Origin of the sequence: Emticicia sp. W12TSBA100-4 (genome assembly GCF_040253585.1) — a bacterium.
Lineage (GTDB): Bacteria > Bacteroidota > Bacteroidia > Cytophagales > Spirosomataceae > Emticicia.
The window spans coordinates 173,014-230,684 of the sequence record NZ_JBELAU010000004.1 but is presented as its reverse complement, the minus strand read 5'-3'; the positions used below and the strand labels follow the sequence as shown (position 1 = coordinate 230,684).

The 57,671-nt window shown below is 37.4% G+C and carries 43 protein-coding genes (2 of these 43 only partly in view); 30 read left to right on the top strand and 13 right to left on the bottom strand.

The window, feature by feature from the left end:
• The 6 genes from ABR854_RS06670 to ABR854_RS06645 all read left to right on the top strand — a co-directional run.
• Nucleotides 1–2,074, top strand: partial view of a YbcC family protein gene (locus ABR854_RS06670; RefSeq protein ID WP_350264602.1) — the 3' portion only. 440 nt of this gene lie to the left of the window's left edge; the window shows 2,074 of its 2,514 coding nt (coding positions 441–2,514); its start codon lies beyond the left edge, outside the window; the stop codon is at nucleotides 2,072–2,074.
• A 2-nt stretch (nucleotides 2,075–2,076) separates the two neighbouring features.
• A complete protein-coding gene (locus ABR854_RS06665) occupies nucleotides 2,077–3,945 on the top strand; it encodes a proton-conducting transporter transmembrane domain-containing protein (RefSeq protein WP_350264601.1) in 1,869 nt (622 codons plus the stop codon).
• A gap of 134 nt (nucleotides 3,946–4,079) precedes the next feature.
• Complete coding sequence (locus ABR854_RS06660; protein ID WP_350264600.1) at nucleotides 4,080–5,663, top strand: SulP family inorganic anion transporter; 1,584 nt, start codon at nucleotides 4,080–4,082, stop codon at nucleotides 5,661–5,663.
• Nucleotides 5,664–5,850: 187 nt separating this feature from the next.
• Complete coding sequence (locus tag ABR854_RS06655) at nucleotides 5,851–6,633, top strand: DUF2490 domain-containing protein (protein WP_350264599.1); 783 nt, start codon at nucleotides 5,851–5,853, stop codon at nucleotides 6,631–6,633.
• A 156-nt stretch (nucleotides 6,634–6,789) separates the two neighbouring features.
• On the top strand, nucleotides 6,790–7,242 hold the full coding sequence (locus ABR854_RS06650) for a sterol desaturase family protein (RefSeq protein ID WP_350264598.1): 453 nt from the start codon (nucleotides 6,790–6,792) through the stop codon (nucleotides 7,240–7,242).
• Nucleotides 7,243–7,536: 294 nt separating this feature from the next.
• Entirely contained in the window at nucleotides 7,537–8,304 is a 768-nt protein-coding gene (locus ABR854_RS06645) for a hypothetical protein (protein ID WP_350264597.1), read from the top strand.
• 63 nt (nucleotides 8,305–8,367) lie between these two features.
• On the opposite strand, the gene ABR854_RS06640 is transcribed toward ABR854_RS06645, so the two are convergent.
• Entirely contained in the window at nucleotides 8,368–9,420 is a 1,053-nt protein-coding gene (locus ABR854_RS06640; RefSeq protein ID WP_350264596.1) for a lipid A deacylase, read from the bottom strand.
• Between the two features lie 325 nt (nucleotides 9,421–9,745).
• Here ABR854_RS06640 and recA point away from each other — a divergent pair, with 325 nt between their 5' ends.
• A complete protein-coding gene (gene recA, locus ABR854_RS06635) occupies nucleotides 9,746–10,831 on the top strand; it encodes a recombinase RecA (protein WP_350264595.1) in 1,086 nt (361 codons plus the stop codon).
• Between the two features lie 93 nt (nucleotides 10,832–10,924).
• On the opposite strand, the gene ABR854_RS06630 is transcribed toward recA, so the two are convergent.
• Complete coding sequence (locus ABR854_RS06630) at nucleotides 10,925–11,374, bottom strand: hypothetical protein (RefSeq protein WP_350264594.1); 450 nt, start codon at nucleotides 11,372–11,374, stop codon at nucleotides 10,925–10,927.
• 232 nt (nucleotides 11,375–11,606) lie between these two features.
• Between ABR854_RS06630 and ABR854_RS06625 the strand changes: the two genes are divergently transcribed.
• Nucleotides 11,607–12,995 (top strand): arylsulfatase, encoded by a 1,389-nt coding sequence (locus tag ABR854_RS06625; RefSeq protein ID WP_350264593.1) that lies wholly within the window; start codon nucleotides 11,607–11,609, stop codon nucleotides 12,993–12,995.
• A gap of 91 nt (nucleotides 12,996–13,086) precedes the next feature.
• Nucleotides 13,087–14,268: an ATP-binding protein gene (locus tag ABR854_RS06620; RefSeq protein ID WP_350264592.1), complete on the top strand. Its 1,182-nt coding sequence runs from the start codon at nucleotides 13,087–13,089 to the stop codon at nucleotides 14,266–14,268.
• Between the two features lie 21 nt (nucleotides 14,269–14,289).
• On the opposite strand, the gene ABR854_RS06615 is transcribed toward ABR854_RS06620, so the two are convergent.
• The 9 genes from ABR854_RS06615 to ABR854_RS06575 form a co-directional block, all read right to left on the bottom strand.
• A complete protein-coding gene (locus tag ABR854_RS06615; RefSeq protein ID WP_350264591.1) occupies nucleotides 14,290–16,164 on the bottom strand; it encodes a hypothetical protein in 1,875 nt (624 codons plus the stop codon).
• 103 nt (nucleotides 16,165–16,267) lie between these two features.
• A complete protein-coding gene (locus tag ABR854_RS06610) occupies nucleotides 16,268–16,807 on the bottom strand; it encodes an RNA polymerase sigma factor (protein ID WP_305952249.1) in 540 nt (179 codons plus the stop codon).
• A 55-nt stretch (nucleotides 16,808–16,862) separates the two neighbouring features.
• Nucleotides 16,863–18,275 (bottom strand): PepSY-like domain-containing protein, encoded by a 1,413-nt coding sequence (locus tag ABR854_RS06605; protein WP_350264590.1) that lies wholly within the window; start codon nucleotides 18,273–18,275, stop codon nucleotides 16,863–16,865.
• Nucleotides 18,276–18,547: 272 nt separating this feature from the next.
• Nucleotides 18,548–19,747 (bottom strand): Gfo/Idh/MocA family protein, encoded by a 1,200-nt coding sequence (locus ABR854_RS06600; RefSeq protein WP_350264589.1) that lies wholly within the window; start codon nucleotides 19,745–19,747, stop codon nucleotides 18,548–18,550.
• A 47-nt stretch (nucleotides 19,748–19,794) separates the two neighbouring features.
• On the bottom strand, nucleotides 19,795–20,640 hold the full coding sequence (locus ABR854_RS06595; RefSeq protein WP_350264588.1) for an MBL fold metallo-hydrolase: 846 nt from the start codon (nucleotides 20,638–20,640) through the stop codon (nucleotides 19,795–19,797).
• A gap of 1 nt (nucleotide 20,641) precedes the next feature.
• Nucleotides 20,642–21,661, bottom strand: a complete 1,020-nt coding sequence (locus ABR854_RS06590) for a methionine synthase (RefSeq protein ID WP_350264587.1) — start codon at nucleotides 21,659–21,661, stop codon at nucleotides 20,642–20,644.
• A gap of 160 nt (nucleotides 21,662–21,821) precedes the next feature.
• Nucleotides 21,822–22,625 (bottom strand): sugar isomerase domain-containing protein, encoded by an 804-nt coding sequence (locus ABR854_RS06585; RefSeq protein ID WP_350264586.1) that lies wholly within the window; start codon nucleotides 22,623–22,625, stop codon nucleotides 21,822–21,824.
• A gap of 67 nt (nucleotides 22,626–22,692) precedes the next feature.
• On the bottom strand, nucleotides 22,693–23,580 hold the full coding sequence (locus ABR854_RS06580; protein WP_350264585.1) for an ROK family protein: 888 nt from the start codon (nucleotides 23,578–23,580) through the stop codon (nucleotides 22,693–22,695).
• Between the two features lie 192 nt (nucleotides 23,581–23,772).
• Entirely contained in the window at nucleotides 23,773–24,555 is a 783-nt protein-coding gene (locus ABR854_RS06575; protein WP_350264584.1) for an SDR family NAD(P)-dependent oxidoreductase, read from the bottom strand.
• A gap of 112 nt (nucleotides 24,556–24,667) precedes the next feature.
• Between ABR854_RS06575 and ABR854_RS06570 the strand changes: the two genes are divergently transcribed.
• The 13 genes from ABR854_RS06570 (at nucleotide 24,668) to ABR854_RS06510 (ending at nucleotide 41,439) form a co-directional block, all read left to right on the top strand.
• The gene (locus ABR854_RS06570) at nucleotides 24,668–25,552 is read left to right on the top strand and encodes an AraC family transcriptional regulator (protein WP_350264583.1); all 885 of its coding nucleotides are present in this window, start codon (nucleotides 24,668–24,670) and stop codon (nucleotides 25,550–25,552) included.
• A 51-nt stretch (nucleotides 25,553–25,603) separates the two neighbouring features.
• The gene (locus tag ABR854_RS06565; RefSeq protein WP_350264582.1) at nucleotides 25,604–26,284 is read left to right on the top strand and encodes a response regulator transcription factor; all 681 of its coding nucleotides are present in this window, start codon (nucleotides 25,604–25,606) and stop codon (nucleotides 26,282–26,284) included.
• Nucleotides 26,284–27,651, top strand: a complete 1,368-nt coding sequence (locus ABR854_RS06560) for a HAMP domain-containing sensor histidine kinase (RefSeq protein WP_350264580.1) — start codon at nucleotides 26,284–26,286, stop codon at nucleotides 27,649–27,651. Before ABR854_RS06565 ends, ABR854_RS06560 begins: the two co-directional genes overlap by 1 nt.
• A gap of 79 nt (nucleotides 27,652–27,730) precedes the next feature.
• Nucleotides 27,731–28,978, top strand: coding sequence for a TolC family protein (locus tag ABR854_RS06555; protein ID WP_350264579.1), 1,248 nt, complete (start codon nucleotides 27,731–27,733; stop codon nucleotides 28,976–28,978).
• A gap of 2 nt (nucleotides 28,979–28,980) precedes the next feature.
• Nucleotides 28,981–30,060, top strand: a complete 1,080-nt coding sequence (locus tag ABR854_RS06550) for an efflux RND transporter periplasmic adaptor subunit (protein WP_350264578.1) — start codon at nucleotides 28,981–28,983, stop codon at nucleotides 30,058–30,060.
• 146 nt (nucleotides 30,061–30,206) lie between these two features.
• Nucleotides 30,207–33,308, top strand: coding sequence for an efflux RND transporter permease subunit (locus tag ABR854_RS06545; RefSeq protein WP_350264577.1), 3,102 nt, complete (start codon nucleotides 30,207–30,209; stop codon nucleotides 33,306–33,308).
• Nucleotides 33,309–33,505: 197 nt separating this feature from the next.
• Nucleotides 33,506–33,943, top strand: coding sequence for a hypothetical protein (locus tag ABR854_RS06540; RefSeq protein ID WP_305952235.1), 438 nt, complete (start codon nucleotides 33,506–33,508; stop codon nucleotides 33,941–33,943).
• A 140-nt stretch (nucleotides 33,944–34,083) separates the two neighbouring features.
• Nucleotides 34,084–35,106, top strand: a complete 1,023-nt coding sequence (gene thiL, locus ABR854_RS06535) for a thiamine-phosphate kinase (RefSeq protein ID WP_350264576.1) — start codon at nucleotides 34,084–34,086, stop codon at nucleotides 35,104–35,106.
• Nucleotides 35,107–35,316: 210 nt separating this feature from the next.
• The gene (locus ABR854_RS06530; RefSeq protein ID WP_350264575.1) at nucleotides 35,317–35,838 is read left to right on the top strand and encodes a gluconate 2-dehydrogenase subunit 3 family protein; all 522 of its coding nucleotides are present in this window, start codon (nucleotides 35,317–35,319) and stop codon (nucleotides 35,836–35,838) included.
• 106 nt (nucleotides 35,839–35,944) lie between these two features.
• On the top strand, nucleotides 35,945–37,660 hold the full coding sequence (locus tag ABR854_RS06525) for a GMC oxidoreductase (protein WP_350264574.1): 1,716 nt from the start codon (nucleotides 35,945–35,947) through the stop codon (nucleotides 37,658–37,660).
• A 247-nt stretch (nucleotides 37,661–37,907) separates the two neighbouring features.
• Nucleotides 37,908–39,044: a bifunctional histidinol-phosphatase/imidazoleglycerol-phosphate dehydratase HisB gene (gene hisB / locus ABR854_RS06520; RefSeq protein WP_350264573.1), complete on the top strand. Its 1,137-nt coding sequence runs from the start codon at nucleotides 37,908–37,910 to the stop codon at nucleotides 39,042–39,044.
• Between the two features lie 147 nt (nucleotides 39,045–39,191).
• Nucleotides 39,192–40,244, top strand: a complete 1,053-nt coding sequence (locus ABR854_RS06515; protein ID WP_350264572.1) for a hypothetical protein — start codon at nucleotides 39,192–39,194, stop codon at nucleotides 40,242–40,244.
• A 4-nt stretch (nucleotides 40,245–40,248) separates the two neighbouring features.
• Nucleotides 40,249–41,439, top strand: a complete 1,191-nt coding sequence (locus tag ABR854_RS06510; RefSeq protein WP_350264571.1) for an amidohydrolase family protein — start codon at nucleotides 40,249–40,251, stop codon at nucleotides 41,437–41,439.
• Nucleotides 41,440–41,442: 3 nt separating this feature from the next.
• Here the strand turns inward: ABR854_RS06510 and ruvC are convergent, their stop codons facing one another.
• Nucleotides 41,443–42,003: a crossover junction endodeoxyribonuclease RuvC gene (ruvC, locus tag ABR854_RS06505; RefSeq protein ID WP_350264570.1), complete on the bottom strand. Its 561-nt coding sequence runs from the start codon at nucleotides 42,001–42,003 to the stop codon at nucleotides 41,443–41,445.
• A gap of 2 nt (nucleotides 42,004–42,005) precedes the next feature.
• On the opposite strand from ruvC, the gene ABR854_RS06500 reads away from it, so the two are divergent.
• From ABR854_RS06500 to ABR854_RS06465, 8 genes are all read left to right on the top strand, one after another.
• Entirely contained in the window at nucleotides 42,006–43,001 is a 996-nt protein-coding gene (locus tag ABR854_RS06500) for a lysylphosphatidylglycerol synthase domain-containing protein (protein ID WP_350264569.1), read from the top strand.
• 1 nt (nucleotide 43,002) lies between these two features.
• Nucleotides 43,003–44,220 carry a glycosyltransferase gene (locus ABR854_RS06495; RefSeq protein ID WP_350264568.1) on the top strand — a complete coding sequence of 406 codons (1,218 nt, stop codon included), beginning with the start codon at nucleotides 43,003–43,005 and terminating at the stop codon, nucleotides 44,218–44,220.
• A gap of 38 nt (nucleotides 44,221–44,258) precedes the next feature.
• A complete protein-coding gene (locus ABR854_RS06490) occupies nucleotides 44,259–45,473 on the top strand; it encodes a dipeptidase (RefSeq protein WP_350264567.1) in 1,215 nt (404 codons plus the stop codon).
• Nucleotides 45,474–45,988: 515 nt separating this feature from the next.
• Nucleotides 45,989–49,213, top strand: a complete 3,225-nt coding sequence (locus ABR854_RS06485) for a SusC/RagA family TonB-linked outer membrane protein (protein WP_350264566.1) — start codon at nucleotides 45,989–45,991, stop codon at nucleotides 49,211–49,213.
• A 91-nt stretch (nucleotides 49,214–49,304) separates the two neighbouring features.
• Nucleotides 49,305–51,038 (top strand): RagB/SusD family nutrient uptake outer membrane protein, encoded by a 1,734-nt coding sequence (locus tag ABR854_RS06480; RefSeq protein ID WP_350264565.1) that lies wholly within the window; start codon nucleotides 49,305–49,307, stop codon nucleotides 51,036–51,038.
• A 148-nt stretch (nucleotides 51,039–51,186) separates the two neighbouring features.
• Nucleotides 51,187–54,744, top strand: a complete 3,558-nt coding sequence (locus ABR854_RS06475) for a CRTAC1 family protein (RefSeq protein ID WP_350264564.1) — start codon at nucleotides 51,187–51,189, stop codon at nucleotides 54,742–54,744.
• Between the two features lie 80 nt (nucleotides 54,745–54,824).
• Nucleotides 54,825–56,483 (top strand): carboxypeptidase-like regulatory domain-containing protein, encoded by a 1,659-nt coding sequence (locus ABR854_RS06470; protein WP_350264563.1) that lies wholly within the window; start codon nucleotides 54,825–54,827, stop codon nucleotides 56,481–56,483.
• 9 nt (nucleotides 56,484–56,492) lie between these two features.
• Nucleotides 56,493–57,158: a DUF6966 domain-containing protein gene (locus tag ABR854_RS06465; RefSeq protein WP_350264562.1), complete on the top strand. Its 666-nt coding sequence runs from the start codon at nucleotides 56,493–56,495 to the stop codon at nucleotides 57,156–57,158.
• 78 nt (nucleotides 57,159–57,236) lie between these two features.
• Here ABR854_RS06465 and ABR854_RS06460 read toward each other — a convergent pair whose 3' ends face one another.
• A protein-coding gene (locus tag ABR854_RS06460; protein ID WP_350264561.1) for an NUDIX hydrolase crosses the window boundary here: on the bottom strand, nucleotides 57,237–57,671 show its 3' portion. 294 nt of this gene lie beyond the right edge of the window; the window shows 435 of its 729 coding nt (coding positions 295–729); its start codon lies off the right edge, out of view; it ends in the stop codon at nucleotides 57,237–57,239.

Here is a 57,671-nt window from a genome sequence, read left to right as displayed (position 1 = left end):
TCTCGACCAAGGTATTTCGATTTGGAGTTTCCCTGACTCTAAAAAAGGATTCTTGGCTTCGATGCGAGAAATTGAACAGAATACATTTTCGAGTTTTTTCAAAAATGAAAGAGCCAAGAAATTGCTTTTAGAAGGAACTTGTACCATTGAAGATTTACTCACAATTATTGTTGAAGATAAATCGCTTTTTAATCAATATATTTTCGACCAACAGTTTGCCCATCAGGGTTGGTCGGGTATGGTTTCAGCAGTTGAAGACTTACCTCAAACATTGCTCGACCGTAAGAAAATTACGCTCAAAGAACTCATTATTTTTGAACTTTTGCTCGAAATTGATGCTCTTGACACAAAATTTGGCGAAAATTGGACATCATTGAAACATCGTTTAGATTCAAAACCGAACGAATTATTTGGCGATGTACCTAAAACCGAACTCAGCGAATTGCTCAATATTTGGCAAGATGCTTTTGAATGGACTTATTACGACCAAGTTTTGGCGGGTGTAAAAATAGATGCTTCAAAACATGAAGAAATCAAAGAAAAGAGTTTCCAAGCTATGTTTTGTATCGACGACCGGGAATGCTCAATTCGACGATATTTAGAAAAATTTGATGAGGGCTGCAAAACCTATGGTACGGCGGGTTTCTTTGGTGTAGAGTTTTTCTATAAGCCTGTTCATGCCAATTCTTCTACGAAACAATGCCCCGCACCAGTCACTCCCAAGTATTTGATTAAGGAAGAAATCGAAAACTCAAAAGCAAAAACAAATAATGATATTCACTTTGGTAAGCATTCGCAGTCGTTATTCACGGGTTGGTTTATTGCTCAAACTTTAGGTTTTTGGTCGGCATTTCGTTTGTTGCTCAATATTTTTCGTCCATCCGAAAACGCCGCTGCGGTATCGTCTTTCAAACACATGGATACTACTTCAAAACTGACGATTGAAAACAAAAACCTTGAGGATGTAGAAGAAGGCTTACAAGTAGGTTTTACGGTGGAAGAAATGGCACTTCGTGTAGGAAACCTCTTGAATAGCATCGGTTTAGTGAAAGATTTTGCCTCGATAGTTTATGTGGTTGGGCATGGTGCAAGTAGCGTAAACAACACACATTATGCGGGTTATGATTGCGGGGCTTGTTCGGGTCGCCCTGGTTCGGTCAATGCACGTGTGATTAGTTTCATGGCGAATCATGCGGGTGTGCGTGAGATTTTGCGAACGCAAGGCATTGATATTCCTGCCAGTACACAGTTTGTGGGAGCATTACATGATACGACTCGTGATGAAATCGCTTTCTATGATACAGAAATTTTTACCGACGAAAATAAGCAAAAACACTTCAAAAACGAGGCTTTATTTGTAAAATCCCTTGATTTTAATGCCAAAGAACGCTCAAGAAGATTCGAATCGATTGATACAAACGAAAGCCCTGAAGCAATCCACGAACGCATCAGAATCAGAGCGGTATCATTGTTTGAACCACGTCCAGAGCTCAATCATGCTACCAATGCCCTTTGCCTTGTCGGCCGAAGAGAAATGTCGGAAAAGCTATTCCTTGACCGCCGTTCGTTTATGAATTCTTTCGATTATGAAGTTGACCCCGAAGGTAAATTTTTGGTAAATATTCTCAATGCCGTTGCTCCTGTTTGTGGCGGTATCAATCTTGAATATTATTTCTCACGAGTAGATAATCATAAGTTGGGAGCTGGCTCAAAACTTCCACACAACGTGATGGGGCTTTTCGGAGTAGCCAACGGTATCGACGGCGACCTTCGCCCTGGTCTTCCGAGCCAAATGATTGAAGTACATGATCCCATCAGATTGATGGTAATTGTAGAACATTTCACGGATGTAGTATTGTCGGCGATTAAGAAATCTGACCAAACTTACGAATGGTTTCTGAATGAATGGATTCATCTGGTAGTTGTAAACCCAGTTACGAAAGAGCTTTCTTACTTCAAAGATGGAGCTTTTAGTCGCTATGAACCACTTCAAAAAACTGTCAAATCTGTGCGAGATATTGAAAGTTTGATTGAATCGCATCAAGAAAATTTCCCTGTTTATTTAATCAAGTGATTATGACTCCGATACTTCAGTTATTTATTTTTATACCCCTTTTGGGCTTTATTATCAGTTTATTGATTCCAAGTAAAAACGAAACCGCTATTTCGAGAACCGCATTTCTAACCGTTGGACTAACGTTGTTTTTTGTACTGGGTTTTGTTGGCTATTGGTTATTCAATGGTCATCCTGTACTAAATCTAAAAGAAATCGCACTTTTTATATCAAAAGAATATGAGTTTTTGGTCGATCTATGCTTCGATAAAATCACGGTTGTGTATTTGCTGGTCGGTGCATTTCTGACTTTTCTGGTTACGATTTACAGCCGATATTACCTACACCGTGAGCGTGGCTACAAGCGTTTTTTCAATACTATTCTGTTCTTTTATTTGGGCTATAACATAACGATTTTATCAGGAAATTTCGAGACACTTTTTATCGGTTGGGAAGTTTTAGGAATATGCTCGTTTTTACTAATTGCTTTTTATCGTGACCGTTATCTCCCCGTAAAAAACGCCATCAAAGTATTCTCAGTTTACAGAATCGGCGATGTGGGCTTAATTTTGGCGATGTGGGCGAGCCACCATCTATGGCACGAAAACATCACTTTCTTGAAATTGAGCAACTACGAACTCGTACACGAACATCTTGCCGAGCATAGTTACATTGGCGTATTCATTTCATTAATGATTTTGTTGGCGGCTGCGGCCAAATCGGCTCAACTACCGTTCTCTTCGTGGTTGCCACGTGCCATGGAAGGCCCAACGCCATCGAGTGCCATTTTTTATGGCTCGTTGTCGGTGCACTTGGGGGTATTTCTATTAATGCGTACGTACACTTTTTGGGAACATCAGATTTCAGTACGAATCCTCATCGTGTTACTTGGTTTATGCACAGCTCTGATTGCTTCACCAATTGCCCGAGTTCAATCATCGGTCAAAAGCCAAATTGCTTATGCTTCGATTGCACAAATTGGTATTATTTTCATTGAAGTTGCTTTAGGATTTGAGAAATTTGCTCTTTTTCACTTCGCTGGAAATGCCTTTTTGCGTACTTATCAACTTTTGGTTTCGCCTTCGGTGGTTAGTTATAAAATTCGTGAGCAGTTCTACAATTTCATACCTCGTCATCATACAATCGAAGATAGCTTACCGAAGAAAATCGAATATTCGATTTATTTATTGAGCCTAAAAGAATTTAATCTTGATTCATTTATGAATTATATTCTTTGGAAACCGCTCAAAAATATCGGCCGTAAACTTGATTTTTTGACGGTCAATCGGCTCTTATTACTCTTCATTCCTGCTTATTTATTGGGTCTGATTTTTTTATTTATTAATGGAAATGGCAGCGAACACCCTCATGAATATCTTCCTGGTGCATTTGCATTGATTGGTTTATTGATGATTCTGAAATCATTTTCGGAGCGGAAAAGCCCACTAATGAGTTGGTTATTGCTGATAATGAACCACTTCTGGATTGCACTGGCAATTTCATTCAATGAAAAATTTGAACTGACCGAAATAGCTTTTTATCTCAGCGGAATCATCGTTTCGGGACTTGTGGGCTATTGGGGAATCTTGAAACTCAAAAGCTACGAGCAAAACATCGACCTCAACCAGTTTCACGGTCATTCGTTCGAGCATCCAAAATTTGCCATGGTTTTCTTATTGGCTTGCTTAGGCTTAGCTGGTTTTCCGATTACACCAACTTTCATTGGCCTTGATTTGGTGTTTAGTCACATTCACGAAAACCAAGTGGTTTTGGCCTATGCTACGGCATCAAGCTATATTTTGGCAGGTATTTCATTAATTCGTCTATACTCTCGCCTTTTCCTTGGGCCGCACGTAAAAACCTATCACGAAACAGCTTATAAATCATCATGATTGGTTATTGGTGGATTGGTTACTGGAGAACTGGGAAATTAGAAAACAAATAACCAGTAACAAGTATCCAGTAACCAGTTTCCCAATAACCAGTAACAGAACAAAAAATAATAGATTCTAAAAAATATTAAAAAATGGAAAATAACACAAAACTCCTATTACCAAAAGATGGTATCGAAGGTTTGAAAGAGAACTTTTCGACCGATGCAATCTCAGGCTTTATTGTATTTTTATTGGCACTACCTCTTAGTTTAGGAATAGCAAAAGCATCAGAATTTCCGCCAATTATGGGTTTGATTACTGCCATCATTGGTGGTATTGTCGTAAGTTTCTTTATGGGGTCACGCCTCACAATCAAAGGTCCTGCGGCTGGTTTGATTGTAATTGTAGCAGGGGCAGTGGGTGAGTTTGGCGGTGGCGAAACTGGCTGGCATCTTGCCTTAGGAGCAATGGTAGTTGCGGGTATTGTTCAGATACTTTTTGGCGTTTTCAAACTCGGCAAACTGGCCGATTTTTTTCCTCTTTCGGCCATTCACGGAATGTTGGCGGCTATCGGTTTAATCATCATTGCTAAACAAATCCCTGTTTTGCTTGATGTTGACCCTACAATGGTTAAAGGAAAAGGTCCAATCGAATTATTGGCTTCAATTCCGTCATTCGTTATGCACATGGACCCCAAAGCTACGTTGGTTGGCTTAGTAAGTTTAACAATCATGTTGATTTGGCCTTTTATCAATCACCCAATCAAGAAAATCCCTGCTCCGCTGATGGTTTTATTGTTTGCTATCCCTGCTGAATTGATGTTAGATTTTCAGACAACTGAGCCAGCTTATGCGTTGGTTCACATCGGAAATTTGCTCGAAAACATTAAAATAAACGTAGATTTTGCTGGAGTTGCTCAAACAGGTGTTTTTATAAAATATGTAATTATGTTTGCTTTGGTAGGTTCGTTGGAGTCATTGCTGACCGTAAAAGCAATTGACATGCTCGACCCTTTCCGCAGAAAATCAAACGCTGATAAAGATTTAATTGCGGTCGGAATTGGCAATACTTTGGCAGCTATTTTAGGTGGCTTGCCAATGATTTCAGAAGTTGCACGTAGCTCATCAAACGTAAATAATGGAGCAAGAACTCGTTGGGCAAACTTCTTTCATGGATTCTTTATCTTAGGGTTTGTCTTGCTTGCATCGCACCTCATCGAGCTGATTCCAAACACTGCATTGGCAGCAATGTTGATTACGGTAGGTATCAAATTGACTCACCCAAGAGAATTTGTTCAAACTTTCAAAATTGGGAAAGAGCAACTTGCTATCTTTTTAGTAACCATTTTCTTTACTCTTTTTGAAGACTTATTGGTAGGTATTGGAGCTGGTATGTTGCTAAAAATTCTTATTCACCTCTATCATGGAGCTTCGGTAACGGCATTGTTTAAAGCCCCAGTTGTGGTATCTTTCACCGACGATACTTATTTAGTCGAGATTGATAAAGCGGCGATTTTTACTAATTATTTGGGCATAAAAACCAAATTAGAAGCAATTCCACCAGGGTTTAATGTAATTATTGACCTAAAAGAAACTAAGTTAGTTGACCACTCAGTAATGGAAAATCTACACCACTTTGAGCATGACTATAAAGTAAATGGTGGAACAGTGAGTATCATTGGTTTAGAAACTCATAAACCCGTATCGGAGCATCATTTAGCTGCTCGTAAAAGGTAAGATTTGGATAAATGGAATAAAAAGTCTTTTTGACTGAAGTCATTTCTTTAGTATTTCGCTATTATTTTTGTCAAAATCTTTCTTTTTATTTGATTTATCAACAAACATTTTCAATCAAGAATTCACAAATTTCATTTTCAGGCACAAGCTATTTTGATTGTGTCTGGAAAACTATTGTCTAAAAATCATGAAAAAATACATCACACTTATCATATTCTTTTGTAGCATCGGTAGTCTTTTTGCTCAAACTAAAAGCCAAAACAATGATATTTGGCTACATTATGTAGGGAAAAATATGCTTACAAAAAAACTGTCCTTTACTCTCGAAGCTACCATGCGATACGCCAATGGTTTCAGCGAGAAACAGCAGTATTTTATTCGTCCATCGCTTGATTATCAACTAACTAAGCATTTTATCGGAAGTGTGGGTTTTAGTCATTATAATACTTACGTTTACGGAAATCCCGCCATCAACAAACGTCCAATTCCCGAAAATCACCCTTGGATTCAAGGTACTTTCAATCATCAATTGGGCGATTTGAAACTCACGAATCGTTTGCGAAACGAGTTCCGCTTTGTGGGCATTGCGAGCAGTACGGTGGCAACTCCAACGAGCCAAAACGATTATGCAATCAACGATTATAAATTCCGTGACCGCTTGCGTTATATGATTTTAGCAACTTATCCGCTCGTGAAAGTTGATAACAAGCCAAAACTACTCGGAATTATTGGCGATGAAGCTTTTATGAATATCGGGCCGTTAGGAACAGATATAAGCAAAAATAACGTTGGAAAAACCTTTATGAATCAAAACAGAATCATTGCTGGTTTGGGTTATGTCATTAATCCTCGTCACCAAATCCAGTTGTGTTATATTCACCAACACATCTGGAACTTTTCGGACACTATTTTAGAAAGTAATCCAACTCTCCGAATATCATATCTTACAAATTTTGCGTTTAATAAATAACAATAAAAAACTTGGTTTGGTGAGCAAATCCCTGTTTGAATATCAAGCAGGGATTTTTTTATAGCAAAAAACTCTCTTAAAAATATCTTTTTCATCAAACAATCATTTGTAGTTTTGTGTTAAGAATACAGAACTCAATCAAATATTTATAGCACTATGCTTATCAAGTTTTTAATCGTCATCGGCACATTTGCATTCATGGAATTCATGGCGTGGTTTGCCCACAAATATATCATGCACGGTTTTGGCTGGGCATGGCACGCCGACCACCACAACCATCACAAAGGTTTTTTTGAGAAAAATGATTACTACGCAGTTGTCTTTAGTATTATAGCGTCTTCAACAATTATCTACGGAAATCTGAATCCAGATTTTTGGTACTTGACCTGGTTTGGTGCGGGTGTTACGCTTTATGGAGTAGCTTATTTTGTGTTTCACGATATAATTGTGCATCGCCGAGTAAAAATCAAATTTGTGGCCAGAAGTAAATATATGAAGCGTATCATGCACGCACATTATATTCATCATAAGGTACACACAAAAGATGGTGCAGAGGCATTCGGATTTTTGTATGCTCCCGAAAAATATGAGCCAAAACAGAGGGATTAACCCAAACAGCAATAGGTTTAAAAAGTAAAAACGTAGCAAATTATCAAAAGTAAATTTGCTACGTTTTTTTGTTTTTCAGAAAGTAGGATTTCTTCCCAAAAACTTATTAAAGTACCGTACAATAACCATTCCGAAAGTCAAAATTTCTTATTAAACGAGCCATAAAAAATCATAGTTCGTTGACTATAAGCATTTTAGATGAAAAGCATTTTTTAATTTTTTTTATTCAACTTTTAGCACGATTTTTGCTCATTTTAAGAATATATATATACGAAAAAAGCCCTTCGTGCCTTTATGAAAAAAGCTTTTGCATACCTAATACTTTGGTTTTTTATTAGTTCGGCATTTGCTCAAACAACGAGCAATATTTCTGAATCAATCTACCGAAGTTTTTATAACGAAACCATTACTATTAAGCCCGATAATCCCGATAAGGTTATCAAACGCCGATACGGGATTTTTATTGATACCACACAAAATTCGGTTTTTTGCAGGAATTTAGAAGAACGAATCGATCTTGATGACTATTACCAGTCAATTGTTTTTCGTCATTGTAGAGACTTTAAAGCATCGAAGCAAATGAAAGAACTTTGGTCTTTCAAAGATGATACACTTTATAATTCGCTACCTAAAAAGTGGTTTGAAGCACAAGAATTAAATGGTAAAACGTACATTTTTTGTCCAAAGACAATCAAAGGACACTATTCTTTTCATTTAACCGATTCGACCATTGTAATCACAAAAGGTGAAGGTCCCGAAACACATTTTATAAAATCGGTTAAGAAATTTCAGAACTCAATCATCATTGATTGTTTTCAAGGAAGCAAGTTTACGGTAAAATTCCTTGACGAAAAGACCAAGTTGGCGATTTGGAAAATAGAAGATACTCGCTACGAACGTGGTGTTATCTTCCGCCTTTCAGTACCTGTGAGTAGCTTCAAATATTACAACATGATTGTCAATCACAGTGCCGAAGATAAAGTACCTGACGACTTAATTTTTGATGAAATTGACTACGAAAATCTACTTTCATTTACAGGAAAAATGAAAGCCAGATTTTGATAAAAACTTTACAAATTGCTATTGAGAAAAATTGCTTGCCACGGGTTTACCTGTGGCATTTTTTTATAATTTACAGCTTAAATAAAGCCCTTCCGAGTGTTCAAAAATTCGGTTATTTAGGTCATAATGAGGCTCAACTCTCAGCGAAATTTTCACTTTTCCCGAAATATTCCAATCACGTACCAGCCTTATTATCAGCAAACTACGAGTATTTTCATAATAATTTTCATTATTGAATTTTCGAGAGGCCGATTGCATCAAATCATTGCCAAAAGGCGAGTTAAAAAAGCTACCAAACCAATAACTAAAACCTGCTTGATACTTAGTGTTTTTCCAAAATGAATTCAAATAATAGGCCGTTCCTTGCAGAGGAGACTCGAAGTATCCGACATAATAATTATCAATCGTAAGCGACTGATTTTTTCCTAAATCTTTCTTCACACGCAGCCCAGCCGCAGGATTTAGGAGCGTACGAACTGGCTGTAAACTCTGAATATTTTGCCCGCCAATATGAAACACGCTCGCCTGTGCAAGAGCCTGAAACTTAACATCTTTGAAACTCACTGCGGGGCTATAAAATGATACTCCAGCCCAAATACGCTCTTGGTTAGTTTTACCCGCAATTGTGCTTTGTTGCCAGTCGAGCCAGCCATCAAAAAAAGCTTCTTTCTTTTGGTATTTTGCCTGAAAGCCATGCTCTAAAGGTTGGCTAAGAACACGCTCAAAAGTCATCAATGGTTCAATCAATCGGTGGTTGATATTTCCTTCGATATTTCCAAATAAAAACCGCCAATCTTTTTGTTTTACTTGTACCATAAAAGTCGGTTCGATTTCTTTCAATCCATTATAACCATATTCTTTTCTAACAAAGACCCCAGCATCAATTTGCACTTTTTTATGAAGTTTATACCTTATACTTGGGTTAGCATAATAGCCAATAAGTGTGTAACCATCAGCTATTTCATTGAAATACTCATTGTTTTTAACATAAACCAAAGAGTTAAGATTAAATTGCACTTTTCCTATATTAATGCCAGTAATTTTATGATTACTTTCGAGGTTAATATTATCTACTTGTGCGTATGTATATGTATGCACACACGCAAGAAAATACATACAAAAAAATAAAGATTTTAAAAAGCCATTCATCATTAAAAAAAACCGTTCATAAAAATATTTGTGCATTGTATTAGATAATTGTATTACCTTTGTAGTGTTCAAATGAGCAATACAGGTAAAAATGAAACATAGAATGTATTAAAAAGACTTATACTTTTTTTGATATTTTTAAGAAAATTAAATTGTATTTTTTTAATATAGTAAAAATAAAAAATATATGATTTTCTTAAATAAAAACACAGTATTTTTGAAATATAAACAAATTTTACCTAAATAGTAGCAGTTTGTAGTAATATCATTAAAATTCAATTTTAAAAATAAAATGGCAGCAGAAAAAGAACCAAAAGGCGACGACAGAGCAAACAAATTGAAAAGTCTCCAAACCACAATGGAGAAACTCGATAAAACTTACGGTAAAGGAACAGTAATGAGACTGAGTGATGCGAAGATAATGGATGTACCAGTTATCTCTACGGGTTCGCTTGGCCTTGATCTTGCTCTTGGTGTAGGTGGTTTCCCAAAAGCACGTATTATTGAAATCTACGGACCAGAATCTTCGGGTAAAACAACACTTGCGATGCAAGCAATTGCTGAAGCTCAAAAACAAGGTGGTATTGCAGCATTTATTGATGCAGAACACGCTTTCGACCGTAGCTATGCCGAGAAATTGGGTATTGATACAAAAAACTTATTAATCTCGCAACCCGATTATGGCGAGCAAGCACTCGAAATTGCCGAGCATTTGATTAGCTCTGGTGCGGTTGATATTATCGTGATTGACTCAGTGGCTGCCCTCGTTCCAAAAGCCGAACTTGAAGGCGACATGGGCGATAGCAAAATGGGACTTCAAGCACGTATGATGTCGCAGGCCATGCGTAAGCTAACAGGTACGATTAACAAAACTGGCTGTTGCTGTATTTTCATCAACCAATTGCGTGATAAAATTGGGGTGATGTTTGGTAGCCCAGAAACAACTACGGGTGGTAATGCCTTGAAATTCTATGCTTCGATGAGAATTGATATTCGTAGAATTGGTCAAATCAAAGATGGCGATGATATTCTCGGAAACCGTACTCGTGTGAAAGTTGTGAAAAACAAACTTGCTCCACCTTTTAAAGTAGTAGAATTTGATATTCTTTACGGCCAAGGTGTATCAAAAGCTGGTGAAGTTCTTGATTTAGCAGTTGATTTAGAAATTGTGAAAAAATCGGGTTCGTGGTTCTCTTACGGTACATCAAAATTAGGTCAAGGACGTGACGGTGTGCGTGATATGCTGAAAGATAATCCAGAATTGATGGCCGAATTGGAAGAAAAAATCAAAGCGACGGTTGCCAATGATGCCGATGCTCTCTTGGACTCGAAACCTGGCGACCAAGATGGTGTGGTTGAAGACGAAACCCCAGAATAAAAGTATTAGATTATAGGAAATAAGTAAAATTTAAAAAGACAGTCTTTTAGACTGTCTTTTTTTGCTTTTGTGAATTATTCTATATTTTGAAAATTATAAAGTAGAGTCAGATTTTGCTTCAGTAGCAGCAGGGGCAACGGTTTGCTGTGGTGGAAGTAATTGCTGTACTGGTTGTGCTGGTGGAGTGATAAATTCAACATCGGTGATGAAATATTTTGTATCACCATTCCACGGAAACTGGAAGAATTTCTCGGCATATTTCAGCGTTACACGTTCACCAGTTTTTAAAGCTCTTTGCAATTTCGTAATAGTCGAATCGGTTTTACATGAAAAATCGAAATAACGTGGCGTAAGTGTACCTGTTTCACCCGAATATCCACCTTCATTCAAAACTCCTTCGTATGTTTTAAATACATATCCTCTTTCGCTGAGTTTTGAGATTGTGCCTGCTCGTTCGCCTTTAGAGTAATAACCCGCTGTCAGATAATAACCTACGCCAACGAGAAGTCCGAATATGATAAAAAGAGTGATTTTGAATTTCATTGCTTGAAAATATTTATTGTTTGATGATACAAAAGAACGGATTTTTTAGAAATATGCAAAGAATTGTGGTTCATAGGTTATCAAAAGCATTAAAAGGCTTTTTTTGAATTTATAAACGGTAATATTGAGACTAATTTGAGTTCTGAAAGGTAACAGTAAGTCAGTAATTTGCAGGATGCGATTTTTCAAAAAAAAGTTTAACTTGCTCTCACTTAGCTATTCAACATTAAATATGAAAAAACTCATTTATTTTACATTCATTCTATCTGCGGTGATTATTTTACTGTCAGCAAAATCAGATAAATCAAACACAATTGGCCGACCAAACATCATCTACATCATGGCCGATGATTTAGGCTATGGAGACATCGGTTGCTATGGACAAAAGACTATAAAAACGCCTAATCTCGACAAAATGGCGGCCGAAGGAACTCGTTTTACGGATTTTTACTCGGGAAATACCGTTTGTGCTCCATCACGCTACGCTCTCATGACAGGCTTGCACATGGGACACGCCTACATACGTGGCAATGGAGAGTTTCCGATGCGTGAAAACGAGCAAGTTTTACCAAAAATGATGAAAGAAAATGGCTACACAACCGCCATGTTTGGAAAATGGGGGCTCGGGCAAAGCCACAACTCTGGTTCGCCCGAAAAACAAGGTTGGGACGAATTTCTGGGCTATGCTACACAAGGTCATGCCCACCGATTTTATACCAATAATCTCTGGACAATCAAAGATGGGAAATGTGAATCTTACCCGATGGATTCACTACAACATTCTCATCCTTTTATTACTGAAAAAGCTCTTGCTTATGTAAAAGAAGGTCACGAAAAGCCATTTTTTATGTACTGGGCTATCACGATGCCGCATGCTGAAATGTATGCCCCGCCAGCTACTTTAAAGAAATATTTAAACCCTGACGGCAGTAGTATTTTTGAAGAAAAAAAGCCATTCGTGCAAAAGAATTTACAAGCTCGTTCGTATCGTTCGCAGGATAAACCTAACGCTAATACGGCCGCTATGATTGACCATATAGATGCCGATATTGGGCGTTTGATGGCTTTGCTGAAAGAATTAGGTTTGGATAAAAACACTTACGTTTTCTTTACATCAGATAATGGCCCACACAATGAAGGTGGCCGAGAAATGGAGTTTTTCGATAGCAATGGGCCATTAAAAGGTTTCAAAAGAGATTTATATGAAGGAGGAATCAGAGTGCCGATGATTGCTTGGGGAGCAAATACTCCTAAAGGAAGAACTACGAGTGAACCACTGGCAAACTGGGATATAATGCCCACTTTTGCAGACCTAATTAAAGCAAATTCCCCAAAAAATATTGATGGGATTTCGTTTGCTAATATTCTATCGGGCAAGAAAATTGCCCAAAAGCATGATTACCTCTACTGGGAATTTCACGAGCGAGGCTTCGACCAAGCCGTGAGAAAAGGCAAATGGAAACTCGTGAAACAAAAAGGTAACACTGAATTATTTGATTTGAGTAAAGACCTTTCGGAAACAACCAATTTAGCTGCCAAATACCCGAAAATTTTGGCTGAAATGGAAAAAATTATGCAAACTTCAAGAGTTGATTCGGAGTTATTTCCTTTGAAGAAGTAACCGCTTTCAAGTATAAAACCTAAGTTTTTTTTGAAAATACTTTCATATAGTATTACTTTTTGCATTATATTTACACAAAAAGTAATACCAAATGTATAAAAGAGTAATTTTTGAAGAATTAAAACAGCATCTCGCTAAGCCTCAAATTACAGTAATTACGGGGCTTCGTAGGGTTGGAAAATCAACAGCATTAAAGTATTTGCTGAAAGAGATTGACCATGAAAATAAAACTTATATAGACCTCGAAAAGATTGAAAATAGGATTTTGTTTTCTGAGAATAGTTATACAATCATTGAAGCTGGATTAAAAAGTTTGGGGCTTACCTTAAATCAAAATTGTGTCATTGCCATTGATGAGATTCAACTCGTACCGATTTCAGTTAGTGTCGTCAAATACTTATACGATACTTATGGCATCAAATTTTTACTTTCGGGGTCAAGTTCCTATTACCTCAAAAACCATTTCTCTGAAAGTTTGGCTGGAAGGAAACGCATTTTTGAAATGTATCCACTTTCGTTTCAAGAGTTTCTACTATTCAAAAGGTTACCCGAGGCCGAAACATCTGCATTGACAGAAATTTCTTACAATGCCTTTATTTATTTAAAATACAAACCTTTATATGAGGAATTCATCCAATTTGGCGGTTTCCCTGAGGTAGTTTTGGCCGAAACTAAAGAAGATAAAATAGCTTATCTTAAAGATGTCATCAATGCCTATATTGAACTGGATATAAAGCTATTATCCGATTTCAAAATGAGTAACGAGCTTTATAAGTTGATTCAATTACTGGCTTCAAGAGTTGGAGGCAGATTAGATGTAAGCAAATTGAGTAGTGTCTCAGGTATTAATCGAAATAAAATTACTGATTATTTAGAATTGCTCGAATACACCTATTTTATTCACAGGATTCCAACATTTACTAAAAATAAAGACAAAGAAATTTCGGGACAAACTAAACTCTACTTTGCTGATACTGGAATATTACAGATTTTAGCTCAAGTGAGTAGTGGACAAGTTTTCGAAAACATGATTGCATTGCAACTAAAAGCAAAAGGTAACTTGGCTTATTACCAAAGAAAAACGGGACAGGAAATTGATTTTATTTTGAATGAAAAAGTTGGAATAGAAGTAAAAGAAACTCCTTCAGATAGAGATTTAAAAGTTTTGATTCATCGCTCTACTGAATTGAGTTTAGAAAGCACTATGCTTATTGCTCGCCATGCGGCAAATTCAGACTTCAAAGATTGGTTTTGGGGCGGAAATATTGTATAAAACTTCAAGAAAACAGCCTTTTTACATAAAATTAACCCTAAGATTCAAACCAATATTTGAAGGGCGGATTTGCATATAACTATTCGCATCGAGCGATTGTGAGAGACTATAACGGTAAGTTGGCTCAATCCAAACGGTTTTGCCGCCTTTCATTGGGTAAGCCAAAGCAACTGAGGCATTGAGAAAGTAGGCGTATTGATTATTGTTTAAAACTCTTACGGCTTCTGCTCCACCCAATACAAAGACTTTATTTTTCTTATTCGATACCAAATACGAATTATCAAGTTTCAAACCAACGGTGTGTAAAAACTTATTCTGACTCACGGTTTCGCCTACACCCACGAGAGTATAATCAGTAGTTGTTAAATCTACATCATAAACGCCCGTGTTTACTTCATAACTAACTGCTTGACGAATGCCTGCATAAGCCAACGAAACACCAGTTGAGAAGCGATTTGAGAGCGGTTGCATGACGCCCACACGTGCTTGCACACCTAAGCGTTGGGCATCAAGAGCATTCAACGAACCTACTTGTTGGATATACGTTGAAGTTTGTGGCAAAATCGTAAGAGCTTGATAAGTTTGAAGCGGCATGATACTACTCGTCAGAATCATTTTTCGTCTTACACGCACTTCTGGCTCTTCCATTGGCACTTCGTTATTATACGCAATTTCACCAAAAGGAAGTGTGATCTTTTTTTGTTTAAAATCCTTACTATCAAGCAAGTTTAGTTCAATATTATTTGCTTGATTTGATGAATTATTATTTGATGCAATACTCGACTCACTACCATTCGGTGTTGTACTAGTCGGCGGTATTGTATTTTTATTACTTTGAGCAATACTTTCTGTTGAAGATGAATTATTTAAGTTATTTCTAAGCGAACGTTTTTCTTTCTTTCTGATAACCTTAGCAACTTGACTGTCGGTCGAAGCTTTTTCTAAACTTTTGACATCTGAGCCTTTTCTATTCTTAGTTTTACCATTTGAAGCAATGCCGCTCAAATCGCTTGACGGCTCAATAATACTCGGTTTTGGTTCATTAACTTTGTTATTATCCGTTTCTTTTTCCGTATTACTCTTTCCTGTTTCGGCTGGTTTATTTGTAGCTAAATCCTGATTTTCATCTTCGCTAACTCCTTGACTATTAGCAGATTGAGCTTTTTTGTTTTTTATTTCTGCCAACCCATTTTCTTGATTATTATTATAGAATAACCAACCAAAACCCAACAAAAGTGCAATACTTGCCGCAATACCAACTCTAAATGCAAACGGCCACGCAATCACACGGCGTTCTTTTTCTGGCGTGATGGCAGCTTTGATAATCTCCCACGAATCGGCCGTTGGTTCGGTTTCATAGTTACTAAACTTATTTGATAATTGGGTGGCAAGTTGAATGTTTTCCCAAGTTGAGGCTTGTGGTTCGGCTTCGTAATTTTCAAATTTCTCACTCAACGAAACTGGCTCGCTGGCTGGCATAGCAGCACGAATTTTCTCCCACGAATCGTCCATTGGTTCGGCTTCGTAGTCTTTGAATTTCTCGCTTAATGCAATTGATTCATTAATTGGTAAAGCTGTTTTTATTTTCTCCCACGAATCGGCTGTTGGTTCGGCTTCGTAGTCACTGAATTTGGCGGTTAGTTGAGTTGCGAGTTGAATTTTGCTCCAAGTATCATCTTGTGGCTCGGCTTCGTAGTTCTTGAATTTTTTGGAGAGGTCAGTAGCAAATTTTATTTCGCTCCAAGATTCTTCTTGTGGCTCAGCTTCATAAGAGCTAAGTTTATCTTTCAAATCAAGAGCAAAACGAATCGCATCCCAAGAGGTATCTTGTGGTTCGGCTTCAAAATTCTCGAATTTTTCAGATAAAACTTTCCTTATGTCGTCTGTTGGTTTCATATACGCCAATCTCTAAAAGAGATTTAAGCAATTTTATTCGTTTCGTAATTTTAAATACTTTCTTTCGGTAGCTGAGCGAACTGGGCAGCCAACGCTGTCGAGGCTAAAGCACTACGCCCATTTCCTGTAAAGTTTTACGGAGATGTACTTTGGCTCTCGAAAGCTGCGATTTTGAAGTTCCTTCCGAAATCTGTAAAATCTTAGCTATTTCATTATGCTCATAACCATCAATCAAATACATGTTTACTACCATACGATAGCCATCAGGTAGCTGATTGATTGCTCCCACAATTTCTTCGTGACTCAACTGCGAAATCACGCCAATATCGGCATCACCTTGATTTTCAATGGCCTCATAATCAACAAATTGTCGGTCTTTGTTATTTTGCCGATAATGGTCAATGGCCGTTCGGACGACCAACGATTTTACCCAATATTCAACCGATTCAGGTTTTTGTAAATCATTGATTTTGTTAAAAATCTTTATAAATGCCTCTTGGAAAATATCCTCGGCTTCCATTACAGTTCGGGCATAGCGACGACACACACCCAAAAGTCGACCTTTATAGAGGTTATAAAAGGCTGCTTGGGCTCTCGGGTCGTTTCGCTGACAACCAAGAACTAATTCAACTTCATTCCGCATCCGAAAAGGGTTGCTGTGTTTATAGATTCAATTAATAAGGTTAGTATTGATGCTATTAGCCTCTTCTTGCTGAGACAAAGGCAGCATTTGCATCAAAATTTATGTAATAATAGTCGTTAGCGACCTTTATTGCTATAACATATCCAAAAATTTTATTTTCGGTGTAAACCGTAACACCTCGCTGAAATACCCATCCTTTATAATTAGCATCTAAATATTCCTTTGCTTTGGCGGGAATATCTTTGGGGTCGAGTGGCCTATCATAAATTTTATTTTCAGGAAATTTCATTTCAATTTCCTTCACACTCAAAAACTTACCACTTTCGTCGAAAGTATAATCATAAATTTCTTTATCACTCAAAACTGTAATCCAGTAAGTTTTTTTGGATTTTTCAATGATGATGGCAGTCTGAAGATATTTATAGTCTTTATGTTTGGTTGCTAAATAGTTTACGATTATTGCGGGAATATCTTTAGGAAAAATGAGTTTAACCTCTACTTTATTATCATTTCCTCCAACTCCTACTTGTTCTTTTTTCAGGAAATTACTGTCTTTATCAAATTGTAATGAATACTGTTTTTTATCGTAGGTAATCAAAACATTATAGATTTGAATAACCCCATTTTGAACAAAAGCAAGACCTCTTTCAAACTGCCATCCTTTATATTGATTATCGAGATAAGACTTTATTTTTGAAGTCAAATCATTTATTGTAATCGGCTTGTCTTCAATGCGATTACTTGGAGCATTTACGCCAAACGATGATGATTTCAAAACATTACCCTTTTCATCGAATAGGTAATCAAAAGTTGTGAAATTCTGGCTAATTACAACTGAATAATTTCTGTTTGTTCCATCTAAAACAACCCCAACTTTAATACATTTATAATCGCCGTGTTTTGCCACTAAAAAGTCTTCAATAACTTGTGGAAGCTCATTTTTATCAATAAAATATAATTTTGGCGGAGGCATTCCAGATTGAGGGCCACTATGATTATCCGAAACATTCATGATAAGTGTGCCTGTGGCGTCAAAAATCAATGTATTATTTTTCGAATCTTTATCTTTAAGAACAATCTTATATCCCTCAACTTTTCCCTCTTTATTGACTTGTTGGCAAACATTGATAATGGTTGCCCCAGAATAACTCGTTTCAAGATAAGTCTTGATATTATCAGGCAGATTTATAACTACGGTCTGCTTATACATCTCCGAGATTACCCCTACATTATTCACAATTGCCGACATTCTGTCAACTCTTACATCGAAATCTGATTGAAAAATCTTGTTTTTTTCGATAGTTGTGAAACGAACTTTTGTGGCTTCTGGATAATTTATTCTGATTGCATTTATGGTAGCTTTCGGAATCGCTTCATCAATATCTTGTTGAGGTTGAAGATCTGTGACGCTATCGCAGCTCCACAAAATCAGCCCAACAAAAAATAGATATATATATAATTTTTTCATTTTAAATTCGTTTCCACTGCTTTAGTATCATAAAGACGCTTCCAAATAAAATTTGGTTGCATTATATTGAATAACAAAACCATAAAAACAAAGAATTTTATACTTACACAAAAATCTTTTCAATATTAATGTCCTAAAATAGTCTAAACACAGTAATTTATTTCACAAAAAACTCAAAATATTAACGAATTTCTATTGATAAGTGTTTCATAATAACAAAAAAAGGAGCAAATAGAATCTACTTGCTCCTTTCTTCTTTTTAATCGAACAGATTATTTCCAAGTTTCCAATTCGATGATTTCGCCAGTTGTTTTCTTTTTCAAGATAACTTTCTTATCACCATTTGGCAAAATTTCATCTTTGATAAACCAGTGGTCGGCATCGTATTCGTTGTAAACCGATGGTTTTTGTACGCCAACTTGTCCACGCCATTCGGGTAGTTGAACAGGTTCCCAAAGTTTGGTTTTAGCCGATTTGTAAGCCGCATCAATAATGGCGTTTACTACATAACCATCATAAAAAGTTTCGTTGGGTTCGATGCCTTTTTCCATCGCATTAAACATATCAGTAAACATATTGGTATATCCCAATTCATGAGCTTCATCGCCGACTGGAAACTGCCAACCGCTCGAACTTTCGGCTTTTTCGGCCACGTAGCCCCCTTCGCCCGCTCCGCTCGTAAACATTTCGAAGCCAGTTCTTAGAAATGAATTTATCCAAATTGTTCCCTCGGTTCCCATGACTTCATCTCGCAAATCCATACCACCTCTGAAAGTCCACGACACCTCAAATTGTCCGATTGCTCCATTTTCATATTTTACGAGTCCGATGGCGTGGTCTTCGGCATCAATGGGTTTTACTTGCGTATCGGCCCAACACATTACTTCTACGGGTTTGATGTCTTTTCCAATAAAATTTCGGGCAATTTCAATGCAATGACAGCCCAAATCTAAGACTGCTCCACCACCTGCTTTATCAATATCCCAAAACCAATCGGAGTGCGGGCCAGGATGCGTTTCACGAGATTTTGCCCACAAAATTCGCCCAATTGCTCCATTTTTCACACTTATTAAAGACTTCATGAATTTAGGCGTGTAGCATAAATCTTCCAAATATCCTGCAAAAACACCTGCTTCCTCACAAGCTTTGGTCATTCGGAGAGCTTCTTCGGCGTTTCTTCCGAGTGGTTTTGTGCAAAGCACTGCTTTTTTGTGTTTTACGCAAAGATTTACGGCTGTTTCATGTAAATTATTGGGTAAGGCAATTACCACCACCTCTGTTTCGGAGTGTTTGATGGCCTCTTCCATATCGGTAAAATAATGCGGAACTGCATAATCGGTAGCGAAACGAATAGCGGTTTCTTCACGTCGAGCATAGACTACCGAAACTCGGTCACGTCCACGTTGCCCATGAAGCGAATCGGCATAGAATCGACCGATAAATCCGCCGCCAAGAATACATACTTTTGCCATGATTTTATTGTAAATTGTTTGATGAATAGATAATTTTATGATATATTTTATTCATTAATAATAACGCCTTCGCCCATTTCGAGGACTTTATGGTTTGTTTGATAATACTCGCAAGCCTCAACAAAACGTTGTGGGTCTTCGGTATTAAACTCAAATAAATGATAATGATGCGGAATGACAAGTTTCGCACCGATAATTTTTCCGAGTTTGGCAGCTTCGTCAGCATTGAGATTTCCTGCCACTTTTCGTTCGGGTTTATTGCCATTAATGGGTAAAAAAGCAACATCAACCTTATATGGTATCAAGATTTCCTCCAAGCCTTCAAACCAAAGTGTATCACCCGAATGATAGACCGAAAATCCACCAAATTCGGCAATAAAACCCATAAATTTACACTCACCTTTTTCGTTTCGCTCGATGGCATTGTGTGCCGCTGGAATTCCTGTGATCTTGAATCCTTTATGCTCAAAACTGAGTCCATCGTTTATGCCAATCGGAAAATTCAAATCGCATTTAACTCTATGGGCCACAAATGCTCGGTTTGCTTCTGGGATGATAAATCTTATACCAACATTATTCTGAATAATCGGCATCAAAGTTTCGGCATCCAAATGGTCGGTGTGATTGTGGCTCGATGTGACAATATCAATAAAATCAAGTTGGTCTGGCGAAATAACCAACTCGCTCAGACGGACGTGTGGCTTATCAGTATTTTGGTATTTTACGCTCAAAGAATCCGACAAATAAGGGTCAAAAAGTAGGTATTTTTCTTGCCATTTTATCAGAAAACCACTTTGTGCCAACCACCAAACTTTAAAACCAGTCGAGCTATTGAATGATTTGATGTCGTTCAATAACTCATTATCTTTTTGTTTTGATTTAATTAAGGCCATTTCATCTCATTTGTTTGGCTGCGGTACACATATTGGCAATTTTTTGCTTTGTTGCCCAACGTGCCGTTTGCGACATTCCACAATCGGGAGCAACGGCGAGTTTCTCGGCAGGAACGTATTTTAAGCATTTCTCGATGCGTTCTTTTACGTCTTCTACGGTTTCGATATAATAACTTTTCACATCAATTACGCCTACGGCTACGTCCATTTTTTCGGCAAAACGTTCTAATAAATGTACTTCGGCAAAATTCAGTACGCACATTTCGGTATGCAATTCATCGACCGTAAAATCTAAAAAATCAGGTAGCATCGGCAAAATTGTTTTCTTCCCAACCGAACGACCTTTATAATTTCCGAAACATAAGTGCGTACCGATGCGAGTTTTACCGACAATATTCTTCACGGTTCGGTTAAAAATATCAACAAAACGTTTGGTATCTTCTTTGTACGCATAGCACGACATTGATGGCTCGTCAATGCAGATTTCTTTTGCTCCTGCGGCTACCAAATCTTCTAATTCTTTGGCTACAATCGGCAATAAGGCTTCGGTAATTTCCCAACGGTCTTTGTAGATTTCGCCCGCCAGCATTCTTCCCGAAAGCGTATAAGGGCCAGGAATGGATGCTTTCAAGATTTTTCCTTCGGGAGCAAGCCTTTGCAATCTTTTAAATTCTTCTACCACACCTAAGCCTTTAGGTGCGGTTAATGGTTCTATGATTGTGTGTTTGCCACGCTGGTCGTGTGCGGGTGGGCCAAATTTTCGGGTTTCTTCGTGGTTAGGTTGAAGTCCTTTGATGAAACCATAAAACGATAAATTAAAATCAAGGCGGGTTTGCTCACCATCAGTTATTACATCAAGACCAGCCGTAACTTGGTCGTGAATGGCATTTACAACCGCATCTTCTATCATCTCGTTGATGTCGGCAGGGCCGAATTTATCTAAATTCTCAGACGCAAATTCAAGCCAACTCGGAAACGGCCACGAGCCAACTACGGTGGTTTTTATGGGAATTGGTTGCATATCTTTATTAATGTAGAATGAAAAATTGATAATGGAAAATTTCGATGACTAAATAGTGTGCATTTTCTTACAGCTTTTCTATCCTGTTTTACCCATTGAAATGGGTAGCTAAAGGAACAAAGGAATATTTTTGGTATTGCCGACTGTAAGTCAGCAAGGTTTATTTTTCTTTAGAAACATAGCTTTCGATGCCTACTTTTTGATACATTTTCGAGATTCGGTGGGCGTGTTCGTCGTAAGCAGCTTGGAAAATTTCGGTGGCTTTTTCTGCTCCGATTACTGCCCCTGCCGTAAGCACTTTTGGTGGATGTTCTGCTTGTGTAAGTATATTAGCCAACTCAGCTTTTATACTATTGATAATCATACACGAACCAACCGTTGAGCCTGGTGAAACTGGTGTTTCTAAACCATCGACATAAATCATGGCATCGCCTACGGGTGCTCCCGAATCAAGCACTATTTCACAGAAATCTTGGAGTTTTCTTCCATCTTGTTTTTTGCTTGTACTGGCTTCAGAATGTTGTTTTGAAATAATTCCGACGGTCTTTATGCCTTTTTTCTGAAAAATCTCTGCCATTTCAATCGGTACGACATTACAACCTGATGAGGAAATCACCAAAGCTGTATCGACTTCCGAAAGGTCGAAATTTCTTAAAACCTGAGCAGCAAAGCCTGTGACATTCTCCAAAAACATTGCTTGGCGTTGACCATTTGCTCCTACTACCAAATTATGAAATGTCAACGATAATTCCACAATTGGGTTAAAGCCTGGAAACGAACCATAACGTGGCCACATTTCCTCGACCATAATTCGGCTATGTCCGCTACCAAAAACGTGTACCATTCTTCCTGCCAAAATCGACTCCGAAAACAATTTTGCAGCTTGCAGAATTTGTGTTTCTTGAGCAGCAACGGTTTCGATTAAACCTTGACATTTTTTTAAATATTGACTTGTATAAGACATTGTTATTATTTTTATGTTCTCCGCAAAGACGTTGCAGTGCAACGTCTCTACAACAACTATTACACATTTAATTTCTATCAAACACAAATGCGGCCGCACCGATTGCTCCTGATAAATCGGCAAATTTTGCGTGTTTAATTAATGTTGTTTTGTCTTTTGGGCGAAATTCAAAAAGCTCGATAAATTCATTCAAAGGTTTAAATAGAGCATCACCAGCAGTGGTAATTCCGCCTGCCAAAACGATGATTTCTGGCGAAAGAGCATTGATTAAGGATGTAACGGCTATCGAAAGTTTTCTGACCGAATCAAGCCAAAGCCACGTAGCAAACGAATCGTTATTTAAGTAAGCCTTCACTAACTCATGCGTTGACTGAAAACGCCCCATCGAACGCCGCTCAATCGAACAATTACCGATGGCATATTCTAAACTTCCTGACATTCCCAAAATGCTTCGTTCATCATCGTTGGCGTTGAGCGAAATATGCCCCAGATGCCCAGCCATTTGGCTCAAACCTTGATAAAGTTGCCCGTTTATCATAATTCCTCCGCCCACGCCCGTGCCGAGTGTGAGCAAAATTGCGTGTTTATAACCTTGCATGATTCCAAACTTGGCTTCAGCCATAAGTGCGGCATGAGCATCGTTCAAAACAAGTGTTTTTGTACCGAAATATTCTTCCCAAATAAAGTTTTCTAAGCCAAATAAACGATTGGGTAAATGGGCAATACATTTATTATCGGCATTGGCTAAGCCAGGTGCTGAAAGTCCGATAAGGTCGATTGGTTGTTGGTGAAAATCTTTCAAAAAATTAACCATTTCGAGTACATTTTCTCGCCATTTTCCTTCGGCATCGTCCTTCGTAGGAATATAATGCTGCTTCAAGATTTCTCCATCTTCACGCATCAAAATCCCTTTTACATTTGTGCCACCAAGGTCGATACCGATTGCTACTTTCATTATGGAATTATTGATTCTTTAAAAAAGTTTTTATTAAGTTTGACCCATTTAGGGTCGTGACTAAATTGCTCCTTTTAGGCCCCAAATTTCATTTAGGGCTATTCAAGTTTGACCACTTCGTGGTCGTAAAATCAAGCGAAATGAATGTTTTGACCATCATTCTTAATTCTCAGTTCTACATTCTTAATTAAATTAAAAATATTGTCCTTCCGAAACTTCCCAACCACCATCGACGTAGAGCGTTTGGCCAGTGGCAAATTTTGAAGCATCCGACATGAAAAATACGGCAGCACCATCAAGGTCTTCGGGACGGCCATTTCTACCACCATCGAGCGGTTGTTTGGTTTTTACAAAATTCATGATGGTTTCGTCTTTACTGGCTCGCTCCGACATCGGGGTTTCGACCAAAGCAGGTGCTAAAAGGTTGATTCTGATGTTTTCGGAGGCATAATAAGCCGCCAAAGACTTCGTAAAACCCACAACTGCCGATTTTGCTGCGGCATAGGCGTGCGTAACAAAATATTTTGGAGAAGGCGAAAAACCCAAAACCGAACCCATATTCAGAATTGTACCACCTTTTCCCAGCTCCAAAAACTTCTGTACTGCTGCTTGGTTCGAGAGCATCAAACTTGTAAGGTTAAGCTCAAAAGTTTTATTCCAGCCCTCAAGTGTAAGTTCGTGCAGTGGCCCATCACCGAATTTACGTCCGCTTCCACCTGCTACATGATAGAGGCCATCAAAACTACCAAACTCACTGATACACAATTCAATAGCATTTTTTGCGGTATTTTCGTTGGTAGCATCAGCGGACATTGCTCGGCCATTTTCACCCAAAACTAATTCGACCGATAAACAGCTTTCGGGCTTACGACCAACAGCCACAACTCTTGCTCCTTCACGCACAAATGCTTTCGCTGCCGAAAACCCCAAGCCAGTTGTTCCGCCAATGATTACGATTGATTTACCTTTCAGCATTTGCAAATAAAGTATTATTAAAAACAGTTTAAATTATTATTATACAAATAACTAATAGAATAATTATAGATTCCACTCGAAAAAGTTATTTTTACGATACTATTTTGATTTTATGCTCAAAAAACCACTTTTACAAAAACTACCGCTTACTTTCGGCTCATCGTTTCTGATTGACCGCTTTGAAAGTCCGTATTTCGAGACTCCGTGGCATTATCATCAAGAAATTGAAATTGTGCTTTGTGATGGTGGTTTCGGAAAAAAATTTATTGGAAATCACGTTTCTGACTATGCCGAAGGCGATTTGGCAATTTTGGGCAGTAATTTACCCCATTGGTATCGTGCCGATGATGCTTGCTATCAGCATCAAAAACCTGCCTCGATTGTCATTCATTTCTTAGATGATTGTTTCGGGAAAGATTTTTTTGAATTAGCCGAAATGACCGAAGTAAAACGTTTCCTCGAAACAGCTAAGCTGGGTATCGAATTTTATGGAGAAACGAGGTCGAGGATTCAAGAAAAAATACAAAATCTAATAAAAGCCGATAAGGTTGCCCGAATGTTGGGTTTGATAGAAATCTTACACCTAATGTCTTGCTCGAAAGAATTTAGATTTATATCAGAAAACGCCATTGTGGGTATCAGTAAAAAAGATTCCGAACGCATGAACGAAGTCTTTGATTATGTACTAAAAAACTTCAAAAATGACATTAATCTGAGCGAAATAGCCAATAAAACCCGTTTTTCGGAAGCTGCTTTTTGTCGGTATTTCAAGCTTCGCACACAAAAAACATTTGTTGAGTTTGTGAACGAAATTCGTATCGAATATGCTTGTAAATTATTAGCCGAAAATGACCTCAATATCTTGGAAATATGCTACGAGTCGGGCTTCAAAAATTTATCAAATTTTAATCGACAATTCAGAAAATATACTAATAATAATCCTAAAACTTACCGCCAATTTGTACTACACCAAAAGCAATTTCAGATACTTGCTTAGTTATTAATTCTTGATTAAAATAAGTATCTTCGCATCAAATTAATCAAACCAATGACTGCACTGCTCTTAGAGGACGACCCCGATTTGTCGAGAGAAATACAACGTTTTTTATTGTTAAAAAAAATTGAGTGTGATACCGTTTTTGATGGAGAATTATTTTTTCGCCAAATCAAAAAAAACGACTACGATATTTTTTTGTTGGATATTAATGTGCCGAGAATCAATGGTTTAGATGTTTGTAGGCAAGTTCGAGAATCGAACAAACTTACGCCAATTATCATGCTTACGGCCTACGGCGATATTCAAGATAAATCCGATGCTTTCGGACTCGGAGCTGATGATTATCTGGTAAAACCCTTTCACTTTGAAGAGCTTTTTTTGCGTATCACTTCACTCCTACGCCGAAGCAATACGCCCCAAGATGCCGACAGCGTAATGGTCATTGATGACCTCGAAATCAATACTACCGAAATGAAAGTGTATAGAAAAAACGAGCTAATTGACCTTACGCCAAAAGAATATCAACTGCTTCTGACACTGGCAAAAGCAAAAGGACGAGTTTTATCGAAACAAAGTATTGCTGAGCAGATTTGGGACATTCATTTCGACTCGAATATGAATACGATTGAGGTTTATATCAATTTTTTACGCAAAAAAATCGACCGAAACCATCCCACCAAACTCATCCATACTCGCCCAGGATTTGGTTATTATCTAAAAATCGAAGACTAATGACCCTCAAACGACGCATCGCTATCAGTATCGCAGTGGCCTTCTCAGTTTTATTTGGGTTGGCGGCATTTATCATCTTTTTTTCGTTTGCATCATTCCGAAAAGAAGAATTTGAGCAGCGTCTCGAAGAAAAAGCTCTTACCACCGCAAAACTTTTGGTTGAGGTAAAAGAAGTTGATAATCAGGTACTTAAAGTTATCGACCGTAACACAATCAATAAATTATACAACGAAAAAACGCTCGTTTTCGACCAAAATTTCAAGCTCATTTACAGCAGTATTGATGATGCCACCATCACTTGGAATACCAATGACCTCAAGAAATTAAAGAAAGAAAAAACCTTTTTCAGAAGCGAAAAAGAGAAAGAAGTCTTTGGTGTTTACTACGATTTTGAGAAAACAGATTATTATGTGTTGGTTTCGGCCGAAGATAAATACGGCAAAACAAAACTCGAATTTCTCCTTTTTACGCTTGCAATCACTTTTGTAGCAGGAGTCGGTTTAGTTTGGGTTTCGACATACTTTTTTATTAAACGTCTTCTAAAACCGCTTGATGTTTTTCAACAACAAATCACAAAAATTTCGGCCAATCAGCTTGATATTCAGCTTCAAGAAACCAAACACAACGACGAAATTAATTTGCTTACCAAAGCCTTCAATATTATGTTGGCTCGCATCGAAAGTGCTTTTCAAAGTCAACGAGAATTTACGGCTAATGCTTCGCACGAAATTCGTACACCTTTGTCTCGCATAACTTTTAAAGTACAAAATTTACTGTTAAACCCTGAACATTCACCCGAAACAGTTTCGTCATTAAAAAGTATCAACGATTATGTGCATCAACTTTCCGATTTGGTCAATTCGCTACTTTTGCTTTCAAAAATCAATAAAGAAGATGCCCAAAAACGCTTTGAAAAAGTACGAATTGACGAAGTGATATTTTCGGCTAATGAAAAGGTCAAAAAATTCAATCCTCAATTCGACCTTAATTTTGAAATCATTGATAACCCCGAAATTGAACTTTCGATGGAGTTTTTGGGTGTAAAATCATTACTCGAAATTGTTTTCAACAATCTCTTCAAAAATGCCTGTTTATATTCGTCTCGCCCAGCGGCTCATGTGCTTATCGAACAAAATACCACGCATCAACTCACAATTATAGTCAGTAACGAAGGCGAAACTTTGAGTAAAACTGACCAAGAAAAGCTATTTCAGCCTTTTATGCGTGGCCAAAACTCCAATCAAATCAATGGTTCGGGCTTGGGTTTAAGGCTCTCAAGACGTATCCTCGACTATCATTCGGCCAGTATCAATTACCGTAGTACACAGCCCAATCTTAATCAATTTGTAATTATTTTTTCTAATTAAGCTATATTTAAGGTAGCCTTAAAGGTGTTTTTAATTTGCACGTCAGAGCTTTGCAACTCGTAAACAAAATGAACGTGTAATGTTAAAAAAGCTAACCTTTTTATTTCTAATAGCTACTCAAACTGTTTTTTCACAACAAAACCTTTCGCTGCAACAATGCGAAGATAAATTTGTGAAAAACAATTTGCTGCTCTTGGCCGAGCAATACAACCTCGATATTGCCAAAGCCAGCGTGATTCAAGCCAAAATCTGGGACTTACCAGTTGCTTCGGGCGAAATCAATGCCATAAATCCTCAAAACAAACGTGTACTGGATATTGGGGCTAAAGGCCAAAAAGCCATTGCCGTACAACAACTTTTGTATTTAGGCAAAAAGAAGCAAAACGAAGTAGAATTTGCCAAATCAACCATCGGAATTGCCGAACTACAATTTGAGCAATTACTCAAAAATCTGCGTTTCGAGCTGCATCAGAGCTTTTACAGCATCTATTTTAATCAACTAAAAATCACAAACATCAATAAGCAAATTGCCAGTGTCGATACCCTCGTCAAAAGTTACGCCGTTCAGGCTCAACGAGGAAACTGGCCATTGCGTGATGTTGTACGTCTGCAATCGTTGTCATTTGAACTAAAAAATGATTATATGATTGCTCAGAAAGAAATCAACGACGAGCAAGAATCGCTCAAGATTCTGACTTCGAGCCAAGAAAACATCATTCCCATTGTTGAAGAGCAAGCTCTTAATAGTTATTTCACCAAAAATAATTTGCCCGTTACGGAAGCCTTGCTCAACATGGCATTGGAGAAAAACCCCGACTATTTGAGTTTTCTGAAAATCATCGAAAGCAACGAATTGATGATAAAATGGCAAAAATCGCTCGCCAAACCTGACCTTACTGTCGGTGCATCTTACGACCAACGTGGCGGAGCATTTGGCAATCAAGTAAATTTTACGTTCGGTATTCCGCTCAATTTATGGAATCGAAACAAAGGAAATATCAAAATTGCCGAGGCCGAACTCGACAAATCGAAACGATTGCAAGACCAAAAGATAGTTGAGCTACGAAGTCAAATTGCCAATGCTACGCAAACTTGGCAGCAACAACGCCTACAATATACCCAAATCACTGCTTCGGGTTCTGAAAACCTTGAGGCTGTTTATAAAGGTATTTTACAGAATTTCCAGAAGCAAAATATCTCTTTACTCGAATTCACCGACTTCATGGAAAGCTACAATCAAAGTACTCTTTTGCTTATCGAAATGCGTAAACAAGTCATTCTTTCGGGCGAAAACATCAATCATATCGTAAACGTAAATTTATTCTAACAATGAAAAATATATTATTGCTAACCTTCATTATTTGTGGACTTGCTGCCTGTGATAAAACCCCAAGGAAGGTAGAAACCCAAACAACATTTGTATTGAGTAATAAAATGCTCGAAACAACAAAAACACAAGACGTTGCGATGCAAAACCTACGCAATGAGCTTAATTTCTACGGAAAAATAACGGCTGATAATAACAAAATGATTGAGGTGTATCCAGTAGTAGGCGGAAACGTAACAAAGGTCTTCGTCGAACTCGGTGATTATGTAAAAAAGGGACAACTACTGGCAACTATTCGTAGTACGGAAGTGGCAGGTTTTGAAAAAGAATTAGACGATGCCCGCAATGATTTATTGGTATCTAAAAATAATCTAAAAGTTGCTCAAGAACTCTTTGAAGGAAAACTCACGGCCGAACGAGACGTAATTGAAGCCCGCAGCCAACTCGACAAGGCAAAATCGCAACTCCACCGAATCGAAGAGACTTACAACATTTATAATATCAAACAAGGAGCTGTCTATGAAGTACGCTCTCCACTAAGTGGCTTTGTGATTCAGAAAAACATCAACCAAGATATGCTCCTCCGCAATGACCGCACCGATAATATCTTTGATATTGCCGAAATTGATGATGTTTGGGCCATTGCCAATGTCAACGAAAGTGACATTAACCAAGTGAAGTTGGGCATTGATGCCGCCGTTACGACGCTGAGTTATCCTGATAAAGTTTTTAATGGTAAAGTCGATAAAATCTTCAATATCATCGACCCCGAAACCAAAGCCATGAAAGTGAGAATCAAACTCAAAAACGCCGATTACTTACTAAAACCCGAAATGCGTGCCAACATCAAATTATCTTATACCGAAGGCCAACAAATGCTGGCGATTCCGTCTGAATCGGTCATTTTTGATAAAAGCAAAAACTACGTAATGATTTTTAAAGACCGCAATAATATCGAAACCCGCCAAGTGGAGGTTTTCCGACAAGTAGGCAATATAACTTATATTTTATCAGGGTTAAAAGAAGGCGAAAAAGTAATGACCAACAATCAACTTTTGATTTATGACGAACTCAATGATTGATATCAGTTAAGAGCTAATAAATTGATTATCAACTCACTAAGCTATCAAAAAGCCAATAACATTGTCAATGAAAATTGATAAAACCTAAGCCGTTTTCAATTCTTCATCGCACGGTGACTCCGTATCAATTATCCATCAAAAAAGATATGAACAAATTCATTAAAAATATCATAGCCTTTTCGCTCAAAAACAAGCCTTTTACCTTCTTTTGGGTGGGCATTTTGGTTATTTCAGGCTTTATTTCGTTCAAAAATATGCCCATTGAGGCATTTCCCGATGTAACCAATACGCAGATTATCATCGTGACCGAATGGAACGGACGAAGTGCCGAAGAAATTGAGCGTTTTGTGACCACCCCAATCGAAATCTCGATGAATTCGGTACAGAAAAAATCGAGTGTCCGAAGCATCACCATGTTTGGTTTATCAGTCATTAAAATCATTTTTGATGACGATGTAGAAGATTTTTTCGCCCGTCAACAAGTAAATAACCTTCTCCGAAATGTCTCGCTTCCCGATGGTGTCGAACCCGATGTTCAGCCACCTTACGGACCAACTGGTGAGATTTTCAGATATACACTCAAAAGTAAATCACGTGATTCGAGAGACTTGCTCACGATTCAAAACTGGGTAATTGACCGCCAACTTCGTTCGGTAGCGGGCGTAGCTGATTTAGTAGCCTTCGGTGGACAAGAAAAAACCTACGAAATAAGCGTTGACCCGAATCGCTTATCGAAATATGATATTACGCCGCTGCAAGTTTATGAGGCCGTCAATAAAGGTAATTTGAATGTCGGTGGCGACATTATCGAAAAAAACAAACAAGCTTATGTGGTGCGTGGTATCGGTTTGCTAAGTTCGATACAAGACATCGAAAATATCATTGTCGATGATGCAGGCGGAAACCCAATTTTGGTCAAAAATCTGGCCGATGTTCATGAAGCAGCCATGCCACGAGTAGGCCAAGTTGGCTTAAATGATAATGATGATGTAGTAGAGGGAATCGTGGTGATGCGTAAAGGAGAAAATCCAAAGGAAGTTCTTGAACGTGTAAAAGCCAAAATCACAGAATTGAATGAGCGAATACTGCCTTCGGATGTAAAAATGGAAACATTCTACGACCGAGACAACCTCATGAACTACACCACCACAACCGTAATGCACAATATGTTTGAAGGTATTTTGTTCGTTACCGTCATCGTATTTTTGTTCATGGCCGATTGGCGGACTACCGTCACGGTTTCTATCATTATTCCGCTCTCGCTCTTATTTGCTTTTTTGTGCCTCAAACTCAAAGGCATGAGTGCCAATTTACTCTCGTTGGGGGCGGTTGACTTCGGAATTATCATAGATGGTGCCGTCGTTATGGTCGAAGGAATTTTCGTAACCCTCGACCACATTGCCCATAAAAAAGGCATGGCGGCATATAATAAATTGGCCATCGGGAGTGTCATAAAAAAGACAGGAACTGAACTCGGAAAAGCCATTTTCTTCTCAAAACTAATCATCATTACGGCCTTAATGCCCATTTTTGCCTTTCAAAAAGTGGAAGGAAAGATGTTTTCGCCTTTGGCCTACACACTGGGTTTTGCCTTGTTGGGAGCGTTATTGTTTACGCTTACTTTAGTGCCAGTGCTTTCACATATTTTCTTGAATAAAAACGTCAAAGAGAAAAACAATCCTTTTGTTAATTTTTGGAATAGAATCGTAGAAAAAGGACTCATTTGGACTTTCGCTCACAAAAAAATTACGCTTTTGGTTTCATTGGCATTTATGTCGCTTACTTTTTTCTCGGCCACATTTCTCGGAACAGAGTTTTTGCCTCAACTCAACGAAGGTGCATTGTGGGTAGAAGCAAAATTTCCGATGAGTCAGAGCTTGCCCGAAACTGTGCAGAAAACGGCTATTCTACGCAACGAACTTCGTAAATTTCCCGAAGTTAATGGTGTGCTTTCGCAAGTTGGTCGAAGCAATGACGGTACTGACCCAAGTGGTTTTTATTACGTGCAGATGCAAGTAAATCTCAAACACAAAGACGACTGGAAAAGAAAAATCACCATGGATGATTTGGTTCGTCAGATGGACGATTCACTCTCAAAATATCAAGGAATTGGCTATAATTATTCGCAACCAATCATTGATAACGTGGCTGAAAGCGTAGCAGGTATCAATGCCTCAAACGCTGTAAAGATTTTTGGTGATGATCTCAACGAATTGGATAAAATAGCCAACCAAGTTATCAAGCAAATCGAAAAAGTGGAAGGCATAAAAGATGTTGGTATCCTCCGAAACGTAGGTCAACCCGAAATCAGTGTAATCCTCGACCGTGAACGCATGGCCGCCTACGGTGTTACGCTTGCCGATGCTCAAGCAGTACTCGAAATGGCTTTTGGTGGAAAAACCGCTACCCAAAAATTTGAGGGTGAAAAGAAATTCGACGTGCGGGTTCGTTACCTAAAAAATTATCGTAAAGATGAAGAAGACATGAAAAATCTAAAAGTCCCGACGATTCAAGGTATCAAGATTCCGCTCAAAGAGATAGCCACCGTTCAGAAAATCACTGGTCCAGCCTTCATTTATCGAGATAATAACAAGCGTTTCATAGGCGTAAAATTCTCAGTTCGTGACCGTGACTTAGGAAGTACCATTGCCGATGCACAGAAAAATGTCGAAAAAACTGTCAAACTACCAACGGGTTACTCAATCGGCTGGACGGGCGAGTTTGAAAACCAAGTGAGAGCAACCAAACGTCTCGGCGAAATGGTGCCTATCAGTTTGGTTGGTATTTTTGTGCTGCTTTTTATCATGTTTGGTAATGTAAAAGACTCGCTTTTAGTGTTAGCTAATGTGCCTTTTGCCATTATCGGAGGTATTATTGCTTTGCATGTTACGGGTATCAATTTTGGTATTTCGGGAGGTGTTGGTTTTATTGCCTTATTTGGTATCTGTATTCAAAATGGAGTTATTCTGATTTCAGAATTTCATAAGAATATCAAGGCAAAAATGGCACTCAATATTGCTATCTTAGAAGCAGTCAAAGTCAGAACCCGACCAGTTGTTATGACTGCCCTTATGGCATCAATCGGGCTTTTGCCTGCCGCAATCAGCACAGGTATTGGGTCCGAATCTCAGAAACCACTGGCGATTGTTATCATTGGTGGACTCGTTACAGCAACAGTTCTTACATTACTGGTCTTCCCAATTATTTTCTGGGTATTTAATCGAAGTAAGAAACAAATAATCGAATAGTGCTTATGAAGCTCCCAATCTTAAATGATTTGGAGCTTTTTTATTATTCAACTAAAATATTGAAACCATTTACAACGTTTTCAATAAAAAAAACGTCATTCTTGCATGCGACATTTTTTTTTCTTCTATATTTAAACCATATTTGCTAAAAAAGTGTCTTAACATTGTCAATAAAGCTATTAAACAACCATATTCGCATGAAAAAGATTGCCATTCTATTTGTATCTTTAGTTTCTCTTGCTATTTCTTCTTGTAAAGAAAAAGTTGTGCCTGTTTCTGAAAAAATCAAGAAAACTTGGACAGCCAACATAGTGAAAGAAGGAAGTGCAACAGTTTATACAAAAGGTGCTGCATCCAACACAAAACCAGGTTATTCGTCATTTACGCTTGATCTACTCATCGCACCATCAGCGACTTTAAAAGAAGCAGACGGCAATACATTCACAGGCCAATATGAATTAGTTGGCGACACTAAATTAGTGTTGAAAAATCTTACGCCAGTTCCAACCGGCACAGGCGGCACTATTGAGTTTACTATCAATTCTGTAACTGATACAGCATTGGATATTACTCGTACAACTCCCAGCCAAAAAACAGGTGGAACAATTAATAACTATAATTTGGTTACTCAATAAAACACATAAAAATATTTTAAGAAGGTGGGCTGAAAAGTTCACCTTTTTTTGTGGAACTTAGTTCAAGAGAAAAAGTTCATTATCACAAGTTTTTAGAGTTTTTGCTAAATAAATTCTAAAATCTTCCTCAATTTTGCATCATGGAAAGAACAGAATTAAATACACTCGGAGAATTTGGCTTAATTGACCGAATCAAATCAAAGTTTACGAATAAAAATGCTGAAACAATCAAAGGTATTGGCGATGATGCCGCTGTGATTGATGTTGGCGATAAATATATGTTGGTGACTACCGACATTCTTTTTGAAGGAATTCATTTCGACCTGTCATATTCGCCTTTGCGTCATTTAGGCTATAAAGCCGTAGCCGTAAATATATCGGATATTGCGGCCATGAATGGTATTGCGAAACAAATTACAGTAACAATTGGCCTAAGCAACAGAATTTCTGTAGAAGCCATTGATGAACTTTATGAAGGCATAAAGTTTGCTTGCGAAAGCTATAACGTTGACTTAATCGGTGGCGATACCAGTGCCTCGGCATCAGGTTTTGTGATTTCGATTACAGCCACTGGCTTTGTTGATAAAGATAAAATTGCTTATCGGAACGGAGCAAAACCAAACGATATTCTTTGTGTGACTGGAGATTTAGGAGCAGCCTATTTCGGGCTACAAGTCTTAGAACGTGAAAAACAAGTTTACTTGGCCAACCCAAATATGCAACCCGAACTTACTGAAAAAGAATATTTAGTAGGTAAACTTTTGAAACCAGAAGCACGTACTGACATCATTCATGAACTTAATGAACTGGGTGTAGTTCCTTCTTCTATGATTGATATTTCTGATGGACTGGCTTCCGAATTATTGCATATTTGCACGCAATCGGGTGTTGGTGCAATGGTCTTTGAAGATAAACTTCCGATTGAAGATATTACAATGCTTACAGCGACCGAATTTAATGTAAGTCCAATAACGGCAGCATTGAATGGCGGTGAAGATTATCAGCTTCTATTTACTGTAAAACAATCAGATTTTGATAAAATCAAAAACATGAGTGATGTTTTACCAATTGGCTACATGACACAAGATAAAGCCGTGCAACTTGCACTCAACAGCGGAGGCACTGCCGCCATCAAAGCACAAGGCTGGAATCATCTACAATAAAAGGTCTGACGGTACTTCCGACCAGCTTCAAACTCTCGAAAATTAAATATTTTTCGAGAGTTTTGTTTTTAGTTTCAATCTTAATACGAGTAATTTCTAACACATAAGTGATTAAACTTCGCACAATTTTATCTTGCTATCAATACAGCATACTTTTTTTCGTAAAAAATTGTTTTATTTGTATCCGTTTAAAATTCAACCCTACTCAAAATGCAAAGACGTTCGGCAATAAAAAATATTGCCCTAACGATTGGTGGTACAATTATACTACCTTCGTGGGCAAACGCATGGAACAAAGAAGCCATCGCAAGCACTTCTTTAAAGATTTCGGCATCGCAAGAATATCTACTGGCAGAAATCGTCGAAACGATTATTCCTAAAACCGATACACTCGGAGCAAAAGACCTCAACGTACATCAATTTACCATCAAAATGGTGGCTGATTGTTACGATAAAAAATCACAAGAAACTTTCTCGAAAGGTTTTGATTTAGTCGATGTTGCCGCAAAAAGAGATTTCTCAAAAACCTTCATTGAATGTGATGGCAAACAAAAACTCGAAGTTTTGAATAAAATGTCGAATTCGGAGAATGCAGACGAAAAAGGTTTCGTGCGTTTAGTAAAAAACCTCACGATTCAAGGCTACCTAAACTCAGAATACGTAATGACTAACCTACGAATTTTTGAATTTGCCCCAGCTCGTTATCACGGTTGTGTACCTGTTAAAAAGTAGGCAGTTAATAGTCGTCAATTGGCAGAACAAATGCAATTTTCCGTAGACTGCCAACTGAAAACTGTGGACTTTATAAGTATTCACTCATTCAAAATTAGACTTAGAAATGTCAAACATAAATATAGATTCAGTAAAAGCACAAACCTTCGATTCCATCGTTATTGGCTCGGGAATTAGTGGTGGCTGGGCAGCTAAGGAGCTGACTGGTAAAGGATTACGCACACTCGTATTGGAGCGTGGACGTGAAGTAAAGCACGTAACCGATTATCCAACTACCATGAAACAGCCGTGGGAGTTTGAACATCGTGGACAGCTCACGAAAGAATTGCGTGATGCCAACCCTATTATCAGCAAATGCTACGCTTTTTATGAAGGAACTGAGCAGTTTTTTGTAAAGGATGCCGAGCATCCTTACGTACAAGAAAAACCATTCGACTGGATTCGTGGCTACCAAACAGGTGGAAAATCATTGATGTGGGCCAGACAAACCCAACGCTGGTCAGAATTTGACTTTGAAGGTCCAGCCCGTGATGGCTTTGCCGTTGATTGGCCAATTCGTTATGCTGATATTGCTCCGTGGTATAGTTATGTAGAAAAATTTGCAGGAATTTCGGGAAATAAAGATGGTTTGGCGAGTTTACCAGATGGTGAGTTTCTACCACCTCACGAAATGAATTGCGTCGAAAAGCATTTTAGTCAATCAGTAGCCCAAAACTATAAAGACCGCCACATTATTATGGGGCGGGCGGCTCATCTTACGCAACCGAAGCAAATTCACTTCGACCAAGGTCGTGGTACTTGCCAACACCGAACCATTTGTGAGCGTGGCTGTCCGTATGGTGGCTACTTCAGTAGTAATTCTTCTACTTTACCGTGGGCGGCCCGTACAGGAAAAATGACACTTCGCCCTCATTCGGTGGTTCATTCTATCATTTATGATGAAAAGAAAGGAAAAGCTTCGGGCGTAAGAGTAATTGATGCCAATACCAAAGAAATGATTGAGTATTATGCAAAAATCATTTTTGTCAATGCCGCTGCTTTAAACTCAAATCTGATTCTATTAAACTCAACATCAAGCCGTTTTCCGAATGGTTTGGGTAATGATAGTGGTTTACTCGGAAAATACGTGGCTTTCCATAATTACCGTGCTACCATCAATGCTGACTACGAAGGATATTTGGATAGTATGACCGATGGCCGTCGCCCAAATTCGCCTTATATTCCACGTTTCCGCAATGTATTTAAGCAAGAAACTGACTTTTTACGTGGCTATGCTGCAGGGTTTTCGGCAGGACGCTACGAACGTGATAATAGAAGTGGTTTGGGAGAAGAATTGAAAAAGGGAATCTTAAACCCTTACTTAAACAATGTTTGGAGCGTTGGCTCTCACATGATGGGCGAAACAATTCCGAAAGAAAGTAATTATGTAGCTTTGGATAAAAACCAAGTTGATCCGTGGGGAATTCCGCAGTTAAAAATCTCGGTCGATTATGATGATAATGATGTAAAAATGACCAAAGATTATTTCGATCAATTAAGCGAGATGTTTACGAAGGCAGGTTTCAAAAATATCAGAACCAACGACTCGAACCGCACACCAGGGTTAGATATTCACGAAATGGGAGGAGTCCGAATGGGCAAAGACGCCAAGACATCGTTGTTAAATAAATGGAATGCTTTGCACGCTTGCAAGAACGTTTTCGTAACCGACGGAGCATCAATGACCTCAACTTCAACCCAAAATCCATCGTTGACGTATATGGCACTCACCGCTCGTGCAGCTGATTACGCAGTAAAAGAAATGAAAAAAGGAAATCTTTAACAGGATTCGCTAAATTATTTAAAAATCCGGCTTCTCGAAATGAGTTGACGGATTTTTAAATTTTCATTATTTTCAATTTATTTTGAATTATTTTTATTTATAAATATTTTAATTTTATTTATTTAAATAATATTTATCATAATTACAATCTATACGATGTTTTCAATAAAATATACTTATTGGTCATTTTTTGGCATTTGAGTTAAATCATGCCTAATTTTGAACTTTTATAAGATAATCTAAGATAATGCAAAAACTCCTTTTTATAGACCGTGACGGTACGATTATAGATGAGCCAAAAACTGATTTTCAGATAGACTCACTCGAAAAATTAGAATTTCTTCCGAAAGCACTTTCTAATCTTCGCAAGATTGCCGAAGAAACTGACTATAAGCTCATTATGGTTACGAACCAAGATGGACTCGGGACGGATTCTTTCCCTGAAGAAACTTTTTGGCCTGCTCATAACAAGATGTTGAAAACAATGGAAAATGAAAATATCTATTTCTCAGCCATTCACATCGACCGTAGTTTTCCGCACGAAAATCTGCCAACTCGTAAGCCCGGAACAGCTTTATTGACTGAGTATTTTGATACCGAAAAGTATGACTTGGCAAACTCTTATGTACTTGGAGATAGAGCAACTGATGTGCAATTGGCTGTAAACTTGGGAGCAAAAGCAATTTTTATTACTGATGGACTGACCAATAACTTGATTGAAGGCTTTACGCCTGAACAAAAAGAAGCGACAAAGTTAATCAGTAATGACTGGGATGAAATTTATGAGTTTTTGAAGCTTCCACAACGAATTGCATTTATTGAGCGAAACACTAAGGAAACTAAAATAAAAATTGAGCTAAATCTTGATGGCACTGGCAAATCTGAGATTCATACTGGACTTGGTTTTTATGACCACATGCTCGACCAAGTAGCCAAACATTCAGGTGCAGATTTAAAGATTTTTGTTGAAGGCGATTTACATATTGACGAGCATCACACAATAGAAGATACAGCTTTGGCACTTGGTGAGGCATATTTAAAAGCTTTGGGTGATAAAAAAGGTACAAACCGCTATGGTTTCCTTTTACCCATGGATGAGGCCTTGGCTCAAGTTGCAATCGACTTTTCTGGCAGACCGTGGTTGGTTTGGGATACAAGTTTTAAGCGTGAGAAAATCGGCGAAATGCCAACCGAAATGTTTTACCATTTCTTCAAATCGTTTTCGGATACTTCAAAATGCAATCTGAATATCAAGTGTGAAGGTGATAACGAACACCATAAAATAGAAGCAATCTTTAAGGCATTTGCCAAGTCAATCAAAATGGCCGTAAAAAGAAATTTGAATGAAATGAATTCACTTCCGAGTACGAAGGGGGTTCTATAAGAAGATTTTTCTTTTAATACTTACACAAAAGGTACTTGCCTGATTATCAAGCAAGTACCTTTAAATAAAAATTACTTTTCCTTCTCCTCTTCTTTACATATATTTCCTCAAAGATTTATCAAGCCTATTTTATAAACTGAAACTACCATGTTTTCTTCACCTGTCATAGATACGGTGCTTTCGATAGCATTTATCTATTTTATTTTTAGTGTTATTACTTCATTTTTTGTCGAATACCTCACTTTCCGAAGAAAACAACGAGGTATATTTCTATACCAAGCCTTATCTAAAGTTTTACAAGATAACGGTATCAATAAGAAGAATTTTACCCACAGGCTTTATGAACATCCCATGATAAGGAGTATGAAAGAATCAAACGAAGAATTTCCCTCATATATTTCTGATACGATGTTTTCTCAATGCTTAATTGACATCGTAATTGCCGACCAACAAAATACTACTGTAAGTCAGGATAGTAATAATCAGTTCGTCTTTCATTCAAATAATACAGTTCATCCTTATGAAGCATTCACCAATGCAGTCCAGCAATTAAAGTATAGTGACTTAAAAATATTTTTAGAAACTTTTATTCATCAGTCAGCCAATATTTCTGCACAAAGCAGTACATCAATTTCGATAGATAGAAGTTCAAAACAATATGAACTTTTACAGAGCCATATCCAAAATTGGTATAATAGTTATATGGATAGGGTTTCGGGCTGGTATAAACGTAAATTGAGCAAAATGCTTTTATTTGGCGGTATTTTAGTTGCGGTTATATTTAATCTTGATAGTTTAGTAATAATAAAACGGCTTTGGGTAGATAAACAATTGAGAGAAACCTTAGTAAAAGATGCCAATAACTATATTGCTAATAATCCTAAGTATGAAGAACTTGCAAATAAAAACCCCAATAAACTAATTAGTAAGATTGATTCTATCTATACAATAGTGGGACTTTATAATTTACCTATTGGTTGGGGAAATGAGCATGACACAATTGCTGTAAATAAACAACACAGTCAAATTATTCAATATTCAGACAGTAATATATATAAAAAAATTGGATGGTATTTGATGAAAGTACTGGGCATTCTTCTGAGTGGAATAGCTCTATCTTTCGGAGCTCCGTTTTGGTTTGACGTTATGAATAAAATAACAAATATGAGAAAAGCTGGTATTAAACCTAAAACTACTTAAAGCCATGATTAACAGCCATATACATACCTTCAACTCCCAATATACCCCCGAATTATTTGTAAAACCTTTTATCAAAAATGCACCAAATTGGTTAGTCCGACTAATCAATACTGTGCTTGATAATAAGTTAATGGCATTTTTATTAATCAATGCTCTACGATTAAACAAAGGTGGTATTGGCAAGTATGCGAGTTTCATTGAGATTGGAATTTTGTCAAGTCAAGAACAAATATTTGAAAAAGTAGCAAGTGCATATCCTGCTGATACAAAGTTTGTGGTTTTGCCACTCGGCTTTGAAAATATGGGAGCTGGTAATGTTAATATACCCTACGAAGAACAACTCCATGATTTGTTCTTATTAAAACGCAAGTATCCTTCAAGGTGCTTACCTTTTGTCTTTATCGACCCAAGAATGGGCACTGCAACCGAAAATCTCAACTTCGTAAAATACTATATTGAGCAGAAAGGCTTTATGGGAATCAAACTATATCCTTCGCTGGGCTATTATCCTTTTGATAATCGCTTAGAATTAGTTTATAAATATGCCGATGAAAAAGAAATCCCTATTTTAACACATTGCTCTCGTGGAGGAGTAAATTACGGAACAGGCAAAGTTGGAGAGCCAGTTGCGGAGTTTGTAACTCCTAAAAGCTTTAATCCACAACCAGTTGCTCAAAACGACCCAACCATCAAATATATTTCCACAGTAGGTAAATATGACTTTACAGAAGAATGGGAATCTTTAAAAGATTATGCAAGATTTTTTGACAACACTTGCAATCCAGATAGATATGTTGATGTTTTAAAAAAATATAAAACACTAAAGTTATGTTTTGCCCACTTTGGTTTTGACGACCAAGAACCAACAGACGAAAATATAATTCCTGAGTGGCACTTGAAAGTACTTGATATGATGGAAGAATATCCAAATGTATATGCCGACATCAGCTATGCTTTAGCCACTAAGAAATTCTGGACGGTTTTTAACAATGAATTGCCAACTCTATCAGCAAAGCAAAAAGACAAAATACTATACGGGACAGATTTTTTTATGACTTTACAAGAAGAAAAAGGTGATGAAAAAACTATCTTCCAAAAATCAATAAATGAATTAGGTTCTTATTTCGGACAAATCTCTAATGAAAATAGTGTAAGATTTCTTACCTCAAAAATTTGGAATGTCCCACCCTATTAATATTTATTTCATCCTATCAGGATTTTCGCTTACAAAAGCAGACCAACCTTTCTTTTTTGAGCCATTTCCTGTCAGAGCCTTCGTTTTTCCGTGCATATAATGGCACACTGCCACGCCTAAAGCATCGGTGGCATCCAAAAACTGGGTTTCTAATTTTGTTTTCAATAAATGCTCCAACATATACGCCACTTGTTCTTTAGTGGCGTTTCCGTTTCCTGTTACCGATTGCTTTACTTTCTTGGGTAAATATTCTACAATTGGTACTTCTCTGTTTAAAGCTGCGGCTATGGCAACGCCCTGAGCTCTACCCAATTTGAGCATTGATTGTACATTTACACCATAAAAAGGTGCTTCGATGGCCATTTCATCGGGTAGGTATTCGGCAATTAGCTGCGTAATTCGCTCAAATATTTTCTTTAACTTTATTTCGTGTGAAGTATATTTGTCAAGTTTTATTACACCGTATTGAATAAGCGTTAAAGTACTTCCTTGTACGGAGATAATTCCGTAGCCCATCACACGTGTACCCGGGTCAACGCCTAATATTATTTTATCTTGATTCATAGATGCAAATTAACTCAAAATTCTCAAATCTTACGTCAAGTCGAGTGATGTGGTGGATAAAAAGTGTTATTTTTTTAACAGTCGTTTTTCTGTTGTATCAACTGATTCAATCAAAAATTGAACATTTCGATGAAGTCAAGCAAAGTTTTAGTTTGCTATGTTTACCGAAAAACATACCCTTACTCGTCATTATCATCTCACTTACACCAGTCAATTGGGCATTTGAAGCTTGGAAATGGCAAAAATTGGCTTCAAAAGTGGAAAAGATCAGTTTTTGGGATGCCTATAAAGGCGTTTTGATTGGACTTACTTTTTCAACTGCTACACCAATGATGATTGGAGACTATGCAGGAAAAATACTGATGCTCAAAACCGATAAACGCCTACAAAGTATCGGGGCTATTTTACTCGGAAATAGCTTACAGATGTACGTTTCGCTGCTTTTTGGTACGATTTCTTATCTAATTTTTGTAATTTGGACAAATCCCAGTCCTTTGGGTTTGCATATTTGTATTATTGCTTTTTTAATGATTTGTTTGATTTTCGGTATTTTTTTAAGTTTCAACTTATCAAATATCAATGCGTTTTTATCCAAAAATAAATTCTTTGAATACCTAAAAAAATATTTGGGTATTTTAGAAAATTATACGCTTACTGAATTGAAAACGCTTTTTGTGATTGCTACCAGCCGATATTTTATTTTTTCATTGCAATTTGTGTTGATGTTTAAAGTTTTCCAGATGAACCTGCCTATTTCTGTTCTTTTGGTTGGCGTTGGGATTATTTTCTTAACCAAAACACTGATTTCGGTAGTCAACGCCTTGGGAGATTTGAGCATCCGAGAATTAACTTCGATTTACTTTTTCAGCTTTTTTGGGGCAAATATTGCCGCTGTCTCCTCAGCAACTTTCATGATTTGGTTAGTCAATGTTTTGCTGCCAATTCTTATCGGAAGTGTTTTTATTTTACAACTTAAACTCACATCTAAAAACAATTAAAATGCTTATAATAAGTCTATTAATTATCGTTGGTGTATATTTTTTAGCAAATTTGAGTTTGATTATTATTTGGTTCAGAACTCCAAATTATAGCTCTTTTTTGAAAGAAAATGTCATTGAAACCTCAAAAATATCAGTCATCGTTCCTGTACGAAACGAAGCAGAAAATATTCTTTTTTTACTACAAGATTTAGAAAAACAAACTTATCCGAAACACAAATTTGAGGTAATTATTGCCGATGATGATTCGACAGATGATACATTAAAAATCGTTCAGAAATTTCAAAAAAACAGCAATATTAACCTACTCATCAACCAATTACCTCCAAAAACAAATAATACATCACCAAAAAAACGAGCCATTGATTCTTCTATAAAACTGGCGAGTGGACAATTAATCACAACAACTGATGGAGATTGTAGAGTTGGCGAAAAATGGCTTGAAAGCATTGCAAATTTCCAGGCCCAAACTGGAGCGTATTTGGTAAGTTGTGCGGTTACGTTCGACAATGCAGCCTTCGAGCGGAACTCCGCCCGCTTCGCTCAGACATCATTATCAAAACTACATTCTATCACTCTATCAATCATTCATTCTATCATTAACAATACTCAAATCATCGAATTTGCGAGTTTAGTGGGTTCAGGGGCTTGTGCGATGTTTATTGAGAAGCCCAACATGTGTAATGGAGCAAACTTAACTTATTTAAAATCAATATTTTATGAAGTAAATGGTTTTGCAGGAAATGAAAATTTGGCTTCGGGCGATGATGAATTTTTGATGCACAAAATTGCGGCAAAGTACCCCAATAAAGTAAAATTTCTGAAAGACCAAAACACAATTGTTGAAACTCATGCACACGCTTCGTGGCGGTCATTTTATAACCAACGTAAACGCTGGGCCAGCAAATGGAAACATTATAACAATTGGCAAACTACGGCTTTGGCGGTTTTTGTTTTCGTGGCAAATTTGGTTGTGCCTTTGACTTTTGGCTTTTGGTTCTTTGATTTTACTACTACACAAAACCTTTTCTTAGTTCTTTCATTGAAATTTTCGGCAGAATTTATTTTTTTAAGCCTTGTTATCAGCTTTTTACGCAAAAAATCTCTAATTTGGGTAATTCCTTTCGTACAAATCATTTACCCTTTATATGTAGTCTTTTTTGGGCTCGTGGCACAAAAGCAAGGTGAATATGTTTGGAAAGGGAGAAAACTTAAATAGTATTCAATAAAATAACTTCATCTAAACCTCAGAAAATAATGAAACATCTTTACACCTTCCTTTTCTGCCTACCTTTTTTATGTTTCGCTCAAGATAAAGCCGAAAAACGCCTATTAAAAAAAGCCGATAAAATACATGCGAAAGCTTACACAGTTGATACGCACGCCGACGCCCCCATTAATATGATGGATATGGAAGGCTTTGATGTAGGAGCAAAACATAATTATGATGAAGACGGCACCCAGATAGATTTTCCGAGAATGAAAGAAGGTGGCATGGATGCCATGTTTTTTGCCGTTTATTTAGGTCAAGGTAAACGCACACCCGAAGCCAATGCCGAAGCCAAAGAAAAAGCGTTGAAGATTTTTGCCAAAATTCATGATGCCGTAAAAACCAATGCCGATAAAGTAAGTTTAGTAACTACTGCCAAAGAAGGCTATGCTGCCCACAAGCAAGGAAAACTCGGCGTATTTATAGGTATGGAAAACGGTTGGCCAGTTGGCACCGATTTATCGAATCTGAAATTGTACTATGATTTAGGCTTACGCTACATTACACTTGCTCACTCTTTTAATAATGATTTGAGCGATTCATCGGGCGACCCACAAGGTGCAGAACACGGCGGAATTAGTAAAATCGGAGAAGCATGTATTGCAGAAATGAACCGTTTGGGAATTGTGGTTGATGTATCTCATTTGTCTGACTCAGCTTTTTACGATGTAATGCGTCTGAGCAAAGTTCCAGTTTTTGCTTCGCATTCTTCGTGCCGTGCTTTGTGCGATGTAAAGAGAAATATGACCGATGATATGATAAAACTTTTGGCATCAAAAGGTGGAGTTATTCAAATAAACTTCGTGGCTGATTTCTTGAAAAAACCTTCGGCCGAAGTGGCAGTTTCGATAAGAACAATCAGAATGCAAGTACAAAAAGCCGATGCTACTCCCGAAGATAAGAAAAAATTGAATGCCGAACTTCGCCAGATAAAATACAAATACCCAAGTGATGTACCAACTGTAAAAGATGTTGCGAACCACATTGACCACGTAGTGAAACTCGTGGGTATTGACCACGTAGGAATCGGCATGGATATGGATGGCGGCAGCGATGTAATAGGTGTTGAAGACGTGAGCAAGATAAAAAACGTAACAATCGAGTTGCTCAGACGTGGTTACTCAGAAAAAGACATTAAAAAGATTTGGGGCGGAAATACAATGCGAGTTTTAGCCGCTGCCGAAAATTTCTCAAAAAAATAATTCTATTACTTCTTAAAATTATCACACTTCCATACAACTTCCTTTTTTCTCTTCACTATTGCCATTTTTTCAAAGAAAATAGCATTATTTATTCATTTCTCAAGAAAAACTTGTCTATACATCCAATAAAACTCCAAAGTTTTATATATTTGCAGTCATATAAATATTTTTATATTTCTTATAAAGAAAACTTTTTTTGAAAGAATATAAATTTACAAATAGAAATATTTTGTAGTTTTCTATAAAATATTTAATATTGCATCATATTGATACAATACATAAAAATGGTTCTTTTGATGATACCTATTAAGTCGAAAAATCATTTAAATCTTCATCATATAAATATAAAAATTTTAAGAAACATTTGGAACAAGGCAAGACACTTCTTATAATTGTACCAAATACACTTAACCAGTTATTTGTGAATATAAAAACCTTACTCTAACAAGTAATTTGTATATATAAGGAAAAATCTTTATCAATTTTTTTTCTAATTTTTTAACTTAATCAAAACTATGAAACAAAACTACTTTGTTCCTATTAAGGGGGCTCTGTTTTGCGGGTTACTATGGCTTATGTCTGTGGTGGCATTTGCTCAAAAATCCGTAAGTGGTAAAGTAAGTGATGCAAAAGGAGATGGCGTACCAGGTGCCAGTATCACAGTAAAAGGTACTACAACAGGTACAATCAGTGACGCAAATGGTGGCTTCAAAATCAATGTTCCAAACTCAGGCGGAACTTTAGTATTTAGCTCAATCGGCTACAAAACTCAAGAAGTAAAATTAACAGGACAAAGCACAATCAACGTATCAATGGAAGATGATGCTGCAAGTCTTGACGAGGTTGTTGTAACGGGTTACTCGATTGACAAAAGACGTGAGTCAACTGGTGCTATTTCAACTGTAAAATCGAAAGATTTAACAGCTGTTCCATCAGGTAACGTTGAGCAACAATTACAAGGTAGAGTAGCAGGTTTGACAGTTGTAACTAACGGTCAGCCAGGTACTGCCAGCCAAATCCGTGTACGTGGTTTTGGTGCATTTGGTGGTAACGAGCCTCTTTATGTTGTTGATGGTATGCCAGTAGGTTCTACTAACTTCTTAAGTCCAGATGATATTGAGTCAACAACAGTATTGAAAGATGCTTCTGCTGCATCTATCTATGGTGCTCGTGCTGCCAATGGTGTAATCGTTTATACTACTAAAAAAGGAACAAAAGGTGCTAAAAAACTTAATGTGACTTATGATGGTATGTATGGTGTAACTGACCCAGGTAATGGCCAAGCCATGATGAATCCAACGGATTTCGCTACTTGGACTTGGAATGCAAAAAGAAATTCAAATGAAGCTTTTGACCACCCACAGTTTGGTAAAGGTTCTACTCCAGTTATTCCTGACTATTTAAGTGTTGGTGGAACTCCAGGTGTTATCGGAACAGTTGATTTAGCTGCTCAAAAATTAAAATATAATGTTGACCCTGCGGCTGGTGCTATCTACCAAGTTATTAAAGCTAATAAGGCTGGTACTGACTGGTATGCTGCAATCACTCGTCAAGCTCCAATTCATAGACACTCTCTTGGATTTAGTGGTGGTGGAGAAAACAGTCGTTTCTACGTAGGCTTCTCTGCCCAAGACCAAAAAGGTATCTTGATTAGCAATTCATTAAAGCGTTATGCGTTCCGTATCAATACAGAATTTAACGTATTGAAAAACTTACGTATCGGTGAAAACATCCAGTTGACTTACCTTCAAGTATTAGGACAAACTGGTGGTGCGGGTGGTAATGGTATTGCGGCTGACGAAAACGACATCTTGCAAGCATTCCGTATGCCATCTATCATTCCTATCTATGATGAGTTCGGGGGATATGCTGGTACTGCTGCTAAAGGTTTCAACAACCCACGTAACCCAGTAGCTAACCAACAAGGTTTATTAAACAACCGTAACTTCAATGGTTTAGCAAATGGTAACGTTTATGTTGAATTAGATGTAATTCCAGGCTTGACATTACGCTCTTCGGCTGCTGGTAACTATGGTAACTCATATAGCTGGAACTATGGACGTTGGCAGTATGAAAACTCTGAAAATAACTCTGCATTCTCTTATGGAGAAGGTGGTGGTTATTCATTCGGATGGACTTTCACAAATACAGCAAGCTACAAAAAAGCATTTGGCAAGCATAACATCGAAGTGTTAGCAGGTCAAGAAGCATTGAACACTGGTGCTGGAAGAAATATGAGTGCAAATGGTTTAAATCCATTCTCACAAGATGTTAATTTTGTAACCCTCACTACATTAGGAAGCAGAAACCCACCTTCAAGTAACTTATTCAAAGGTGTTAATTTCTACTCATTATTTAGTAGAGCAATTTACACATTTAATGATAAATATATCGTGACAGGTGTTATTCGTCGTGATGGTTCTTCAAGATTTGGTGAGAATTCTCGTTATGGTGTATTCCCTGCAGTATCTGCTGCTTGGCGTGTATCATCTGAGTCTTTCATGAAAAACCTTCCTTGGGTACAAGACTTAAAGATTCGTGGTGGTTACGGAACAATGGGTAACTCAAACAACGTTGATCCTAACAACCAATATAGCTTATATGAAGGTCGTGTAAATAACTCAGGATATGACATCAATGGTTCAAATTCAAGCATTGTTGATGGTTACTACCGTACACGTATCGGAAATCCAAACGCTAAGTGGGAAACATCTATCACTAAAAACATCGGTTTTGATGGTTCATTCTTGAAAGGTAAATTAGATGTTATCGTTGACTTATGGCAAAAAGATACCAAAGACTTATTGTATCAATTACCGATTACTGCAACTGCTGGTTTCCAAGCTGCTGCACCTTCAGTAAACATTGGTAAAATGGTAAATAAAGGTATCGACATCCAAGTGATCAACCGTGGTAAAATCACTACTGATTTAGGATACGAAGTAAACGTAACAGGTAGTTTCTTGAAAAACGAAATCACATCAATTGCTGAAGGTCAAACATACTTGACTAACGTAAACCCAGGCTTCCGTGGTATCAACCCTATTCGTAACCAATTGGGTTATGGCTTGTCATCATTCTATGGTTTCAAAGTATTAGGCTTGTTCCAATCTAAAGCTGAGGTTGATGCAGCTCCTGCTCAAGATGGTAAAGGTGTTGGCCGTTTCCGTTATGCTGACCTTAACAATGATGGTAAAATTGATGCAAATGACCGTACTTATTTAGGAAGCCCAATCCCTAAATTTACTGGTGGTGTAAACTTCACATTGACTTACAAAGGATTTGACTTATCAGCGTATGTTTATACATCACTTGGCAACAAAATCTTTAACGTATCGAAATGGTTTACAGATTTCTATCCTTCATTCTCAGGAGCAGCTATCTCTGAGCGTGTGAAAGAATCTTGGACTCCACAAAATACAGGTGCAACTATTCCGATTTTTGAAACAGCTTCTAACTTCAGTACAAATACTCAAGCCAGCTCTTTCTATGTTGAGAATGGTTCGTATTTGAGACTTCAAAATGTTTCTTTAGGATATAACTTACCTAAGAGTGTATTAGACAAATTGAAATTAAGCAGAGTTCACTTATTTGCTTCAACCAACAACTTGTTTACAATCACTAAATACGAAGGTTTAGACCCTCAAGTTGGTGGTAATGCTGATACAAACTTTGGTATCGACGTAGGTAACTATCCATTAACAAAAAGCTTCACTGTTGGTCTTAACTTAGGATTCTAATTTGAGCCACTATCATCAGCTTTTAAAATTAAAAGCTGATGATAACAAGAGTAAGTTTTAAAAACATTTAACTCAAAAATTCATTATTAAAATGAGAAAATATATTTTCAGTAAATTAACATTAGCAGTATCCTTGCTTACTTTAATTGGATACTCTTGTAAGGAAGATTTCCTTACAGTACTGCCAACTGGTGCCATTGCAAAGAGCCAGTTGACAACTAAAAAAGGTTTGGAAGGAGCTTTGATTTCAGCTTACGGACAAATGAGTGGGTATGGTACACGTATGGTTCACCCACAAAACTGGGTTTGGGGAAGTATTCGTGGGGGTGATGCAAATAAAGGAACTGACCCTGGTGACTTCTCTGACATCAACCCAATTCAACGTTTTGAGTACCTTTCTACGCAAGGTGTAATGAACGATAATTATCGTGGATTATACGAAGGTGTAGCACGTGCAAACAACGTATTAGGTTTATTGAAAGAGGCTCAAGCAGATGTTACAGCAGATGATAAAAAGCGTTTGGAAGCTGAAGCTAAATTCTTGAGAGCACACTTCTATTTCTCTTTGAAAAGAAACTACAATAATACTCCTTACGTAGATGAAACTGTTGACGTAGGTAGTGGTATTGAGAAAATCAAAAATGATGCTGATTTGTGGCCAAAAATCGAAGCTGACTTCAAAGCTGCTTACGATAATCTGCCTGCAACACAAGGTCAAGCAGGCCGTGCAAACAAATGGGCAGCGGGTTCTTATTTAGCTAAAGTTTATATGGCACAAAAGAAATATGCTGAAGCAAAAACTCTTTTAGATGCTATTATCGCTAATGGTGTAACTACAAATGGTAAAAAACTTGCCTTAGTGCCAAGTTTCCCAGATTTGTTTAAAGCGTCTAATGATAACAATTCAGAATCAATCTTCGCTGTACAGGCTGCTGCTAACACTGGTAGTGTAAATAATGCAAATGCTGATGGTGATTTGAACTGGCCATACAATACTGGTCCTAATGGCCCAGGTAACTGTTGTGGATTCTTCCAACCAAGCTTTGAGTTAGGTAATTCATACCGTACAAAAGATGGTTTACCATTATTGGATGGTTCGTATAACTTACCAGAAAATGCGTTGAAAACTGACATGGGTATTCAATCAAGTACAGCATTTACTCCAGATGCAGGTGAACTTGACCCTCGTCTCGACCACACTATCGGTCGTCGTGGTATCATGTTCTTAGACTGGCAAAAACACCCTGGATTTGACTGGATTCGTAACCAAGCAAATGGTGGACCATACTCGCCTAAGAAATTCTCATACTACAAAAATGATAGAGGTTCATTGCAAGATAATAGCTCTTGGACTCCTGGCTATACTGCATTAAACGTTGTAATTATTCGTTTTGCTGACGTACTATTGTGGGCTGCTGAATGTGAAGTTGAAATTGGTAGTTTAACAAAAGCTCAAGAGTATGTAAACATGATTCGTAATCGTGCTGCAAACCCTGCTTCATTCGTAACTCAAGATGGTGGTCTTGCTGCTAAATATGTGATCAAGCCTTACACAGCCCCTTGGACAGACAAAGCAGCTGCTCGTACAGCCGTTCGTTTCGAGCGTAAATTAGAGTTAGCAATGGAAGGTCACCGTTTCTTCGACTTAGTTCGTTGGGGAGATGATGTTGCGACTATCAATGCTTACTTGAAGTATGAAAGCCAATTCTTACCAAATACTTTGGGTGGTGCTGTATATCAAGCTAAACATGCTATTTTGCCAATTCCACAAGCTCAAATTGACTTGACTGGTGCTGACATCTTAAAGCAAAACCCTGGGTATTAATATTCAATTAGAAACTATTAATGATGAATATTAAATGATTTATTATTAAGTTTCTAAATTGAAAATTATCTTAAAAACGTCATGTGGAATTCATTTCTACATGACGTTTTTAGTTTATCTTTGTTAATAAAAGTTTTAATCTATTCCAATGCAAAGAATTACTGTCGTTACTCTCTTTTTAATCAGTTTATCAATTTATTCCTGTAAAGAAAAATCACTATTTACTGAACTCGAATCAGCAGATACGGGCATCACGTTTTCAAATCGAATTTCAGAAAATGATACCCTCAATATCTTAACTTTTGAATATGTATATAATGGTGGTGGTGTTGCAATGGGCGATTTCAATAATGATAATCTAACCGATATTTATTTTACAGGAAATACCACTCCAAACAAACTTTATCTCAATAGAACCAAACAAGGCGAAAAGTTAAAGTTTGAAGAAGTTACTGAAAAAGCGGGCGTAAACGGCCACAACAGATGGTCGTCGGGAGTTGCTTTGGTTGATATAAACAATGATAACCTACTTGATATTTATGTGTGTGCAACGGCAAGAAAAACAATTGGACCACGAACAAATTTATTGTATGTCAATCAAGGAATAAACAAAGAAGGCATACCAACTTTTAAAGACATGGCCGTAGAATACGGCATCGCTGATACTACTCACACAACAAATGCTGCTTTTTTTGACTATGACAACGATGGTGACCTTGATTTATATTTAGTCGTCAATGAAATGGATGATAGCCGTTTCCCGAATAAATATCAAGAAAAAGATAAAATTGTAGCCTCAAAACGCAGTGATAAACTTTATAGAAATGATTTTGATAAAACTAAAAATCACTCTTACTTTACCGATGTATCAAAAACAGCAGGTATCTTTGATGATGCTTATGGCTTAGGTATTAATATTACAGACATAAATCAAGATGGATGGAAAGATATTTATGTAACCAATGATTTCTTGACCAATGACTTGCTGTACATCAATAATCAAGATGGAACATTTACAAACCAAGCCAAACAGTATTTCCGACATACTTCTTATTCGGCGATGGGAAATGACATTTCGGATATAAACAATGATGGTTTGGTAGATATAATTGCAGTAGATATGATGCCCGAAAGCAACTACCGCAAAAAAATGATGACTCCCGCTAATAGCTATGTAACTTACCAAAACAACGACCGATTTGATTATTTGTACCAATTTCCGAGAAATACTCTTCAATTGAATCGAGGAAAAAATCCAGCCACAGGTACTCCTGTTTTCAGCGAAATTAGCTTTTTGTCGGGTATCGCTCAAACCGACTGGAGCTGGACTCCGATGGTAACAGACTTCGACAATGATGGCTTTCGAGATATAATCATCACTAACGGTTTTCCAAGAGATATCACTGACCAAGACTTTCTGGCTTATCGCAATGAAGTAAATGCTTTGATGGAAAAATCAATGCTACTTGAGTATGTACCTAAGGTAAAACTAAAAAATTATGCCTATAAAAATAAAGGAAAAGATGGTGCATTTCAGTTTGATGATGTAACCGATAAATGGGGAATTACTCAGCCAACCTCAGCCAACGGAGCAGCTTATGCCGATTTAGATAATGATGGCGACCTCGACTATGTGGTCAATAACATCAATGATTCAGCCTCGGTTTACCAAAACAATTCGATGCAGCTAAAACCCGAAGAGAGTAATTTTTTAAGAATAAAATTTAAGGGAAATAAGGATAATTTGGCAGGATTAGGTGCTTGGGTAGAAATCAAGTACGGAAAAAGCGAAAAACAAGTGTATGAACATTCGCCATACAGAGGGTACTTGTCAACTGTTGAGCCAATTGCACATTTCGGTCTGGGCAAACACAAGCAAATTACCCAATTAAAAGTAACTTGGGCTAATGGCCATACCCAAACATTTAGCAGTTTGAAAACAAATCAGGTCATTACGCTTGAGGAAAAAAATGCCACACCCCCTCTTCCACAAGTACAAATGGCAAAAGAAAATGCTCTTTTTACCGATATAACTGACCAACTCAAGATTGATTACAAACACGAAGAAGAAGACTATATCGACTTCAATGTGCAGAAACTTATTCCGCATAAATTATCACAGTTTGGGCCTGCTTTGGCAGTTGGCGATGTAAACGGCGATGGCATAGAAGATGTTTTTGTGGGTGGCTCGAATAACCATAAAGGGAAATTTTTGATTCAAAGCAAAGATGGGAAGTTTTCGGTTCAAGATTTACTTTCAGGAAATGACGGAAAAGATAAAATCACAGAAGATATGGGTACGCTACTATTCGATGCCGATGGTGATGGCGATTTAGACCTTTATATTGTGAGTGGAAGTTCGGAGTTTCAAGTAAATTCGCCTTCATTACAAGATCAATTTTACCTAAATGATGGAAAAGGGCATTTCCAACTGGCGGTCGATGTCCTACCAAAATTCTTAAAAAGTGGCTCATGCGTAAAAGCCGCCGACTACGACCACGATGGTGACTTAGACCTTTTCGTGGGGGGTAGAGTTGAACCTTCAGCATATCCGAAGCCTGTAAGTAGCTATATTTTACGTAATGACAAAGGGAGGTTTACCGACGTAACTACTCAAGTTGCTCCACAACTCAAAAACATCGGTTTGATTTGCGACATAACTTGGTCAGACTTTGATAATGATGGTTGGCAGGATTTGGTAATGGCAGGAGAATTTATGCCGATTACATTCTTAAAAAATAATCAAGGCAAATTCGTAATTCTTAATTCGTCAATCGTAAATCAAATTGGTTGGTGGAATAGTATTACTTCGGGAGATTTTGATAATGATGGTGATATAGACTACGTTGCAGGCAATATGGGAATCAACCACCTCATGCAAGCATCTGATCAGCAACCATTTAGTATCTACGCCAAAGATTTCAACAACGATGGATTCTTCGATGCCATTCCGACAGTTTATTTCAAAGATAAAGAAGGAGAATCCAAAGAATTTCCATATAATACTCGTGATGATTTAGCTAAACAATTCATCCAAACACGCCAACGTTTTCAGAATTACGCCAAATTTGCAGAAGCAGGAATTAACGAAATTCTAAAACCCGAAGAACTAAAAGATGCCTTAGTTCTGAAGGCCAACTGGCTCAAAAGTAGCTATATCGAAAACAAAGGAAATGGACAATTTGAAATAAAAGAATTACCGATTCAAGCCCAATTTGCACCAATTTTTGGCATGATTGCTCAAGATTTTGACCAAGATGGCAACCTTGATGTACTTCTGACTGGCAACGATTATGGCGTAGAACTCGGCACTGGCCGAAATGATGCGTTTAGTGGTTTGGTACTAAAAGGCAAAGGAAATGGTACTTTTGAGCCAGTTTCACTCGAAAAAAGTGGTTATTGCATAACTGGCGATGCCAAAGCACTCGTAAAAGTGATGAGTCCGAAAGGGCAGTTACGCACGATTACTTCGCAAAATAAAAACATCCTCAAAGTATTCGATTATCATTTTCCTGTAAGAACGATTCCGCTACAAGCCAATGAAACAACCGCTTTGATTAAACTCAAAAATGGAAAAACTCGCCGAGAAGAAATTGGTTTTGGTTCATCATTTCTATCACAATCAGCTCATAATCTGATAATTAGTTCAGACGTTCAAAGTGTTGAGATTGTTAAAATAAATGGCACTAAAAGAATAATCAAATAATTTGTTTGAAAAGTGATACAACCTTATTGTATCACTTTCCATTAACTTATTAAATTCAACCTTTTAAATCTCCACTCACGATGAAATCTATTATCAAATTTTTGATTTTGTTTTTACTTCCAACCTACCATTTTGCTCAAAACTCAAACTGGCAAGTCAGCGGAAAAATCATAGATAAAAGCAAAAAAAACGTTCAGTTTGCCAATGTTTATATCAATAATACAAGTATCGGTACAACGACTGACCAAAACGGTGATTTCTCGCTGAGAATACCCGCACGTTTCTCAAAAATCGACCTTGTGATTTCGTTTGTGGGTTACGAAACACTCAAAAAGACAATTTTAAAGTCAGATAAAAAACTCCAAAATTTGGTCTTTACCCTGCAAACAGGTATTGAGCTAAAAGAAGTAAAAGTAGTAGCCAAACATGATAATGAGTGGCGAAAAAAATGGAAAGTTTTTAATAGAGGCCTTTTGGGTGAATCTGAGTTCTTTAAAGATTGTAAAATATTAAACCCCGAAGTAATCGTTTTGACTTATGATAAAAAGAAAAAAGTAGTTGCTACTGCTCGTGAACCTCTCATTATTCAAAACGATGCTTTTGGACTAAAAATTAGGTTTCAAATGGATAAATTTGAGTCTGATGGCGAAAAAACCTATTTCTCTGGTTTGAAATATTTTGAAAAAATGACACCTGGTTCGCCTCAAGAGCAAAGGATTTGGGAAAAACACAAAAAGAAGTCATATCGAGACTCATTCCGTAATTTTTTGGTAGCTTTAAAAGACAATAAGGTTGAAGAAAATGGTTTTGCGATATTCAAAGTATTGCTACCAAAAGAAATGTATTTTGGTAAAACAACAGTTAATCAAGAGGTAAAAGACGGCACATTGAAACCTTGCGAAGCAGAAGAAATCTGTATGTTCGACCGTGAAACCGAAGAATTTGTGTTTTACTCAGAATACCCGCTAATGATATTCGTAACCAACCGCTTTAACCCAATAAAACTTTTCACCGATTATCCCTATTATTATTCGATTGTCAATTTAGTTAATTTCCATGCTACTTTTGGCGAAAATGGTTGGCTAACAAAACCCAATGGTATTCTGATTCAGGGCTATTGGGGGCATGAAGGCTTCGCCAATATGCTCCCCGATGATTATCTCCCTGAAGATTTTATAAAAAGAGATAGTACTCAAAATGATATTCGTGCAATTGCCTCTTACTCTATTGGGAAAAAAACAGATAATGAGGAAACTCAGATGGATACTCCTGCTACAATTGCCTCAAAGGGGTTTAAATCTGACTCAATTGCTACTAAAGAGATTATCGCTCAAGGTGTGGTTTATAGTTCAGAGCCTGTTGGCAAAATTCAAGAAGAAAAGAAAGAGTTTGCCATCGTTTCAAATGATATTACAGTAAAAATCAGCGAGAATGACCAAAATCTCTCAGTTTTTGATTTACTTCGCCGTATTCCTGGTTTAATGGTTACGAACGTTCAAGGGCAATATCAAATACATTTCCGCAGTACAAATACCAATTTAGATGGTGGTGGTGGCTCTCTTACACCCGCTCTTGTATATGATGGTACATTCTTCGACGATGAATCGACCGTGATGAACATCTTAAATAATCTAAATGTGCGAGATATAAAATCTCTGGGTGCAGTAAAATATGGCAATAGTGCGGCCTTCGGAGCAAGAGGAGCAAATGGCACAATTGTAATCGTAACAAATAAATAAATAAAATCAATGACAGACTATTATAAACAATCTTTAGAACATTTACGAATAGTTTTACTCGAAAATCAATATGATTTTTGGGCAAATTGGCTGTCCGAAGACATAGAAAATTGGGAAAAAACTAAAAGCACCGAGCATCATCTAAGAGCTTATGGCGGAATGGGTTCGTTTAATGATGTAGTGATTGGCAACCAAGATTCGGCAGGTTTGTGGCAAGGCCAAGTATTCGGAATGTTACAAAGTTTGGCTTATGGTTTGGCCAGTGGCGAAGTTTTAGAGGATATTCTTGCTCGTAACAATACTACTTCTACTCAAATAAGCGGTTGGCGATGCCAAGATTGCGGAGCAGCTCGCATCAATTCTATTGATATTGAGCGTTTTTTGTGTGTAAGTGTTTTGCCACAAATATTCGCTAATTACTTAAAAAACAATAGATTAATAGAACTACTCAACACTAATAAACTCATCTCATCAGAGGACATTAGCAATCGAAAAACAGCAATCGAACGATTATTTGGGCAATCAAACATTGAAATTACCAGCGAAAATAATTGGCTTTGGACTTGCCCAAAATGTGGTAGTGAAAAGGTCTGCTCATACCGATGGGAAATTTTGAACAATGAAACAAAAATCATCGAATCTGATGATAATTTGGAGATAAAAGGACAAAAATAGAACGCATATTTTTAAGATTGTTATGATTTTTTTGGTTAAAAAACTATAATCGTACCCCATCAAAAATCGTAAATCACCTCATCCTCCAATAAATTTATACAAATATGGTGCTTTATTGGCAGCACCTGTCATTTTCTTTTCTATACGTTCTAAAATTCCTAAGCCGAGCATTTTTCTCTGAAAATTTGACCTAACCAGTTTTTCGCCCAAAATCGTTTCGTAGAGATTTTGTAATTCATTCATCGTAAAAGTTTCAGGGAGCAAATTAAACCCAATCAACTTATCATCAAGCATCATACGTAGAGTTTCGAGAGCCTTCCGGAAAATCTCGTTATGGTCAAACATCAAGGTTGGTATTTTATCCAAATCATACCATTCGCAAGAATCCGACAACTCATCAGGGCTTGGTGTGGCTTTCGAGAAATCAATCAAAGCATAATAGCCAATTGAAATAAAGCGATTCAATAAAAAATTATTAGGTTTCATTTCAATACCACACCCCGCCATAATTTG

Coding starts and splice junctions, on each gene's coding strand:
- ABR854_RS06600 (WP_350264589.1), bottom strand. CDS start 19,747: ATGGCAAAAGTATGTATTCTTGGCGGCGGATTTATCGGTCGATTCTAT.
- ABR854_RS06565 (WP_350264582.1), top strand. CDS start 25,604: ATGACTGCACTGCTCTTAGAGGACGACCCCGATTTGTCGAGAGAAATA.
- ABR854_RS06540 (WP_305952235.1), top strand. CDS start 33,506: ATGAAAAAGATTGCCATTCTATTTGTATCTTTAGTTTCTCTTGCTATT.
- ABR854_RS06545 (WP_350264577.1), top strand. CDS start 30,207: ATGAACAAATTCATTAAAAATATCATAGCCTTTTCGCTCAAAAACAAG.
- ABR854_RS06485 (WP_350264566.1), top strand. CDS start 45,989: ATGAAACAAAACTACTTTGTTCCTATTAAGGGGGCTCTGTTTTGCGGG.
- ABR854_RS06655 (WP_350264599.1), top strand. CDS start 5,851: ATGAAAAAATACATCACACTTATCATATTCTTTTGTAGCATCGGTAGT.
- ABR854_RS06665 (WP_350264601.1), top strand. CDS start 2,077: ATGACTCCGATACTTCAGTTATTTATTTTTATACCCCTTTTGGGCTTT.
- ABR854_RS06630 (WP_350264594.1), bottom strand. CDS start 11,374: ATGAAATTCAAAATCACTCTTTTTATCATATTCGGACTTCTCGTTGGC.
- ABR854_RS06525 (WP_350264574.1), top strand. CDS start 35,945: ATGTCAAACATAAATATAGATTCAGTAAAAGCACAAACCTTCGATTCC.
- ABR854_RS06615 (WP_350264591.1), bottom strand. CDS start 16,164: ATGAAACCAACAGACGACATAAGGAAAGTTTTATCTGAAAAATTCGAG.
- ABR854_RS06660 (WP_350264600.1), top strand. CDS start 4,080: ATGGAAAATAACACAAAACTCCTATTACCAAAAGATGGTATCGAAGGT.
- ABR854_RS06620 (WP_350264592.1), top strand. CDS start 13,087: ATGTATAAAAGAGTAATTTTTGAAGAATTAAAACAGCATCTCGCTAAG.
- ABR854_RS06470 (WP_350264563.1), top strand. CDS start 54,825: ATGAAATCTATTATCAAATTTTTGATTTTGTTTTTACTTCCAACCTAC.
- ABR854_RS06475 (WP_350264564.1), top strand. CDS start 51,187: ATGCAAAGAATTACTGTCGTTACTCTCTTTTTAATCAGTTTATCAATT.
- ABR854_RS06480 (WP_350264565.1), top strand. CDS start 49,305: ATGAGAAAATATATTTTCAGTAAATTAACATTAGCAGTATCCTTGCTT.
- ABR854_RS06465 (WP_350264562.1), top strand. CDS start 56,493: ATGACAGACTATTATAAACAATCTTTAGAACATTTACGAATAGTTTTA.
- ABR854_RS06640 (WP_350264596.1), bottom strand. CDS start 9,420: ATGTATTTTCTTGCGTGTGTGCATACATATACATACGCACAAGTAGAT.
- ABR854_RS06515 (WP_350264572.1), top strand. CDS start 39,192: ATGTTTTCTTCACCTGTCATAGATACGGTGCTTTCGATAGCATTTATC.
- ABR854_RS06560 (WP_350264580.1), top strand. CDS start 26,284: ATGACCCTCAAACGACGCATCGCTATCAGTATCGCAGTGGCCTTCTCA.
- ABR854_RS06590 (WP_350264587.1), bottom strand. CDS start 21,661: ATGCAACCAATTCCCATAAAAACCACCGTAGTTGGCTCGTGGCCGTTT.
- hisB (WP_350264573.1), top strand. CDS start 37,908: ATGCAAAAACTCCTTTTTATAGACCGTGACGGTACGATTATAGATGAG.
- ABR854_RS06495 (WP_350264568.1), top strand. CDS start 43,003: ATGCTTATAATAAGTCTATTAATTATCGTTGGTGTATATTTTTTAGCA.
- ABR854_RS06510 (WP_350264571.1), top strand. CDS start 40,249: ATGATTAACAGCCATATACATACCTTCAACTCCCAATATACCCCCGAA.
- ABR854_RS06575 (WP_350264584.1), bottom strand. CDS start 24,555: ATGCTGAAAGGTAAATCAATCGTAATCATTGGCGGAACAACTGGCTTG.
- recA (WP_350264595.1), top strand. CDS start 9,746: ATGGCAGCAGAAAAAGAACCAAAAGGCGACGACAGAGCAAACAAATTG.
- ABR854_RS06605 (WP_350264590.1), bottom strand. CDS start 18,275: ATGAAAAAATTATATATATATCTATTTTTTGTTGGGCTGATTTTGTGG.
- ABR854_RS06500 (WP_350264569.1), top strand. CDS start 42,006: ATGCAAATTAACTCAAAATTCTCAAATCTTACGTCAAGTCGAGTGATG.
- ruvC (WP_350264570.1), bottom strand. CDS start 42,003: ATGAATCAAGATAAAATAATATTAGGCGTTGACCCGGGTACACGTGTG.
- ABR854_RS06530 (WP_350264575.1), top strand. CDS start 35,317: ATGCAAAGACGTTCGGCAATAAAAAATATTGCCCTAACGATTGGTGGT.
- ABR854_RS06625 (WP_350264593.1), top strand. CDS start 11,607: ATGAAAAAACTCATTTATTTTACATTCATTCTATCTGCGGTGATTATT.
- ABR854_RS06585 (WP_350264586.1), bottom strand. CDS start 22,625: ATGTCTTATACAAGTCAATATTTAAAAAAATGTCAAGGTTTAATCGAA.
- ABR854_RS06490 (WP_350264567.1), top strand. CDS start 44,259: ATGAAACATCTTTACACCTTCCTTTTCTGCCTACCTTTTTTATGTTTC.
- ABR854_RS06610 (WP_305952249.1), bottom strand. CDS start 16,807: ATGCGGAATGAAGTTGAATTAGTTCTTGGTTGTCAGCGAAACGACCCG.
- ABR854_RS06550 (WP_350264578.1), top strand. CDS start 28,981: ATGAAAAATATATTATTGCTAACCTTCATTATTTGTGGACTTGCTGCC.
- thiL (WP_350264576.1), top strand. CDS start 34,084: ATGGAAAGAACAGAATTAAATACACTCGGAGAATTTGGCTTAATTGAC.
- ABR854_RS06595 (WP_350264588.1), bottom strand. CDS start 20,640: ATGGCCTTAATTAAATCAAAACAAAAAGATAATGAGTTATTGAACGAC.
- ABR854_RS06645 (WP_350264597.1), top strand. CDS start 7,537: ATGAAAAAAGCTTTTGCATACCTAATACTTTGGTTTTTTATTAGTTCG.
- ABR854_RS06650 (WP_350264598.1), top strand. CDS start 6,790: ATGCTTATCAAGTTTTTAATCGTCATCGGCACATTTGCATTCATGGAA.
- ABR854_RS06555 (WP_350264579.1), top strand. CDS start 27,731: ATGTTAAAAAAGCTAACCTTTTTATTTCTAATAGCTACTCAAACTGTT.
- ABR854_RS06570 (WP_350264583.1), top strand. CDS start 24,668: ATGCTCAAAAAACCACTTTTACAAAAACTACCGCTTACTTTCGGCTCA.
- ABR854_RS06580 (WP_350264585.1), bottom strand. CDS start 23,580: ATGAAAGTAGCAATCGGTATCGACCTTGGTGGCACAAATGTAAAAGGG.